Annotated in this window: 41 protein-coding genes, 1 tRNA gene and 1 pseudogene; 33 read left to right on the top strand and 10 right to left on the bottom strand. The window is 40.0% G+C overall.

Features of this window, described 5'->3' with window-relative positions; genetic code table 11:
- Positions 1-219: 219 nt before the first annotated feature.
- The 4 genes and pseudogenes from HMPREF2750_RS03900 (at position 220) to HMPREF2750_RS03885 (ending at position 4,950) form a co-directional block, all read left to right on the top strand.
- Positions 220-786: a hypothetical protein gene (locus HMPREF2750_RS03900; protein WP_070582623.1), complete on the top strand. Its 567-nt coding sequence runs from the start codon at positions 220-222 to the stop codon at positions 784-786.
- Between the two features lie 42 nt (positions 787-828).
- A complete protein-coding gene (gene glyS, locus HMPREF2750_RS03895; protein ID WP_070582622.1) occupies positions 829-2,895 on the top strand; it encodes a glycine--tRNA ligase subunit beta in 2,067 nt (688 codons plus the stop codon).
- Positions 2,896-2,985: 90 nt separating this feature from the next.
- A tRNA-Ile gene (locus tag HMPREF2750_RS03890) sits at positions 2,986-3,062 on the top strand.
- A 59-nt stretch (positions 3,063-3,121) separates the two neighbouring features.
- Positions 3,122-4,950 (top strand): annotated as a pseudogene (locus HMPREF2750_RS03885) (monovalent cation:proton antiporter-2 (CPA2) family protein).
- A 44-nt stretch (positions 4,951-4,994) separates the two neighbouring features.
- On the opposite strand, the gene HMPREF2750_RS03880 reads toward HMPREF2750_RS03885, so the two are convergent.
- Complete coding sequence (locus HMPREF2750_RS03880; protein WP_070582621.1) at positions 4,995-5,720, bottom strand: 3-deoxy-D-manno-octulosonic acid kinase; 726 nt, start codon at positions 5,718-5,720, stop codon at positions 4,995-4,997.
- A gap of 77 nt (positions 5,721-5,797) precedes the next feature.
- On the opposite strand from HMPREF2750_RS03880, the gene HMPREF2750_RS03875 reads away from it, so the two are divergent.
- Complete coding sequence (locus HMPREF2750_RS03875; protein ID WP_070582620.1) at positions 5,798-6,853, top strand: glycosyltransferase family 9 protein; 1,056 nt, start codon at positions 5,798-5,800, stop codon at positions 6,851-6,853.
- A gap of 71 nt (positions 6,854-6,924) precedes the next feature.
- On the opposite strand, the gene HMPREF2750_RS03870 is transcribed toward HMPREF2750_RS03875, so the two are convergent.
- Positions 6,925-7,269: a carboxymuconolactone decarboxylase family protein gene (locus HMPREF2750_RS03870; RefSeq protein WP_005698020.1), complete on the bottom strand. Its 345-nt coding sequence runs from the start codon at positions 7,267-7,269 to the stop codon at positions 6,925-6,927.
- Between the two features lie 103 nt (positions 7,270-7,372).
- Between HMPREF2750_RS03870 and HMPREF2750_RS03865 the strand changes: the two genes are divergently transcribed.
- The 13 genes from HMPREF2750_RS03865 (at position 7,373) to HMPREF2750_RS03805 (ending at position 20,033) form a co-directional block, all read left to right on the top strand.
- A complete protein-coding gene (locus HMPREF2750_RS03865) occupies positions 7,373-8,263 on the top strand; it encodes a cupin domain-containing protein (protein ID WP_070582619.1) in 891 nt (296 codons plus the stop codon).
- Between the two features lie 76 nt (positions 8,264-8,339).
- Positions 8,340-10,184: an ABC transporter ATP-binding protein gene (locus HMPREF2750_RS03860; RefSeq protein ID WP_070582618.1), complete on the top strand. Its 1,845-nt coding sequence runs from the start codon at positions 8,340-8,342 to the stop codon at positions 10,182-10,184.
- Between the two features lie 133 nt (positions 10,185-10,317).
- Positions 10,318-10,842, top strand: a complete 525-nt coding sequence (yceD, locus tag HMPREF2750_RS03855; RefSeq protein ID WP_070582617.1) for a 23S rRNA accumulation protein YceD — start codon at positions 10,318-10,320, stop codon at positions 10,840-10,842.
- 22 nt (positions 10,843-10,864) lie between these two features.
- Positions 10,865-11,035 carry a 50S ribosomal protein L32 gene (gene rpmF / locus HMPREF2750_RS03850; protein WP_005544470.1) on the top strand — a complete coding sequence of 57 codons (171 nt, stop codon included), beginning with the start codon at positions 10,865-10,867 and terminating at the stop codon, positions 11,033-11,035.
- A 21-nt stretch (positions 11,036-11,056) separates the two neighbouring features.
- Positions 11,057-12,076, top strand: a complete 1,020-nt coding sequence (gene plsX, locus HMPREF2750_RS03845; protein ID WP_070582616.1) for a phosphate acyltransferase PlsX — start codon at positions 11,057-11,059, stop codon at positions 12,074-12,076.
- An 18-nt stretch (positions 12,077-12,094) separates the two neighbouring features.
- Complete coding sequence (locus HMPREF2750_RS03840) at positions 12,095-13,045, top strand: beta-ketoacyl-ACP synthase III (protein ID WP_032822546.1); 951 nt, start codon at positions 12,095-12,097, stop codon at positions 13,043-13,045.
- 92 nt (positions 13,046-13,137) lie between these two features.
- Complete coding sequence (gene fabD, locus HMPREF2750_RS03835; protein ID WP_070582615.1) at positions 13,138-14,076, top strand: ACP S-malonyltransferase; 939 nt, start codon at positions 13,138-13,140, stop codon at positions 14,074-14,076.
- Positions 14,077-14,089: 13 nt separating this feature from the next.
- On the top strand, positions 14,090-14,818 hold the full coding sequence (fabG, locus tag HMPREF2750_RS03830; protein WP_005695317.1) for a 3-oxoacyl-ACP reductase FabG: 729 nt from the start codon (positions 14,090-14,092) through the stop codon (positions 14,816-14,818).
- Between the two features lie 217 nt (positions 14,819-15,035).
- Positions 15,036-15,266, top strand: coding sequence for an acyl carrier protein (acpP, locus tag HMPREF2750_RS03825; protein WP_005544465.1), 231 nt, complete (start codon positions 15,036-15,038; stop codon positions 15,264-15,266).
- A 281-nt stretch (positions 15,267-15,547) separates the two neighbouring features.
- On the top strand, positions 15,548-17,215 hold the full coding sequence (locus HMPREF2750_RS03820; protein ID WP_070582614.1) for an anaerobic C4-dicarboxylate transporter: 1,668 nt from the start codon (positions 15,548-15,550) through the stop codon (positions 17,213-17,215).
- Between the two features lie 308 nt (positions 17,216-17,523).
- On the top strand, positions 17,524-18,066 hold the full coding sequence (gene aroK / locus HMPREF2750_RS03815; protein ID WP_005699620.1) for a shikimate kinase AroK: 543 nt from the start codon (positions 17,524-17,526) through the stop codon (positions 18,064-18,066).
- 9 nt (positions 18,067-18,075) lie between these two features.
- On the top strand, positions 18,076-19,164 hold the full coding sequence (gene aroB / locus HMPREF2750_RS03810; RefSeq protein ID WP_070582613.1) for a 3-dehydroquinate synthase: 1,089 nt from the start codon (positions 18,076-18,078) through the stop codon (positions 19,162-19,164).
- 14 nt (positions 19,165-19,178) lie between these two features.
- Positions 19,179-20,033 (top strand): Dam family site-specific DNA-(adenine-N6)-methyltransferase, encoded by an 855-nt coding sequence (locus HMPREF2750_RS03805; RefSeq protein WP_049367337.1) that lies wholly within the window; start codon positions 19,179-19,181, stop codon positions 20,031-20,033.
- A gap of 1 nt (position 20,034) precedes the next feature.
- On the opposite strand, the gene HMPREF2750_RS03800 is transcribed toward HMPREF2750_RS03805, so the two are convergent.
- The gene (locus HMPREF2750_RS03800) at positions 20,035-20,355 is read right to left on the bottom strand and encodes a DciA family protein (RefSeq protein ID WP_070582612.1); all 321 of its coding nucleotides are present in this window, start codon (positions 20,353-20,355) and stop codon (positions 20,035-20,037) included.
- A gap of 72 nt (positions 20,356-20,427) precedes the next feature.
- Here HMPREF2750_RS03800 and secM point away from each other — a divergent pair, with 72 nt between their 5' ends.
- The 4 genes from secM (at position 20,428) to HMPREF2750_RS03780 (ending at position 25,693) form a co-directional block, all read left to right on the top strand.
- A complete protein-coding gene (secM, locus tag HMPREF2750_RS03795) occupies positions 20,428-20,745 on the top strand; it encodes a secA translation cis-regulator SecM (protein WP_070582611.1) in 318 nt (105 codons plus the stop codon).
- 73 nt (positions 20,746-20,818) lie between these two features.
- Positions 20,819-23,515 carry a preprotein translocase subunit SecA gene (gene secA / locus HMPREF2750_RS03790; protein WP_070582610.1) on the top strand — a complete coding sequence of 899 codons (2,697 nt, stop codon included), beginning with the start codon at positions 20,819-20,821 and terminating at the stop codon, positions 23,513-23,515.
- Between the two features lie 86 nt (positions 23,516-23,601).
- Positions 23,602-24,006: an 8-oxo-dGTP diphosphatase MutT gene (gene mutT, locus HMPREF2750_RS03785; RefSeq protein ID WP_005699596.1), complete on the top strand. Its 405-nt coding sequence runs from the start codon at positions 23,602-23,604 to the stop codon at positions 24,004-24,006.
- A 22-nt stretch (positions 24,007-24,028) separates the two neighbouring features.
- Positions 24,029-25,693, top strand: coding sequence for a sulfatase-like hydrolase/transferase (locus tag HMPREF2750_RS03780; RefSeq protein ID WP_070582609.1), 1,665 nt, complete (start codon positions 24,029-24,031; stop codon positions 25,691-25,693).
- A gap of 30 nt (positions 25,694-25,723) precedes the next feature.
- Here HMPREF2750_RS03780 and holA read toward each other — a convergent pair whose 3' ends face one another.
- The 7 genes from holA to HMPREF2750_RS03745 form a co-directional block, all read right to left on the bottom strand.
- Positions 25,724-26,761, bottom strand: a complete 1,038-nt coding sequence (gene holA / locus HMPREF2750_RS03775) for a DNA polymerase III subunit delta (RefSeq protein WP_070582608.1) — start codon at positions 26,759-26,761, stop codon at positions 25,724-25,726.
- Complete coding sequence (lptE, locus tag HMPREF2750_RS03770; protein WP_070582607.1) at positions 26,761-27,264, bottom strand: LPS-assembly lipoprotein LptE; 504 nt, start codon at positions 27,262-27,264, stop codon at positions 26,761-26,763. Before lptE ends, holA begins: the two co-directional genes overlap by 1 nt.
- Before the next feature lie 87 nt (positions 27,265-27,351).
- On the bottom strand, positions 27,352-29,940 hold the full coding sequence (gene leuS, locus HMPREF2750_RS03765) for a leucine--tRNA ligase (RefSeq protein ID WP_070582606.1): 2,589 nt from the start codon (positions 29,938-29,940) through the stop codon (positions 27,352-27,354).
- Between the two features lie 118 nt (positions 29,941-30,058).
- The gene (gene yggU / locus HMPREF2750_RS03760) at positions 30,059-30,346 is read right to left on the bottom strand and encodes a DUF167 family protein YggU (protein ID WP_005698082.1); all 288 of its coding nucleotides are present in this window, start codon (positions 30,344-30,346) and stop codon (positions 30,059-30,061) included.
- 78 nt (positions 30,347-30,424) lie between these two features.
- On the bottom strand, positions 30,425-30,970 hold the full coding sequence (locus HMPREF2750_RS03755; RefSeq protein ID WP_070582605.1) for a YggT family protein: 546 nt from the start codon (positions 30,968-30,970) through the stop codon (positions 30,425-30,427).
- Positions 30,970-31,917, bottom strand: coding sequence for a magnesium/cobalt transporter CorA (gene corA, locus HMPREF2750_RS03750; protein WP_065244534.1), 948 nt, complete (start codon positions 31,915-31,917; stop codon positions 30,970-30,972). Before corA ends, HMPREF2750_RS03755 begins: the two co-directional genes overlap by 1 nt.
- Before the next feature lie 312 nt (positions 31,918-32,229).
- A complete protein-coding gene (locus HMPREF2750_RS03745; protein ID WP_049364852.1) occupies positions 32,230-32,829 on the bottom strand; it encodes a YajG family lipoprotein in 600 nt (199 codons plus the stop codon).
- 84 nt (positions 32,830-32,913) lie between these two features.
- Here HMPREF2750_RS03745 and HMPREF2750_RS03740 point away from each other — a divergent pair, with 84 nt between their 5' ends.
- From HMPREF2750_RS03740 to HMPREF2750_RS03690, 11 genes are all read left to right on the top strand, one after another.
- Positions 32,914-33,225: a BolA family protein gene (locus HMPREF2750_RS03740; RefSeq protein ID WP_070582604.1), complete on the top strand. Its 312-nt coding sequence runs from the start codon at positions 32,914-32,916 to the stop codon at positions 33,223-33,225.
- A gap of 396 nt (positions 33,226-33,621) precedes the next feature.
- A complete protein-coding gene (locus tag HMPREF2750_RS03735; protein WP_070582603.1) occupies positions 33,622-34,965 on the top strand; it encodes a Na(+)-translocating NADH-quinone reductase subunit A in 1,344 nt (447 codons plus the stop codon).
- A 2-nt stretch (positions 34,966-34,967) separates the two neighbouring features.
- The gene (locus HMPREF2750_RS03730) at positions 34,968-36,203 is read left to right on the top strand and encodes an NADH:ubiquinone reductase (Na(+)-transporting) subunit B (protein WP_070582602.1); all 1,236 of its coding nucleotides are present in this window, start codon (positions 34,968-34,970) and stop codon (positions 36,201-36,203) included.
- Positions 36,196-36,987: a Na(+)-translocating NADH-quinone reductase subunit C gene (locus HMPREF2750_RS03725; RefSeq protein WP_005695373.1), complete on the top strand. Its 792-nt coding sequence runs from the start codon at positions 36,196-36,198 to the stop codon at positions 36,985-36,987. The genes HMPREF2750_RS03730 and HMPREF2750_RS03725 overlap by 8 nt, the downstream gene beginning before the upstream one ends.
- Positions 36,987-37,616 carry an NADH:ubiquinone reductase (Na(+)-transporting) subunit D gene (locus HMPREF2750_RS03720; RefSeq protein ID WP_049379887.1) on the top strand — a complete coding sequence of 210 codons (630 nt, stop codon included), beginning with the start codon at positions 36,987-36,989 and terminating at the stop codon, positions 37,614-37,616. Before HMPREF2750_RS03725 ends, HMPREF2750_RS03720 begins: the two co-directional genes overlap by 1 nt.
- Positions 37,617-37,619: 3 nt before the next feature.
- Positions 37,620-38,216 carry an NADH:ubiquinone reductase (Na(+)-transporting) subunit E gene (nqrE, locus tag HMPREF2750_RS03715; RefSeq protein ID WP_049362633.1) on the top strand — a complete coding sequence of 199 codons (597 nt, stop codon included), beginning with the start codon at positions 37,620-37,622 and terminating at the stop codon, positions 38,214-38,216.
- A gap of 10 nt (positions 38,217-38,226) precedes the next feature.
- Positions 38,227-39,462 carry an NADH:ubiquinone reductase (Na(+)-transporting) subunit F gene (nqrF, locus tag HMPREF2750_RS03710; RefSeq protein ID WP_049362635.1) on the top strand — a complete coding sequence of 412 codons (1,236 nt, stop codon included), beginning with the start codon at positions 38,227-38,229 and terminating at the stop codon, positions 39,460-39,462.
- Between the two features lie 132 nt (positions 39,463-39,594).
- Positions 39,595-40,635 carry an FAD:protein FMN transferase gene (locus HMPREF2750_RS03705; protein ID WP_070582601.1) on the top strand — a complete coding sequence of 347 codons (1,041 nt, stop codon included), beginning with the start codon at positions 39,595-39,597 and terminating at the stop codon, positions 40,633-40,635.
- A gap of 2 nt (positions 40,636-40,637) precedes the next feature.
- On the top strand, positions 40,638-40,898 hold the full coding sequence (gene nqrM / locus HMPREF2750_RS03700) for a (Na+)-NQR maturation NqrM (RefSeq protein WP_049379890.1): 261 nt from the start codon (positions 40,638-40,640) through the stop codon (positions 40,896-40,898).
- Between the two features lie 120 nt (positions 40,899-41,018).
- Positions 41,019-42,170: a tRNA 2-thiouridine(34) synthase MnmA gene (gene mnmA, locus HMPREF2750_RS03695; protein WP_070582600.1), complete on the top strand. Its 1,152-nt coding sequence runs from the start codon at positions 41,019-41,021 to the stop codon at positions 42,168-42,170.
- Positions 42,171-42,452: 282 nt separating this feature from the next.
- Entirely contained in the window at positions 42,453-44,480 is a 2,028-nt protein-coding gene (locus HMPREF2750_RS03690) for a BCCT family transporter (RefSeq protein ID WP_033002707.1), read from the top strand.
- The last annotated feature ends 7 nt before the right edge of the window (positions 44,481-44,487 follow it).

Below are 44,487 nucleotides of genomic sequence, written 5' to 3'. Positions count from 1 at the left end.
AAATCTCCCCTACCCCTCTTTGCTAAAGAGGGGGATTTCTTGAGTAAATTGATAGTAACTGACTCATTTACATTTTAATTTCAATAGAGATTAAATTATCTGCTTTCAAAAAACGTTAAAGTAGAACATAAATATTTAATTCTCCAAAGATCCAATCCCCTCTTTAGCAAAGAGGGGTAGGGGAGATTTGGCAGAAGTGAAAACAGAGAAATATAAAAGATGATTAAGAAACTATATTCAATAATTTTTATTTGCGTATTGTTAATAATAGGTTGTACGAATAGTAATTCCGTTGTTCAAAAACAAATAACACATATACGTTTTTTTGATAATTCTATTCATGTTCAGATAAATGAAAAACTGTATCATTTAAAGAGCAAAGATAAGAAAACAATACAACAATTTAAAGAATTTTATGATAGTTACCATTATAAAGTATCTAAACAAGCTTTAAACCTGCAAATACTAACGCAAAGTTCTAATGAGCTTATATACTCACTTTTTATTGATAAAAATCTATTAAGTGATGATGACTTAATCAAATTAAAAAAAGTATATCAAGCTGAAGCTTATGAAAAACAATATATAAAAGTAACATTCTTGGCTGATGCTGAGACTTTTTATGGTTTAAATAATTTAACTGATGAATATAAATTAGATACCCCACTACCAATAGTAGTAACTGACAAAAGACCTTTTTTTGAAACTGGTAACGGTCAATTGTTATTTATTTTAACAATGCCAGTTTGGGTACCATTTGCATTAGTATTTGGTTTAAAGCCTTAATATTTATAATGATATAAATTATGTTTACATAGAGACTCCAAAATGACAACCCAAAACTTCCTAGTAGAAATCGGCACGGAAGAGCTGCCACCAAAAGCTCTCAAAACATTAGCGACCTCTTTTGCGGATAACGTAGAGGCGGAATTAAACCAAGCGGGCTTATCATTTGACAAAATCGAATGGTTTGCAGCACCGCGTCGTTTAGCAGTGAAAGTGTTGAACTTAGCCACACAACAACCAAGCAAAGAAATCGAAAAACGTGGACCTGCAGTGTCTGCAGCCTTTGATGCGGAAGGTAAACCAACTAAAGCGGCAGAAGGCTGGGCACGTGGTTGTGGCATTACTGTTGAACAAGCAGAACGCATTGCGACTGATAAAGGTGAGTGGCTCGTTTATCGTGCAAAAATTGAAGGTCAACCGACTAAGAATTTACTGAACGACATTGTGGCCAATGCATTGGCGAAATTGCCAATTCCAAAACCAATGCGTTGGGCAGATAAAACCGTGCAATTTATCCGCCCGGTTCACACCGTGACGATGTTATTAGGTGATGAGTTAATCGAAGGCGAAATTTTAGGTGTGGCAAGTGCGCGCACTATTCGCGGTCACCGTTTCTTAGGCGAGAAAGAATTTGAAATTCAACATGCAGACCAATATCCACAATTATTACGTGAAAAAGGTTCTGTAGTGGCTGATTTCAACGAGCGTAAAGCAGAAATCCTTGCAAAATCTCAAGCAAAAGCGACCGCACTTGGCGGCGTGGCTGATATTGAAGAAAGCTTGCTTGAAGAAGTGACTTCGTTGGTGGAGTATCCAAACGTCTTAGCGGCTAAATTTGAAGAACGTTTCTTAGCGGTGCCAGCGGAAGCATTGGTTTACACCATGAAAGGTGACCAAAAATATTTCCCGATTTATGACAAAGACGGCAAATTATTACCGCACTTTATTTTCGTATCGAACATCAACCCAGAAGATCCAACCGCGATTATCGAAGGTAACGAAAAAGTGGTTCGCCCTCGTTTAACCGATGCGGAATTCTTCTTCAAAACCGACTTAAAACAAAAACTGGTTGATCGTTTACCACGTTTAGAAACCGTGTTATTCCAACAACAACTGGGCACATTGAAAGACAAAACTGACCGAATTGAGCAACTTGCAGGCGAAATTGCAAAACAAATCGGTGCAGACGAAGCGAAAGCAAAACGTGCAGGATTACTGTCAAAATGTGACTTGATGACCAACATGGTATTCGAATTCACCGATACGCAAGGCGTAATGGGCATGCACTATGCTCGTCACGATGGTGAAGATGAAGAAGTGGCTGTGGCGTTAAACGAACAATATATGCCACGCTTTGCAGGTGATGAATTACCGAAATCTTTGGTGGCAAGTGCGGTCGCTTTAGCGGATAAATTTGATACTCTAACAGGTATCTTTGGTATCGGCCAAGCACCAAAAGGTAGTGCAGACCCATTTGCATTGCGTCGTGCGGCATTAGGTGCGTTACGTATTATTGTTGAGAAAAACTTACCACTTGATTTAGAAGATGTAGTGAAAAAATCAGCCGCACTTTTCGGTGATAAACTAACCAATCAAAACGTAGTAGCCGATGTAGTGGACTTCATGCTTGGCCGTTTCCGTGCATGGTATCAAGATGAAGGCATTGCGGTGGATGTGATTCAATCGGTATTGGCGCGTCGTCCAACTCGCCCAGCTGATTTTGATGCGCGTGTGCGTGCGGTTTCACACTTCCGTACTTTAGATTCAGCGGAAGCGTTAGCGGCAGCTAATAAACGTGTAAGTAACATCTTAGCGAAAGCGGATGCTGCAATTGGCGAGATCAATTTGACCGCTTGCGTAGAGCCAGCAGAAAAAGCCCTTGCTGAAGCGGTACTTGCATTACGCACTGAAGTACAACCGCTTATTGCACAAGGTGATTACACCGCAGTATTAGATAAATTAGCGAACTTACGCGCACCGGTAGACAGTTTCTTTGATAACGTAATGGTAAATGCTGAAGATCCAGCATTACGCCAAAACCGCTTAGCGATTTTAAACACGTTACAAGGCTTGTTCTTACAAGTGGCGGATATTTCGGTATTGCAATAATGAATCTAAAAAAGGATGGTCAATTTTCCAACGACCATCCTTTTGTATATAGACTTCAAATGATTATTTCTCTATAATCAACCGCACTTTCCCCCTTTAGCTCAGTCGGTTAGAGCAGGCGACTCATAATCGCTTGGTCGCTGGTTCAAGTCCGGCAAGGGGGACCATTTATCGAGATCGCACTATGCGGTCTTTTTTTATATTTAAAATATTTTAGGAGTTAACTATGGTTGCGGAAGGAGCGGGTGATCTAATCCGGGTTGTGGCGCTATTGGGTGCTGCAGTTGTTGCCGTGCCGTTATTTAAACGCATCGGATTAGGTTCTGTACTAGGTTATTTAGCGGCTGGATTAGTTATTGGGCCTTTTGGATTGCATATTATTCATGATCCACAAGCGATTATTCATCTTGCTGAATTTGGCGTCGTGATGTTTTTATTCGTGATTGGGCTTGAAATGAAACCTTCTCATCTTTGGAGTTTGCGTCGTCAGATTTTTGGATTAGGTAGCTTGCAGGTTGTCATTTCTGCGGTACTGATGACCGTTGTAGCGACTCAATTTGGCTTGTCTTGGGAAGTCGCTTTTGTTTGTTCATCGGGTTTTGTTTTAACGTCAACAGCAATTGTGATGCAGGTACTTGGGGAACGTAAAGCACTTTCAACAAAACCGGGTCAAAAAATTGTTTCAATTCTATTATTTGAAGACTTGCTGATTGTACCTTTATTAGCGGTGATTACATTCTTATCACCTTTTGAACGTGAATCTCAAATCGTTTGGTGGCAGTCTGCACTTATTGCGATGGTGGCATTAGGTGCGTTGATTTTCATTGGGCGTTTTATTCTGAATCCAGTCTTCAAAATTCTCGCTAACTCTAAAGCACGCGAAGTGATGACTGCGGCTGCACTCTTTGTTGTGTTAGGTTCGGGGTTATTAATGGAAGAAGCCGGGCTTTCGATGGCAATGGGGGCTTTTGTGGCGGGAGTCATGCTATCCGAGTCCTCTTTCCGTCACCAACTTGAAGCTGATATCGAGCCTTTCCGCGGCTTGTTACTTGGTCTTTTCTTCCTTGGTGTGGGAATGTCATTAAATCTCGATGTGGTTATTGAAAACTGGTCATTGATTTTATTGGGTGTGATTTCTCTCATGCTCACAAAAGGTCTTTGTATTTACTTGGTTGCTCGCGTAGCAAAAAGCTCACATAAAACCGCATTGGAACGAGCATTTTTAATGGCTCAAGGTGGGGAGTTTGCATTTGTCTTATTTGCTGCTGCTACAGCAGAAGGCGTGATAGATCAAACCATAAATGCGAATATGACAGCGATTGTTGTGCTTTCGATGGTGTTTACACCGATTATATTAATTCTTTATGAAAAACTGATGCCTAAACCGAAGACAGATGATATTCAGCCAGATGAAATTGATGAACAGCATCCAATCTTAATTCTGGGGATGGGGCGTTTCGGACAGATAGTGAATGATTTACTGCGATTAAGTGGTTACGATACCACCGTCGTAGATTTAGATCCTTCCATGATTAAAGGCTTTAATGATTACGGAATAAAATCCTATTTTGGTGATGCTTCTCGTCCAGAATTTTAATTGCAGCAGGATTGGAAAAGGCTGATTTACTTGTTGTAGCGATCAATAATCCGGCGCAAGCAAATCAAATCGTCCACTTTGCTCGAGAAATTAATCCTCGCATAAAAATCATCGCACGAGCATTCGATCGTTTTGATACCTTCGCACTATATCAAGCGGGAGCTGATGATGTGATTCGTGAAACCTTTGATTCAGCAGTCCGAGCAGGTAAACGAGCACTTATCAATTTAGGCATGGCCCCTAAAATGGCAAAAGCAGTCAGTCAATATTATTTTGACGCAGATCGCCATGAAGTGGCCTTAATGTCGCAAGTTTATGATCCTGACAAAGGCATATTTAAAAATCCAGCTATGATTGATATTGCTCGTGAATGCGATCAAAAAATGGCAGAGCATATTCAAGAGATTCTTTTAAGTACTGAACCTAAGTATGAAGAATTAGAAGAGCATGAAGATTAAAATGCAACAAACCGCACAAAAGTGCGGTTCGTTTTTTGCTGGTTTTAGTGATTGTAACCTTTCAACAATTCATCCCAATTTTCTTCATTGAATTGAATATTCATTCTGCCGACTTCTTTGACAAAAGAGCGGTGTAATCTTTCCAAGTTGCCTTGTTTCCAAGAATCTCCTGATTTTTGACCGCACTTATCGAAATCAATAAGCCAACATTTTTGTTCATTTCCGAGTTGTTGAACGAGAATATTATGAGCGTTGAGATCCGTATGACAGATTTGCAAATCATGTAGCTGGCGAATTAATTTACCAATGGCTTGCCAGATGTCATTCGGCAATTGCTGAATTTGTAAAAGTGCGGTCAGATCTTGGGCATTTTCGATCTTTTCAATTAAGATATCTGCTTGGTAACAAATACCCAATTTGCCTTTTTTAACACGTGCAGCAATCGGTTTTGGTGCAGCAACGCCTGCTTGATGGAGTTGATTTAAAAGCTGAAATTCCGCCACGCTGCGAGTTTCACTAAATGATTGAAAACGATAGCGATCTTTGTTGAATTTCCCCCATAAACCACCGCGATAATAATGACGAAGGGCAGTGTTTACACCAAAAAGATCTTTTGTATCCAGGAAGTAGGTTGTGCCGCGTCCTTTGGCTGAACCGGTAATACGTTGTTGTTCTTTCCAAAAAGCCGATTCAAAAAATGAAGCGGGCTCTGTTGGTTTTTCTGTGAGATTAAAAAGAAAGAATTGATTATCTTGTTGGAATTCAAGCATTTTAGTTGAACCGAATAATAGAAAATGCTTTCATTCTACTTTAAAATAGACGGAAATTAAATGCGCGAGGAACTCAAATGTCCCATTCTCCACTTTTTGCCTCTCCCCCTAAATCACTTTGTATTTTACGTTTGTCTGCTGTGGGTGATGTTTGCCATGCACTTGCTGTGGTGCAGCATATTCAACGTCATTGGCTGCAAACGAAATTAACGTGGATTGTGGGTAAAACAGAAATGGGTCTGCTTTCTGGCATTGAAGGCGTGGAACTGGTTCCTTACGATAAAAAGAGCGGTTGGAAAGGCGTGTGGAATTTATGGATGTTTTTGAAAAACAATCAATTTGATGCGCTTTTGAATATGCAGACGGCATTTCGTGCTTCTATTATCTCTCTTGGTATTCAAGCGAAATATAAAATTGGGTTTGGTAAAAAACGTTCTCGAGAAGGACAATGGTTATTTGTGAATCGTCGAGTTCAAGATCCTGAAACGCCTCATGTGCTAGATGGTTTCATGGCTTTTGCGGATTATCTAGGAGTGCCACAGGCGGAAATGCTTTCTTGGCAATTGGCAATTTCTGATGCAGATCGAGAATATGCCAAACAGTTTATTGATCCAACACGCAAAAATCTGATTATTTCTCCTTGTTCTAGTAAAGCTGAGAAAGATTGGTTGATGGAGCGCTATGCTGAAGTGGCAAATATTGCTCATCAACATAATGTGAATGTAATTTTTTGCAGCTCACCGGCAAAACGCGAATTAGAAATGGTGAAAAAAATTACCGCACTTTGTGATTTTGAACCGGTTGATGCTTCAGGAAAAACCAGTTTGAAACAGCTTGCTGCATTAATTCATCAAGCAAATTTAGTCATCTCGCCCGATTCTGGTCCAGCTCATATCGCTACCACGCAAGGCACGCCAGTGATTGGATTGTATGCCTATCACAATCCATTGCGCACCGCACCTTATCATAATCTGGATAATGTGGTATCGGTATATGAAGAAAATGTGCAAAAAGAACAAGGAAAACCTTCAAGTGAATTGCCTTGGGCGACAAAATTAAAAGGCAAAAATTTAATGGCTGAAATTCAGGTAGAGCAAGTGGTGGCTCAGATGAGAGCTTTGAATTTATTTTAAAGTGCGGTCAATTTTAGAGATAAAAAAAGCCCTCAAATGAGGGCTAAAAGAATCATAAAGTTCCTTGCGAATTATTCGCCTTTTTGTGCGTTGTAAGCTTCTAATGCACGAAGAGAATAGGTGTAAGCTGCACCTGCATTTAATGCGATAGACATCGCTAATGCTGCTGCCACTTCTTCTTCAGTTGCACCTGCTTTCACCGCTTCATCAGCGTGCACGCCAATGCAGCTTTCACAACGTGTTGTTACTGCAACGGCTAATGCAATTAATTCACGGGTTTTAGCATCTAATACGTTACCTTCTGCCGCCGCCGCACCTAATGCGCCGTAAGCTTGTAACATTTTAGGGTATTTTTTACCTAATGCACCGAATGATTTTTTAACGTGTGCTACATCATTTTTCCAATCTGCAAACATTGTTTTTCTCCTTAAATTTAGTACAAATTTCGAGAGGAATTATAAGCAGATTAGCGTATGATACTTGTCAAATTGTCTTAACTTTTAGACGGAAAATCTCACAATGGATTATTTAGATAAATTAACACAGCTGGCGCAAGTGCGCGGGGAAATTAATATTCACTGCTTGTTTCAAGGGGATTGGCAAGTTGAACATCAGCCAGATGCGGCGGAATATCAAGGTTTATTTCATTTAATCGAGCAAGGTGAGTGCTGGGTAACCTTTGCGGGAAAACAGTTTCATTTGAAGAAAGGTGATCTCTTTTTTCTCCCTCAAAATCGACCGCACTTTTTGGGCAGTTCTCAACAAAAAAGAGAGAATAGCCTACAGAAAGCGCAATCAAATGCACTTTTTAATGTCCATCAAATAGGGGCCGGTACGCCCGATCTGAAGATGTTTTGTGGGACATTTTATTACCAAAAACCGTCATTATTAATTGATTCATTACCAGACTATTTACATCTTTCTCTACAGAATACACCTGTACAGCCCTTGGTTTCACTTTTTTTACAAGAAGCCGAGAAACCGGAGCAAGGCACAAAATCGGTGATTGATGCATTATCAAACGTATTGTTTATTTATATTTTGCGTCATGCTCAGCAAATAGGTTTGCTCAATCAAGGCTTACTAGCCGCGTTGCAAGATAAAAGGCTGAATCAAGTCCTTGAAAAAATCCTGTTTTCACCTCAATTAGATTGGAATATTGCGCAATTAGCAGAGTTAGCATCCATGTCTCGTGCGACCTTTATGCGGATCTTTCAACAGCAATTAGGGATGCCTCCAGGAAAATTTCTCACACAAGTGCGGTTAGAAATGGCGGCCGTTTTATTGAAAAATACGCAAAAGACTATTTTAGCGATTGCTCTTGAAGTGGGGTATCAATCAGAAGCACATTTTAGTAAGGCGTTTAAAGCAATTTATGGGCTTTCACCGAGCCAATTTCGCAAAACCTAGCCCATCGTTTAAAACTTGCGTTATAATGACCGCACTTTAGGCGGCTCTGTCGCCTTTAATTTTTTAAGGTATTGTTATGTTTAATAAAATATTTTCATGGTTTGAAAACCGTTTAAATCCTTATCCGGAAAGCAATCCAACGACGCCTGAAAAAGGCTTGTTCCGTTTTATTTGGTCAAGCATTGACGGCATGAAAGGCTGGATCTTTTTACTCGCGGTATTGACGGTTGGTACCGGTGTGATGGAAGCCTTACTTTTCCAATTTATGGGATTATTGGTGGATTGGCTGGGTGCTTATTCACCAACTACACTTTGGCAAGAAAAAGGGCATTTGCTTGCTGGCATGGCTGCCTTACTTATTTTCAGTATTGTATGGTCATTTGTGGGCGTGAATGTGCGCTTACAAACGCTACAAGGGGTATTTCCAATGCGTTTGCGTTGGAATTTCCACCGTTTGATGCTAGGCCAAAGCTTGAGTTTCTACCAAGATGAATTTGCAGGCCGTGTATCGGCGAAAGTGATGCAAACCGCCCTTGCAGTGCGTGATACCGTCATGACCATTGCGGATATATTGGTGTATGTTGCCGTATATTTTATCACCTCCGGCTTGGTGCTTGCGGCTTTAGATACTTGGTTTTTAGTGCCGTTTTTCTTATGGATTGTAGCATTTGTGACTATTTTACGTCTGCTTATTCCTCGTTTAGCCAAAACTGCACAACGACAAGCTGATGCGCGATCTCTCATGACAGGGCGTATTACAGATGCTTACTCAAATATTGCAACGGTGAAACTATTTTCACATGATGCGAGAGAAGCGAATTATGCAAAACGTTCCATGGAAGAATTTATGGTCACCGTGCATGCACAGATGCGTTTGGCGAGTTCATTAGATACCTTAACTTACGCAACCAATATTTTCTTAACGTTAAGTACCGCGATTTTAGGCGTGGTGTTGTGGCAAAACGGCCAAGTTGGCGTGGGAGCAGTGGCTACAGCAACTGCAATGGCGTTACGTGTAAATGGCCTTTCTCGTTGGATTATGTGGGAATCAGCGCGTTTATTTGAAAATATCGGCACAGTGAATGATGGTATGGCAACGCTAACCAAACCACATACCATTGTTGATAAGCCAAATTGTGTTGCATTAGAAGTAAAACAAGGTGAGATCAAATTTAATAATGTTTCGTTTGCCTATGATCCGAATAAACCGTTACTTAACCATTTTAATCTCACCATCAAACCGGGTGAAAAAGTGGGCTTAATTGGTCGTTCTGGTGCAGGTAAATCAACCATTGTGAATTTACTTCTACGTTTCTACGAAGCGCAAGAAGGTTCAATTACCATTGATGGTCAAAATGTTTTAGATGTAAGCCAAGAAAGCCTTCGTAGTCAGATTGGTCTTGTTACACAAGATACCTCGCTTTTACACCGTTCTGTTCGCGATAACATCATTTATGGTCGCCCAACTGCTACGGACGAAGAAATGATAAATGCGGCTAAACGTGCGGAAGCGGCAGATTTCATCCCTTATCTCAGCGATGCGCAAGGTAGAAAAGGCTATGATGCTCATGTTGGTGAACGTGGGGTAAAACTGTCTGGTGGTCAACGCCAACGTATTGCCATTGCACGTGTTATGTTAAAAGATGCACCAATTTTACTGTTGGATGAAGCGACCAGTGCGTTAGATTCAGAAGTAGAAGTAGCGATCCAAGAAAGTCTCGACAAGATGATGGAAAATAAAACGGTTATTGCCATTGCTCACCGTTTATCCACTATTGCAGCAATGGATCGTTTAATCGTGTTAGATAAAGGACAAATTGTCGAGCAAGGGACTCACGCAGAATTGCTTGAACAAAATGGCCTTTATGCTCGACTTTGGAAACACCAAAGTGGTGGCTTCTTGAGTGAGCATGCCGAGTAAAACAAAGGAAAAAATGACCGCACTTTGCAAAGGTGTAAATCTTGAGAGAGTTTAGATAGAGATTGAACTTTTCTCATAATTAGTGCGAATTTCCTTTGACTATTTTATTGACAACAGGTAATATTCGCACCCTATGCAAAAGGTAAAACTACCCCTAACCGTTGATCCGGTTAAAGACGCTCAACAAAGAATTGATTATGATGGTTATTATACCGCTAGTCAGTTAGTGCGTTTAGCTGAATCTACGGGGAAAGTGCTCAGCGATGCACAGGTAACATTATCGTTTTATATTGATCCACAAAAATTAGTGGTGATGAAAGGGCAAGTACAAGTTGATGTCGAATTAGACTGTCAACGTTGTGGTGAACCATTCAAACAAACATTGGAGTGTCATTTTACGTATAGTCCAGTGGCTAATTGGGATCAGGCTGATGACTTGCCGGAAATTTATGAGCCAATCGAATTTAATGAGTTTGGTGAAATAGATTTACTTGGTGCAGTGGAAGACGAACTTATTTTAGCTCTACCGCTTGTTCCAATGCATTCATCTGAACACTGTGAAGTGTCCGCGCACGAACAGGTTTTTGGCGAATTGCCTGAAGAATTGGCAAAAAAACCGAACCCGTTCGCTGTATTAGCTAATTTAAAGCAAAAGTAAATTAAATTTAGGAGTATAGCCAATGGCTGTTCAACAAAACAAAAAATCTCGTTCACGTCGTGATATGCGTCGTTCACACGATGCATTAACTACTGCTGCAGTATCAGTGGATAAAGCAAGCGGTGAAACTCACTTACGCCACCACGTAACTGCTGACGGTTACTACCGTGGTCGCAAAGTGATCAATAAGTAATTTTACTTATAAGGTATTCACTTGAACCGTCTAACCTTAGCGTTAGATGTGATGGGCGGGGACATTGGTCCCCGTATTACTATCCCCGCATCTCTTTCAGCGTTGGAAGCAGATCCAATGCTCTCTTTAGTGCTGTTTGGCGATAGCCAACAAATTTCCCCTTTACTGGAAAATGCACCTTCTTCTCTTTTAGAACGTATTCAAATTCATCATTGCACTAAGACTATTGATAACAATCAAGGTATTTCTCATGCATTGCGTCATAGCAAAGGCACGTCGATGCGTTTAGCTATTGAAATGGTTCAGAAAGGAGAGGCGAAAGGTTGTGTCAGCGCAGGAAATACGGGCGCATTGATGGGATTATCAAAGGTACTCTTACAGCCGTTAGAAGGAATTCAACGCCCTGCGTTGGTATCCTTATTACCGTCGATGACGGGTGATAAAACCGTGATGTTAGATTTAGGCGCAAACGTAGAATGTTCTGCTCAAAATCTTTATGAATTTGCCGTCATGGGCTCGATCTTTGCCGAAAACCGATTGAACTTAGTTTATCCACGTATTGCCTTACTCAACATTGGCGAGGAAGAAATTAAAGGGCATCAATCTATTCGTGAAGCCGCGAATTTATTAGAAAAATCGACCGCACTTAATTATACCGGCTTTATTGAAGGTAACTTTTTATTAAATGGTGTGGCTGATGTGATCGTGAGTGATGGGTTTTCGGGAAATATTGCATTAAAAACCCTTGAAGGGGCAGCTAAGAATCTGTTATCTCTTCTGAAAGGAAAAGAAAAGCAGCCTATTTTTAAATCATTTGCCAAATTTATTCTGCGTTTTTTCTTTAAGGATGCTTATCATCGCTTGAAACGCATTAACCCAGATGAATATAATGGGGCATCTTTACTCGGATTAACGGCTGTTGTGGTGAAAAGTCATGGCAGCGCAAATGTGGATGCATTTGCTCGTGCAATTGCGGATGCAGCTTTACAAGCTCGTTTGCAAATTCCACAAAAAATCTTGGCAGGTTTACAACGTTATTAATTAATAAGTTTTGATATTATGAATAGTAGAATTTTATCCACCGGTAGCTATTTGCCGAGCCATATTCGTACCAATGCGGATTTGGAAAAAATGGTTGATACTTCAGATGAATGGATCGTGACACGTTCAGGCATTCGTGAACGTCGTATTGCAGCAGCAGATGAAACTGTCGCAACAATGGGATGTGAAGCAGCCAAAAAAGCACTTGAAATGGCTAATCTTGATCCTCAAGAAATTGAGTTGATCATCGTTGCAACGACCAGTGGTTCTCACGCTTATCCAAGCTCAGCTTGCCAAGTTCAAGGTTTATTAGGTATTGAAGATGCGATTTCTTTTGATTTAGCAGCAGCTTGTACCGGTTTTGTTTATGCTTTAGGCGTAGCGGATAAATTTATTCGTTCAGGTAGCGTGAAAAAAGCCCTTGTGATTGGGGCAGATCTTAACTCGCGTAAATTAGATGAAACCGATCGTAGCACTGTTGTGTTATTTGGCGATGGTGCCGGTGCGGTGATTTTAGAAGCATCAGAGCAAGAAGGCATTATTTCAACGCATTTACATGCGTCGCCAGATAACAATGCGGCATTGCTACTTCCACAAGCAGAACGTGGCGTGGAGAAATCTGGCTATATTGAAATGCAAGGTAACGAAACCTTTAAGTTAGCGGTACGAGAGCTTTCTAATGTCGTGGAAGAAACCCTTTCTGCTAATAATCTCCAAAAAACAGATATTGACTGGCTTGTGCCACACCAAGCAAATTTACGTATCATCACCGCAACAGCGAAAAAATTAGAGATGGATATGTCGCAAGTCGTGGTAACGCTTGATCGTACAGCGAATACCAGTGCGGCGACTGTGCCAACGGCTTTAGATGAAGCGGTGCGTGATGGCCGAATTCAACGCGGTCAATTGCTTCTACTCGAAGCTTTTGGCGGTGGTTGGACTTGGGGTTCAGCATTGGTGCGATTCTAATTAATTTGTTAGAATCCCGACAGAATTTTAAAAGTGCGGTTAAATTTGACCGCACTTTCAACATTTAAACGATGAAGAAATAGGAAGAAAACATGAAAAAATTCGCAATGGTTTTTCCAGGACAAGGTTCTCAAGCTGTTGGCATGTTAGCTGATCTTGCTAACGAATATCCGGTAGTCACTGAGACTTTTAAACAAGCATCTGAAGCGCTTGGCTATGATTTATGGAACTTGGTTCAACAAGGTCCAGCAGAAGAATTAAATAAAACTTGGCAAACTCAGCCGGCATTATTAGCGGCATCCGTTGCGATCTTCCGTGTATGGCAAGAAAAATACTCACAATTACAACCAAGCGTGATGGCTGGTCACAGTTTAGGTGAATATTCAGCATTAGTTTGTGCAGGTGTAATTGATTTCAAAGACGCAATCAAATTAGTCGAATTACGCGGTAAATTAATGCAACAAGCAGTACCAGAAGGTACTGGTGCAATGTATGCGATTATTGGTTTAGATAATGACGCTATTATCAATGCATGTAAACAAGCCGAGCAAGGCGAAGTGGTATCTGCGGTAAACTTTAACTCACCAGGCCAAGTAGTCATTGCGGGAGCGAAAGAAGCGGTAGAACGTGCGGCTGCATTATGTAAAGAAGCGGGCGCAAAACGTGCTTTACCATTAGCGGTAAGTGTTCCTTCACATTGCGCATTAATGAAACCGGCAGCAGAACAATTAGCCGTAACACTTGAAGGCATTACGCTTAATGCGCCAGCAACACCAGTATTAAACAACGTGGATGTCAAAGCAGAAACAGAAAGTGCAGAAATTCGTACCGCACTTATTCGTCAATTATATAGCCCTGTTCGTTGGACTGAAACTGTTGAGAAAATGGCACAAGATGGCGTAGAAGTTTTAGTTGAAATCGGCCCAGGTAAAGTATTAAACGGTTTAACAAAACGTATCGTGGCAGAATTACAAGCAACATCAGTAAATGATGTGACATCATTAGATGCTGTTGAAGCATTATTAGCATAAAAGGGGATTAAAAATGCAAAATAAAATCGCATTAGTGACAGGTGCAACACGTGGTATTGGTCGCGCAATTGCAGAAGAATTAGCATCAAAAGGTGCATTTGTAATTGGTACCGCAACCTCTGAAAAAGGTGCAGATACAATTTCTGCTTACCTTGGCGATAAAGGTAAAGGTTTAGTATTAAATGTGGCAGACAAAGAAAGTATTGATGCCGTATTAGAACAAATTAAAGAACAATTCGGTGATATTGATATTCTCGTGAATAACGCTGGTATTACACGTGATAACTTATTAATGCGTATGAAAGATGAAGAATGGTTTGATATTATGCAAACCAACTTAACTTCTGTATTCCATCTTTCTAAAGCGATGTTACGCTCCATGATGAAAAAACGTTTCGGTCGTATCATTACTATTGGTTCAGTTGTGGGCTCAATGGGTAACCCTGGTCAATCTAACTACTGTGCCGCAAAAGCCGGCTTAATTGGTTTTTCTAAAGGCTTAGCTAAAGAAGTGGCATCACGTGGTATTACTGTAAACGTTGTGGCTCCAGGCTTTATCGCAACAGATATGACAGAAGTGCTTACTGAAGAACAAAAAGCGGGTATTCTTGGTAATGTCCCAGCTGGTCGTTTAGGTGAGCCAAAAGATATCGCAAAAGCAGTGGCATTTTTAGCTTCTGACGATGCGGCTTATATTACCGGTACCACATTACATGTGAATGGCGGCTTATATATGAGCTAACCCTTTAGGGGAGATATATCTGGGATTTTGTCTATAAAATATAGCAAAGCAGTTTAGTTAATGATAAAATCCCAATCGCAATGTAACTTTTTCTCTGTATGTGTTTTTACATTGCCTGTTTTTTGTGGTGCGACCACCTAAGAAATAGTTGCAACTTTATCAAAAATGCATACACTAACCGCTCTTAAATGAGCTAAAACAACAATAGGAAAAACAAATGAGTATTGAAGAACGCGTGAAAAAAATCATCGTTGAACAATTAGGTGTTAAAGAAGAAGACGTAAAACCAGAAGCTTCTTTCGTTGAAGATTTAGGTGCGGATTCTTTAGATACAGTTGAATTAGTAATGGCTTTAGAAGAAGAATTCGATATCGAAATTCCTGATGAAGAAGCTGAAAAAATCACAACTGTTCAATCTGCGATTGACTACGTTCAAAACAATCAGTAATTTTTAAGTTGGGCGATCTTTTAGGTCGCCTAATTTTTTTCTTTAAATTCCTTTCTAAATTACTTATCTTCAAATAAAACAAGATACATCTAAATCTTTTAAATTTCCGACCGCACTTTCCTTTATTTAATCTTTCTCAGATTTGCTTTTATTGTTTGGTTCTCCTATTTTTTGATTTAAAACAAAATTTACCCTAAAAATACTTATTATGAGTTAATTTTAGTGCTAATATTTGGTCCAAATTTTTTTCTAATTAACCATAAAATGATTCGGAGTATCTTATGGATTTTCTAATGAACCTAGGTGAAGGTAGCCAGTTTGCGATTCAGCTTGCTATTGTTCTTATCTGTTTATTTTACGGGGCAAAAAAAGGTGGTATCGCACTGGGTATGCTCGGTGGAGTAGGCTTAATTGTTCTTGTTTTCGGCTTTGGTATTGAACCAGGTAAGCCAGCTATCGATGTTATGTTAACCATCCTTGCGGTGGTGGTGACATCGGCAACATTACAAGCCAGTGGTGGTTTAGATGTCATGTTACAAATTGCGGAGAAAATGCTTCGTCGTAACCCGAAATATGTCAGTATTTTGGCGCCGTTTGTAACCTGTTTCTTAACCATTTTATGTGGTACAGGACACGTGGTTTATACCATGTTACCAATCATTTATGATATCGCGATCAAAAATGATATTCGTCCTGAACGTCCAATGGCGGCAAGTTCAATTGCCTCTCAAATGGGTATCATCGCGTCACCAGTTTCTGTAGCAGTAGTGACTTTAACCACATTCTTAGTGAATGCTAAAACCCCATTAACAGGTTTTGATGGCTATTTAGATTTATTAAAAATTACTGTGCCTTCAACCCTTTGTGGTGTATTAGCTATCGGTATTTTCAGCTGGTTCCGTGGTAAAGATTTAGATAAAGACCCAGAATTCCAAGAGAAATTAAAAGATCCCGAATTCAAAAAATATGTTTATGGTGATAGCACATCATTGTTAGACAAAAAATTGCCACAATCTAGCTGGAATGCGATGTGGATCTTCTTTGGTGCGATTTTAGTGGTAGCGCTATTAGGTTACTTTAAAGATTTACGCCCAGCCTTTGAAAAATCAGTACCAGCTCAAGTGGTTGAAATTGTTTCTGCGGATAAAACAGTGAAATCCTTTAATGTTAAAGACGGTAAAATTGTTGCGTTAGCGAAAGATGGTACGTTAGTGCTTGATGTTAAAGACAGCAAAGCAAAAGCTCAAACAGCCTACAACAACGTTGCAATTTATAATGATAAAGGTGAAGTCGCTCAAACAATTACCGCTCAAGATAACAGTGTTGTGATCACAGCGGGAGATAAAACCGAAACTATCGATAATGCTGCAATCGTATTAAAAGATACGGCGAAGAAAAAAGTGAATTTAAGTATGGTTCACGTTATTCAAATCTTCATGTTATTAGCGGGTGCATTAATTGTTATCTTTACAAAAACTGATACAGGCAAAATCAGTAAAAATGAAATTTTCCGTTCAGGTATGATTGCGTTGGTGGCTGTATTCGGGATTTCTTGGATGGCAGAAACCATGTTTACCGTTCATACACCAATGATGAAAGCGGCACTTGGTGATGTGGTAAAAGCGCATCCTTGGACTTACGCATTAATGTTGTTATTAATTTCTAAATTCGTAAATTCACAAGCCGCAGCGTTAGTTGCATTCGTTCCGCTTGCTTTAGGTATCGGTGTGGATCCAGCTATTGTCTTGGCCTTTGCTTCAGCTTGTTACGGTTACTACATTTTACCTACTTACCCGAGCGACCTTGCGGCAATCCAATTCGACCGTTCAGGTACAACCCACATTGGTAAGTTTGTAATTAACCACAGCTTCATTTTACCAGGCTTAATCGGTGTAATTACTTCATGTATCTTTGGTTACATTTTCACAACCTTGTTTGGTTATCTATAATTAACTGCTGATAAAAGAAAAGGCTATTCGTTTGAATAGTCTTTTTTGTTTGTAAAGTGCGGTTAAATTTTAGGATGTTTTATCTCGATGCTTTATTTGACTTTATCATTCATTAAAATCTCTCAAAAACTGACCGCACTTTTGCGCTTCTTAAAATAAATTCCCGCTAAAGGTTGAAACATAGGGGGATTTATTGCGATAATCTTCATTATTTTTTGGGTGATCTTTCGGGCTGCCCCATTTTTTCAGGTGGCCAGTTTTTATTAGGAAAGATTAATTTGAACATTATTTAAGTTAGAAGAATAACAATGGCTGAAAAACGTAATATTTTTTTAGTAGGTCCAATGGGCGCGGGTAAAAGTACCATTGGCCGTCAGCTTGCGCAACAATTGAATATGGATTTTGTCGATTCAGATGCAGTAATTGAGGAACGTGCGGGAGCAGACATTAGCTGGATTTTTGATTTAGAAGGCGAAGAAGGCTTTCGTAAGCGTGAAGAACGTATTATCAATGAATTAACCCAATTACAAGGCGTTGTGCTTTCCACTGGTGGTGGGGCAGTGATGTCAAAAGAGAATCGTAATTATCTTTCTGCTCGTGGTATTGTGATTTATTTAGAGACCTCAGTAGATAAACAATATCAACGTACACAACGTGATAAAAAACGTCCTTTATTACAAGGAACAGATAACCCACGCCAAGTGCTTGAAGATTTAGCTAAAGTGCGTAATCCGTTATATGAAGAAATTGCAGATATTACTTTGCCAACAGATGAGCAAAATGCCAAAGTAATGGTTAATCAAATTGTTGATTTAATTGATAATCTAAACGGCTTAAACGGTTCACTCTAAGGATTAAAAATGTTGTGCGTAAATGTTGAATTAAAAGAACGTCGTTATCCCATTTATATTGGCGAAGGTTTATTAAAAGATGAAACCTGTTATCCGCTGAAGAAAGGGGATAAAGTGATGATCGTGACTAATCCAACCGTCGCACAATATTATCTTGAAACCGTTACACAAACCTTAGAAAAAATCGGCTGTCAGGTTGAATCGGTATTATTGCCTGATGGCGAAAAATACAAAACACTCGATTCTTTAAACCTCATTTTTACCGCACTTTTAAAGCATAATCATGGGCGAGATACCACCATTATTGCATTAGGTGGTGGTGTGATTGGTGATGTGGCAGGTTTTGCTGCAGCAAGCTATCAGCGTGGCGTGCGTTTTATTCAAATTCCTACCACATTATTAGCCCAAGTGGATTCTTCTGTTGGTGGCAAAACAGCCGTTAATCATGAATTGGGCAAAAATATGATTGGGGCATTTTATCAACCTTCTACGGTGATCATTGACACCCTTACACTCAATACCTTGCCAAAACGTGAAGTGAATGCGGGACTTGCGGAAGTCATTAAATATGGGGCGATTTTAGATTATGCCTTTTTTGAATGGCTTGAAGTACATATTGATGAATTAGTTGCGTTAAATCAACATTCACTGCAGCATTGCATTGCGCGTTGTTGCCAAATCAAAGCGGATGTTGTTGCGCGTGATGAAACTGAAAAAGGTGATCGTGCATTACTAAATCTCGGCCATACTTTTGGGCATGCGATCGAAACACATTTAGGTTACGGAAACTGGTTACATGGTGAAGCTGTTGCAGCAGGAACTATGATGGCTGCGGTGTTATCTGAACAATTAGGCGATCTTTCTTTTGAAGATGTTGCACGTTTAGAAAAACTTTTAGCGCGTGCTAATTTGCCAACCGTTTCGCCTGATACCATGCAACCAGACGATTATTTACCGCATATGATGCGAGATAAAAAAGTGTTGGCAGGCAAGTTACGTCTAGTGTTGCTAAAAGCCCTTGGTCAAGCCTACGTGGCGACTGATACTGACAAATCTCTTGTGCTAAACGCGATTGAGCGTTGCACACAACATGACTAACTGTCATTGCTCTCATGTTGCGTCCGAAAAATAACAAAACGAAACCTCGAATTAAACACCGCCCGTTTTTAAAATGGGCGGGTGGTAAATTTCGTTTAACGGACGATCTCAACCGAGTCTTTCCAAAAAGAAAACAGTGTTTGATTGAACCCTTTGTTGGCGCGGGTGCTGTTTTTTTGAATTCCCATTTTGAACGTTATATTTTGGCAGATATTAATCCTGATTTGATTAACTTGTTTAATATCGTCAAAGACAATGTGGATGCCTATATTGAGGCTTGTAAGCCAATTTTCTTTGCAGAGAATGCCAATACAGCCGACTATTATTACGCACAGCGTGAAGCCTTTAATCAATCCACCGATCCTTTCGAGCGTTCCGTATTGTTCCTTTATTTGAATCGTTTTGGGTTTAACGGATTATGCCGTTATAACAGTAAAAATGAGTTTAATGTACCCTTTGGGGCTTATAAAACCCATTATTTCCCTGAAGATGAATTGCGCTATTTTGCTCATAAGGCACAAAGTGCGGTCTTTTTATGTGCTGATTTTCAACAAACGTTTGAATTAGCGGATAAGCATAGCGTGATCTACTGTGATCCGCCTTATGCACCGCTTCCGCAAGATACTAATTTTACTGGATATGCGGGGAATGCTTTTGGTCTTGAGCATCAAAAGAATTTAGCGGAATGTGCAAAGAAAGCACAAAAAGAAAAGCAAATTTCCGTCGTGATTTCTAACCACGATACGAAATTTACACGTGAGATTTATAAAGGGGCAAAATTCAAACGCGTTAAAGTACAGCGCTCGATCAGTCAATCTTCAGAAAAACGAGTCAAAGTAAAAGAATTAATCGCTATCTTTAAAGGTTAGTTTAGTAGGTTAATTCCGGGTTGATTTTAATCTCAAATCCTTTTACTTCGGGATAAGTCGGTTGAATTGCAGTGAGTAATTCGCGTTGGCGAAATAAAATTCCTTGGCGAACGACCGCGCTTTTGACTTCGATAAAGAGTTTCCCATCTGTGATGGAGCCTAACCGGAAGAGTCCTTTAAATTCTCGAGGGAAAAGACGGCTGATGTTTTGATTCAGTTCATTCAACATTAACCCTTTCTGCATGATTTTGGCAAATTGTGATCCTTCTAACACATCAATAATATTCATGGCTTTTTGATAACGCTCATGCTTGTTTTCCACAAAAATACCCCAATAATGACTTTATGTTGAATTTCCGATACAATACACACAAATTTTGTCAGAGACAATAAGATGATGAAATCAAATAAAGGTAAAACAAATTTCTGGTCGCAGTTGCTGTTAAGCATGATTGCGATTTTTGCTTTACCTGTTGCTCAGGGATTGGAGGCTCAGCCTTCATCCAATATGAGTGGCGAAAATTATCAAACATCATCTGAACAACATATGTTGATTGCGGTGCGTGAAATTCGTCAAGCATTGCAGGTTCAACCTCAGCAAACAAATCACAAAACCCATTCCAATCAAAAACACGAAAAAATTCAACCGCACTTTATTGCGGCAGAATTCCCTGTTTTTGCCCCTATTCGTGCCGGCCCAGCCATCATTTAATTTTCTTTTATCTTTGAACGAGCCGATTTTTTAATCGGATGATCCTTTTTATTTTTTATTTGAAAGAGAAATTATGAGTTTTTTAACAAAAATTTTTGGCAGCCGTAACGAACGTATTTTACGCAGATTAAGAAAACAAGTTGCGAAAATCAACAAAATGGAGCCGGCTTTTGAAGCATTAAGTGATGATGAATTAAGAGCAAAAACAGAAGAATTCCGTAGTCGTTTAGCTAATGGTGAAACTTTACAACAACTTTTACCTGAAGCTTTTGCTACCGTGCGTGAAGCGGGTAAACGTGTACTCGGTATGCGCCATTTCGATGTGCAATTAATTGGTGGTATGGTGCTCACCAATCGTTGTATCGCAGAGATGCGTACAGGTGAAGGTAAAACCTTAACCGCAACCTTGCCTTGCTATTTGATGGCGTTGGAAGGTAAAGGCGTGCACGTTGTGACTGTGAATGATTACTTAGCACGTCGTGACGCGGAAACTAACCGCCCATTATTTGAATTCTTGGGGATGACTGTTGGTGTGAATATCCCTGGTTTACCGCCTGAAGCAAAACGTGAAGCTTATGCGGCAGATATTACATACGCGACAAACAGCGAGTTAGGTTTCGATTACCTTCGTGATAACTTAGCCCATTCCAAAGAAGAGCGTTTCCAACGTCATTTAGGCTATGCCTTAGTGGATGAAGTTGACTCAATTTTAATCGATGAAGCGCGTACACCATTGATTATTTCAGGCCAAGCAGAAGACAGCTCTGAACTTTATATTGCGGTAAATAAACTAATTCCGAATTTAATTAAGCAAGAAAAAGAAGATACGGAAGAATATACCGGTGAAGGCGACTACACCTTAGATCTTAAAACCAAACAAGCGTATTTGACTGAACGTGGTCAAGAAAAAGTTGAAAATTGGTTAATTGAACAAGGTTTAATGCCAGAAGGTGATTCTCTTTATTCACCAGCGCGCATTGTATTGCTACACCATGTTATGGCAGCGTTACGTGCGAATACTTTATTTGAGCGCGATGTAGACTATATCGTGAAAGATGGTGAGATCGTGATCGTCGATGAACATACTGGTCGTACTATGGCGGGTCGTCGTTGGTCTGATGGTTTACACCAAGCAATCGAAGCAAAAGAAGGCGTAGAAATTAAGAGTGAAAACCAAACTGTTGCGTCGATTTCTTACCAAAACTACTTCCGTCTTTATGACAAATTAGCGGGTATGACTGGTACAGCAGATACCGAAGCCTTTGAATTCCAACAAATTTATGGTTTGGAAACTGTCGTTATCCCAACCAATCGTCCAATGATTCGTGATGATCGTACGGACGTCATGTTTGAGAATGAAGAATACAAATTCAATGCAATTATTGAAGATATCAAAGACTGTGTCGCTCGCAATCAACCAGTTCTTGTCGGTACCGTATCAGTTGAAAAATCTGAAATGCTTTCTCAAGCGTTAGATAAAGCGGGTATCAAACACAACGTATTGAATGCAAAATTCCACGCACAAGAAGCGGAAATTGTTGCGGAAGCAGGGGCGCCAGGTGCAGTAACCATTGCAACTAACATGGCGGGTCGTGGTACCGATATTATCCTCGGTGGTAACTGGAAAGCAAAAGCGGCAAAATTAGAGAACCCAACTCCAGAGCAAATTGAGGCACTTAAAGCTGAGTGGGAGAAAAATCACGAGATCGTGATGCAAGCTGGTGGCTTACACATTATCGGGACAGAACGTCATGAATCACGCCGTATTGATAACCAGTTGCGTGGTCGTTCAGGTCGTCAAGGTGACCCAGGTTCTTCACGTTTCTACCTTTCTTTGGAAGATGGCTTAATGCGTATTTATCTGAATGAAGGTAAATTAAATATGATGCGTAAAGCCTTCACCCAACCAGGTGAAGCGATGGAGTCTAAACTTCTCGCTAAAGTGATTGCATCGGCGCAAGCGAAAGTAGAAGCCTTCCACTTTGATGGTCGTAAAAACTTGCTTGAATATGATGATGTGGCTAACGACCAACGTCATGCAATTTACGAACAACGTAATTACTTGCTCGATAACGATGATATTTCAGAGACTATCAAAGCAATTCGCAGCGATGTATTTAATGATGTGATTGACCAATATATTCCGCCACAATCATTGGAAGAACAATGGGATATTAAAGGCTTAGAAGAGCGTTTAGCGCAAGAGTTTGGTCTTGAGTTACCAATTGAACATTGGTTAGAAGAAAATAACAATCTTCATGAAGAAAACTTGCGTGAGCGCATTATTCAAGAAGCCGAAGATGAATACAAAGCGAAAGAAGCGCTTGCGGGTGAAGAAACCATGCGTCATTTCGAAAAAGGTGTGATGTTACAAACTCTTGATGAGCTTTGGAAGGAGCACTTGGCGGCAATGGATTATTTACGTCAAGGTATCCATTTACGTGGTTATGCGCAAAAAGATCCAAAACAAGAGTACAAAAAAGAATCTTTCCGTATGTTTACTGAAATGTTGGATTCTTTAAAACATCATGTGATTACGACACTTACTCGCGTGAAAGTCCGTACACAGGAAGAGATTGAAGAAGCGGAACGTGCACGTCAAGAAATGGCTGAACGTGAAGCATTAACTCATCAACCTGTAGATGAAAATACAGAGCAAGCTCAAAGCGAGGACTATTCTGATCGTCATATTGGACGTAATGAACCTTGTCCTTGTGGGTCAGGTAAAAAATACAAGCATTGTCACGGCAGTAAAGCCCGATATGCTTAGTTAAGGTAAAGAGCGGTTAAATTTTTGCGTGTTTAAAACACCGCTAAAAATGACCGCTCTTTCTACTTTCGAGATAAGGAAAAACGATGAGTAAGCCTATCATTCAAGTTGCGGCAGGGATTATTCGTAATGAATTTGGGCAGCTATATTTGACCCAGCGTTTAGAAGGGCAAGATTTTGCGCAAGCATTAGAATTTCCAGGTGGCAAAGTTGATGCAGGTGAAACACCTGAAGAAGCTTTAAAAAGAGAATTGGAAGAAGAGATTGGCATTCACATTTTAAATGCTGAGCTGTACGAACGTTTTCAATTTGAATATCCAACCAAAATTTTAGATTTTAGTTTTTATCTGGTCACTGAATGGATTGGCGAGCCGTTTGGTCGAGAAGGTCAGGAAGGTTTTTGGCTTGAACAAAGTGAGCTTGATGCAGGGCAATTCCCACCAGCCAATTTAAAGCTGATTCAGCGTTTAGTGGCTGAAAGTGTCAAATAACATTTAATCAAATTTATTTATTATGATTCCAAGTATTTTTCTGAGTTTATTTTTTATTGCGACGGTGATTTTTATCGTCAATTCGCATTATCGTTGGACATATTTTTTTGCGATTGCATTATTCGTCTTATTGTTTAGTTCAATGTTTGCGATAACCGGTCAATGGCAACGCGGATTGAATTTTGCGTCCGTACTTTTTGTGGTGTTGATGCTATTCCATCGAATGAAAATTCATTACTACAAACAACCTTTACTCATTTCAGATTTTTGGCTTGTAACAGACTGGCGAAATTGGGAAACCCTCTTACATTATAAAGGGGCCATTTTCGGCGTGTTGGGGCTATTAGGTCTGTTGGGGTATGCTATCTTTGGCTGGTCAGATGTTGAAACTGCATCTGTTGGATTTCGCGTATTTGCAGCAATACTCGCAGCAACAAGCTTTGGTTTAATGTGGTATTATTCTAAAGATCCGGATGCGACAAAAGTCTGGCTAGATTCATTGCCGGATGATGGTCGAGATGTTTTCTTAAACCTGCCAATGTCTTGTCGTGGCGTATTCTTTAAAGTGCCAGAATTTGAAGGCGATAGCCAAAAATTTAAAGAAAAACTGACCGCACTTTTAAGTGAAAAGGCAGAGAGCAAAACTGAAAGTGCAGAAAAGCCTGACATTGTGGTGTGTTTACAAGAATCAACCTTGAATCCCCATCAATTTGATTTTGATGCAGAAACCATCCCGCCATTTTCAATGTTTAATAAGCAGGAAGATACCGCATTTGTAAGTCCATTGCGTGTACATACGCTGGGTGGCGCAACGTGGAAATCTGAATTTGCTTTCCTTGCAGGGGTGCCTTCAACCGATTTTGGTGCTTTAGCAAGTGGGGTGTTTTATTCGGTTGTGCCACACTTACAGACGGGTTTTATTAAAAATCTTCGTGAGCAAGGCTATTTTTGTGTGGCATTATCGCCTTTTACGAAAGGTAACTACAACGCAAAACCTGCCTATGAGCACTTTGGTTTTGACTTGATGTTACAACCACAAGATTTAGGCTATCCCGCATCAATCAGCAAAAATCTTTGGCATATTAGCAGTGAAGAGATGATGTATTACACCAAACTGATTCTGCAGAAACAGCATCCATCATTGGAAAATGTGAAACAGCCCATGTTTGTCTATGTGCTAACCATGAAAGAGCATGGCCCTTACAACACGAACATGCCAAATCATTTTAATTTGGCGAGTAAGCGTTTAGGGGGAAAAGCGATTTCTTGCTTAAATGATTATATTGATCGCATTGCTAGCCTTAATGAGGCGATCGAAGGTTTAAATGATTATTTAAAATCACGTGAAACACCTTATGTATTCGGTTATTTCGGTGATCATCAGGTTGCTTTTGATAATCAGCTTCCACCGAAAAAAGGTAACTTTGCGAATCCAGATTATGTGACTCAATTTGTGGTTAGAACTAATCGTAAGACTGACTTTGTTCAACAGCAAGATTTCTTAGATTTAGCCTTTGTTGGTGGCGTATTACTTGATGTGGCAGGTTTATCACCGAACGATGACTTTATGCGAGCGAATATCGCTATGCGTCACTTAAGCCAAGGTAAGCTCGAAGATGCAGTGGATATGGATTTAGTAAATAGCTATCGAAATTATCTGTATCAAGATTTAAAAATTGCGCAATAATAAAAAATCTCGGTTAACACCGAGATTTTTTTATAAGCAAAATTTAACCGATAAGTCTGCCAATTTTACCCACACGTCTTGACCATATTCTTGCTTGGTTGTGCGCTCAATATCTGCCAGTTCTTGCAATATTTCAAAGAGCTTTTGATAGGTGAGTCGTTGTATCGCTGCCATATAAAGGTGACGACGATTCTGCCAAATTTTGAGACGGTCAAAATCCGCTTTGAGTGTCTGTGTTGGCAAACTCGTGTTAAGAGAGGGATTACGCAGCTGTGGTTTTGTTAATTCTAACAAGGTGAGCAGTTCACGTTGTAAAGTACGCAATAAAATAACAGGCTGCACATCTTCAGCTTGTAAACCTCGCAAAATTCGCTTTGAGCGATTTGTCTTGCCTGATAACAAAGCATCAATCCATTGGAAAGGGGTAAAGACAGAAGATTGCTCTACGACTGATTTTACGCGGTTATACGTGAGTTTGTGATCAGGATAAAGCAAATCTAAAAGCTGTAATGCTTGTTTTAATGCCAGTAGATTATTTTCATAGCTGTAACAAAGTAGTTGAATGGCTTCCTCATCAGCTGATAATCCCATGTTTTTTGTACGATGCTTCACCCAACGAGAAAGTTGTTCTGAACTCGGCGTTTGGCAGTTCACGATCACAGATTGCGGATCAAGTTGATTTGCCTGAATAAACCACTCTTGTTTTTCGGCTACTTTAGACAATTTAGGCAAGGCGAGCACAAGCAAGCTATCTTCATTTAATCCACTGATAAATTGCTGAAGGTTTTTCTGCAAAAGTGCAGTTAAATTTTCGGGTAAATTAAGAATGAAAATTTGCTTATTAAAGAAGAGCCCCATAGATTGGCTGGTCTCAATTAATGCAGACCAGTCAGTATTAGTATCTATGGTGATTTGATTTTTTTCATCGAAACCTTGAAGAAGGGCGGCTTGATGAATGAGATCTTCACTTTCACTGAGCAACAGGGGATCTGTCCCAACCAAAAAATAGACTTTCGCTAAATGGCTGTTCAGGTTAGAGGCTAGTTGCTCAGGAAAAATGCGATTCATTATTTTCCTTGAACTTGATGTTGCAAGGCGGCCATTTTATTAATTAATTGGCGAGCCGCTTGTTCACGCATATCATTCCAAATCACATCACGTTCAGCTGATTTTGCTAATGCAGCACGTGAGTTATCAAAGAAAGTGCGGTTGATTTCTGCAGAGATTGGATAGGTTTCTCCGTTAGCCAAGCGTACACTTGCTTCAACATCAAGGGTCAATACTTTTTCTGCTTCACGGCCTTGTTTAAAGACTGACGCCACTTTATCGCTTGAAGTCAGTTTATTTAAACGCAATACTGGCACACCTTGTGTTGCTGGAACAAGGTTTACGTTGTTGCTAAGCAGTTGTTTACGCATTGCCATTGACATTTCACTGTATGGGTCGCTGCTTTCAAGGGCCATTGTTTTTAATTCTGCAGGAACAGCCGCACCATTATCGAAGTGCCAACCACAAGCAGTTAAAAAGGCTGTTGCCCCAACTAAACAGATCGTTTTGATTGATTTCATCATAAAAATTACCTGTAAAATTCACCGCACTTTATTTTGTTTAAGAGCCGTTTATGCAACGCTTGGAATAAAATGCGGTTATTTTATGGATTATTGCGGTTTAACCACCACGTTTAACAATTTACCTGGTACATAAATCACTTTCACGATTTGTGTATTGTCAGTAAATTTCTTCACATTTTCATCTGCAAATGCAACCGTTTTCACGGTTTCTTCATCCGCATCAGCTGCAACAGTGACTTTACCGCGTACTTTACCGTTGACTTGCACCACGATAAGTTTTTCATCTTCTACCATCGCTGCTTCGTCAGCTTTCACCCATTCTGCATGGTCGATGTTGCTTTCGTTGCCTAAAGCTTTCCATAACTCAAAGCAGATGTGCGGAGTGATTGGGTAAAGCATACGCACGACTGCGCTTAATGCTTCTGCCATAACAGCGCGATCTTGTTCACTTTCTAATGGTGCACGAGTTAATTTATTCATTAATTCCATCACTGCCGCGATAGCGGTATTGAAAGTCTGACGGCGACCAATGTCATCACTCACTTTCGCGATTGTTTTATGCACATCACGGCGAAGTGCTTTTTGGTCTGCAGAAAGTGCGGTCACATCTAAAGCAGTTTTTGCAGGATTTTGGCTGTATTCATACACTAAATTCCATACACGACCTAAGAAACGTTTTGCACCTTCTACACCAGATTCTTGCCATTCAAGTGTCATTTCTGCAGGAGACGCGAACATCATGAAAAGACGCACAGTATCGGCACCGTATTTTTCTACCATCTCTTGTGGGTCGATACCGTTGTTTTTGGATTTCGACATTTTGGTCATACCAGTATGCACCAATTCACGGCCTTCCGGATCAGTTGCTTTGATAATACGACCTTTTTCATCACGTTCAAGAGTCACTTGCGTTGGGCTCACCCAAATACGCTCATTGGTTGGACTGGTGTAGTAGAACGCATCAGCTAACACCATACCTTGGCATAATAATTTTTGTGCTGGTTCATCACTCGTTACGAAACCTGCATCACGCAATAATTTATGGAAGAAACGGAAGTAGAGCAAGTGCATTGTCGCGTGCTCGATACCACCGATATATTGATCCACTGGTAACCAGTAATTAGCTTCATCTTTATCCAACATGCCTTCAGCATAGCTTGGTGAAGTATAGCGAGCGTAGTACCAAGAGGATTCCATAAAGGTATCAAAAGTATCGGTTTCTTTTAACGCAGGTTCACCGTTGAAAGTAGTTTTTGCCCAGTTTGGATCTGCTTTAATTGGACTTTTCACACCATCCATGACCACATCTTCCGGCAGAATAATCGGTAAATCTTCGATTGGTGCCGGTACGGTTTCACCGTTTGCTAAGGTGAGCATTGGAATTGGTGCGCCCCAATAACGTTGACGAGAAACGCCCCAGTCACGTAAACGATAGTTAACTTGGCGTTTGCCCACGCCTAATTTTTCTAATTTGTCCGCGATACCGTTGAATGCGCCATCAAAATCTAAACCATCAAACTCAGCAGAGTTCACTAATTTACCATGCTCAACGAAAGCTTGTTTGGTTAAATCAATTTCTTCACCTGCAAGCGGTGCGATTACTTGTTTAATTGGCAAATCATATTTTTGCGCAAATTCAAAGTCACGTTGGTCATGTGCCGGAACCGCCATTACCGCACCGGTACCGTAGTGCATTAACACAAAGTTAGCGACCCAAATCGGTAATTTTTCACCCGTTAATGGATGAATAGCGAATAAGCCGGTTGCCATCCCTTTTTTCTCCATAGTGGCAAGATCTGCTTCTGCTACTTTGGCATTTTTCGCTTCACGGATGAACTCAGCCAATTGAGGATTTTTTTCTGCTGCTAATTCTGCTAATGGGTGCGCTGCCGCGATGCCTAAATAACTTACACCATAGAAGGTATCAGGGCGGGTTGTATAAACCGCGACTTTTTCTGCGGTATCTGCCACATCAAAAGTAATTTCTACCCCTTCAGAACGGCCGATCCAGTTGCGTTGCATGGTTTTTACCATGTCTGGCCATTGTGGCAGTTGGTCTAATCCACCTAATAATTGTTCTGCATAGTCGGTGATTTTAATGAACCACTGTGGGATCTCTTTTTGTTCTACCGGCGTATCACAACGCCAGCAGCAACCTTCGTGAACCTGTTCATTAGCTAATACGGTTTCATCGTTCGGACACCAGTTTACGGTTGAGGTTTTTTTGTAAACTAAGCCTTTTTTGTAAAGCTCAGTGAAGAACCATTGTTCCCATTTGTAGTATTCTGGACGGCAGGTTGCAATTTCGCGATCCCAGTCATAACCAAAGCCCAACATTTTGAGCTGGTTTTTCATGTATTCGATATTTTCGTAAGTCCATTTCGCGGGTGCAGTTTTATTTTTAATTGCAGCACCTTCAGCCGGTAAACCAAATGCATCCCAACCAATCGGTTGCAACACATTTTTACCGTTCATACGTTGATAACGAGAAACCACATCACCGATAGTGTAGTTACGCACATGGCCCATGTGTAAACGACCAGATGGGTAAGGGAACATAGAAAGGCAGTAATATTTTTCTTTAGACGTATCTTTGATGGCTTTGAAGACTTTGTTTTCAGCCCAATATTGTTGAACTGCAGGTTCAATCAAATCGGGACGGTAATGTTGTTGCATAGAAAATCACCTTAAATTTTGACCGCACTTTGCGGCATGTTTTGATTTGTAAAATGTGATATAGGATAGCGTAAAACAGGGAAAATTGGTAGAAAGTGCGGTGATTTTTTTGCTGATTTTATAAGAGATTTTGAATTTCAGATGGAATTAATTTAGGCGAAGGAATCCAAACTTGTTTATGTCGGTTTAATTCACCTTTTTCAAGAACTATTGAGCTCTTAGGCACTTTGAATGTTTTACTCAAAAATTTCAGCAAGTGAGCATTGGCTTGACCATCAACAGGTGGAGCCGTGATCGTGATCTTGAGTTCATCATCATGCAATCCCACAATTTGATCTTTACTGGCTTTGGGTTGCAGAATAATTTTAAGGCGTAGTCCTTCAGATGTTTGTTCGATTGCTGACATAACTAAATTTACTTACCATATTTACAATAAGGGCTGGAAAATCCAGCCCGAAAAAATAATGTTATTTTTAACCGCACTTTACGCAGCAATTGCCCATAAAAGGTTAAAGTAATCGTAAAAGAGATTATTTAAAAATAACAGGATAATAGCGATAACCATCGGTGAAAAATCAATCATGCCCACAGTTGGTAAAATGCGTTTAATGGGTTTCAATAATGGTTCGGTCAGTTGATATAACGCATAGAATGCAGGATTATTGCCACGATTAAACCAACTTAAAATTGCACCGGCGATTAACACATAGAAAATGGCCACACCGATATTTTTAATTAGTCCTAGTATGCCCAATAGTAAGAAGAAATTGAGATTTAATCCGCCAAAGAGAATCGATTTTAATCCGCAAAGCAAGAAGACTAAAACCAGTGCAGCGGTTTCCACTTTTTTCACCGTAGGAAAAACTTTACGCAATGGTGCAATAACCGGTTGGGTAAATTTCAGTGTAAATTGAGAAATAGGATTGTAGTAATCTACATTCGCTAATGGTAGCCATACGCGTAAAATTAACACTAAACAATACAGATCGATAATCGATCCTAAAAATAACGCAGTTTGGGAAATTTCCATTATAACCAACCTTTCCGTTTGAAATAGATATAAGGCGTAAGCGCCGCACCAATCATTAATCCAATAGCCATTGGGTAACCATATTTAAAATGGAGCTCCGGCATAAATTCAAAGTTCATCCCGTAAGTGGAGGCGACAAGTGTTGCTGGTAGAAACATAACCGATACCACCGAGAAGAATTTCATGATTTTATTCTGCTCGATATTAATGTAACCCATTGCCGCCTGCATTAAAAAGTTTACTTTTTGGAACAAAGACTCATTATGCGGTTGCAAGGATTCAATATCTCGTAAGATTTCTCGTGCTTGTTCTAACTGGTTTGGAGGTAAGCGAGTTTTACGTACCAAGAAACCCAATGCACGTTGTGTATCCATCAAACACAAACGCACTTTAGAACTGGTATCTTCTTGTTCGGTTAGGGTATTTAAGGCTTCATCGAAAGCTTCATCTTGCGTACCGTTTAGAATTACACGACTTAATTTTTCTAAATCCGCATAAACGTTTTCGATAACATCAGCCAATTGCTCAATTTTGGTTTCAAATAAGTCGAGTAAGACTTCATACGCATTACATTCGAATAAGCGCTGGCTACGAGAACGCATACGATATAAACGGAATGCCGGTAATTCACGATCACGCAGGGTAAATAGTCGGCCATCACGAATAGTAAACGCCACGCTTGCGAGGTCCGCGTAGTTTTCTTCGTCTTCGCAATAGAAGAATGAGTGCAAGTGCAAGCCGTCTTCGTCTTCAAAGAAACGCGCAGATGCTTCGATGTCTTCCAATTCGAGGAATGAGGCGAGACTTTGTCCTAAGCCTTCTTGCAACATTTCACGTTCTTCCCCTGTCGGTTCCAGCAAATCTAACCAAATGGCAGAGCTGAGATCGGCTGGTTCGTCATCAATACGAAGCAAGCGGGAATCGTTAATGGCAAAAGCGTTAATCATTGGTCATACTCCTTTTGGGATTATGAAGATCCAACTGTGAACAAAAAAAGATCAAACGAAATTGGCACTAGAGAAAAGTGCGGTCAAATTTTTGTATGTTTAAAATGGGTTTCGTTCGATAAAAGATGCCGAAGAAAGGTAAATTGATTACCAGCGAGCTCTCGCTGATAAGAGGCGAGAGTCTAGAGCGATATTCGGTATCGACTATGACTGTCCAAAGTGTGTGTCCTTCTCGTTAAAAAATCGGTCGAATGTTACGCTTGAAAGGCGTATTCGTCAAGTGATTATTGAAAAGGACACGGCACTTTTTAATTAATTGGTATATTGATTAATTGCGTTAGTAACTTCTTGATCTTGATAAATATTATTAACAATATCTTTGAAGGTTTCGCCTAACACTTTTTGAATTTCATCATTGCTCGCATTAAATGCGCCAGACTGTGAACGGGTTGCATTAAAGGTTTTGTTGTATTGTCCGCGTGGACCTTGTACATAAACAACTGCTTGAATTTTGCTGTTCAAGGTATAACGTAAATTACCTTGCTCTACTTTAGCGTTGAATTCTTTTACATCAACAGTTACGCCGGCATTCGCATTATTCGCTTGTCCAATACGGAAACCTTTGCTGACTAAATTTTGTTGCATCACCTGTTGGAAAAGTTGAGTAACGCTTGGTGATGCGTTTAATTTAATAAGCTCACCTGATTTAGTATAAGTTGCAATTTCTTGTTGTGGACGAGAATCACGAGTATTTACTGTTACCACTGCTGATTGGTTAATATTCATTGATGCAGTCGGTGATTGAGGCGCAAAAGTTAAGGTATTGGATTGTGCTTGGCAACCCGCTAAAAATAATGTTGCAGCAGCCAACGTCATTGTTGATAATGCTTTGATTTTGTTTGTTACTTTCATAATTTCCTCATTGAATTAGGTTAATTTGTGTTATTCTTACAAACTTAACGCTGAATGTATAGCAAAAAGTTAGGGAGTTTATTTATGTCAAAACAGCAAGAATTATTAGAGAGAATTCAAGCCGAATTTCAACCGCACTTTGCCACTGTAGAAAATGAAAGCCATATGCACAGTTCCGGTCGAGGGGCCGATTCTCATTTTAAATTAGTGATTGTCAGTAATGCTTTTGAAGGTATGCGCAAGGTGCAACGCCACCAAAAACTTTACCAACTTTTTGCTGATGATTTGAAAAATGGCATTCACGCATTAGCGCTTCATCTTTATACAAGAAGCGAATGGGAGAGCCTAGGTGAAGCATTTCCAAAATCACCAAATTGTCTTGGTGTTGGACAGTAAGTATTCCCTTACGTTCCCTATATTAGATTTTCATAAGAAGAGAGAAGGCGATAAGCATTCTCTCTTTTTATTTTGATGGAGATTTATTTTTACTCCAGATAAATATCTGTCTAAAAAGTTCACAAATATTTCACAAAAAACGGGGGGGGAAGTGGAATAAAAGCCCATTTTCCGATAAAATAAGGCGCTTTTAATTTTCGAATTTCAATTTCTGGATGTGTGAGTAATTCCTTACTCGTCGAGAAATTAAACAGATTTGAGTTTTTAAATTTATGTGTCAGTTAATAATGCTTTGATCTCAAAGTGTTTTCTGTCACGCTCAATCGCGAGATTGCTCTTAAGGCATAGGCTTTGATTGCAATCGTGTTTTTAACCTAGAAAAGTAGTGCAAACAGTATGATTACAATCAAAAAAGGCTTGGACCTTCCTATTGCAGGAAAACCAGCACAAGTAATCCATAGCGGTAACGCTGTGAATCAGGTTGCGATTCTTGGTGAAGAGTATGTGGGTATGCGTCCTTCTATGAAGGTACGCGAAGGCGATGTCGTGAAAAAAGGCCAAGTGCTTTTTGAAGACAAGAAAAACCCGGGAGTGGTTTTCACAGCCCCTGCGAGTGGTACTATCACTGTAATTAATCGTGGCGAAAAACGTGTATTACAATCTGTGGTCATTGATGTGCAAGGTAACGATCAAGTTACTTTCGCTAAATATAACGCAGGTGAGCTCAATACGCTTTCTTCTGAACAAGTTAAACAAAACCTCGTTGAATCCGGTTTGTGGACAGCGTTCCGCACTCGTCCATTCAGCAAAGTGCCTGCCGTAGATGCAGAACCTTCTTCTCTGTTTGTAAATGCGATGGATACCAATCCTTTGGCGGCAAATCCAGAGGCGGTGTTAAAAGAGCATTGGCAAGATTTTATTGACGGTTTAACTGTATTAAGTCGTCTATTCCAAAATAAACCATTAAATCTATGTAAAGCGGGTGATAGCAATATCCCAACCGTGGATTTAGCTAACTTAAAAGTACATGATTTTGGTGGTGTTCATCCTGCTGGCTTAGTGGGTACACATATCCACTTTATCGATCCGGTTGGTGTGAACAAAACCGTATGGCACATCAATTACCAAGATGTGATTGCTGTAGGTAAATTATTCACTACGGGCGAACTTTATGTAGAACGCATTATTTCTCTTGCGGGTCCGCAAGTGAAAGAGCCTCGTTTAGTTCGTACCGTTATCGGTGCAAACCTTTCTCAATTAACAGCTGGTGAGTTAAAAGACGGTAATAACCGTGTGATTTCTGGTTCAGTACTTTGTGGTCAAACGGCAAAAGATGCTCATGACTATTTAGGTCGTTATGCATTACAAGTTTCTGTGATTGCGGAAGGTAATGAGAAAGAGTTCTTAGGTTGGATCACACCACAATCGAACAAATATTCGATTACCCGTACCGTATTAGGTCACTTTGGTAAAAAATTATTCAACTTCACTACAGCAGAAAATGGTGGTGAGCGTGCAATGGTACCAATCGGTAGCTATGAGCGCGTGATGCCGTTGGATATTTTACCGACATTATTATTACGTGATTTAATAGTGGGCGATACCGATGGTGCACAAGCGTTAGGTTGTCTTGAATTAGATGAAGAAGACTTAGCATTATGTTCTTTCGTTTGTCCGGGCAAATATGAATACGGTTCAATCTTGCGTCAAGTATTAGATAAGATTGAGAAGGAAGGTTAAAAATGGGTTTAAAAAATCTTTTTGAAAAAATGGAACCCGCGTTTTTGCCAGGTGGTAAATACAGCAAGCTTTATCCGGTCTTTGAATCGATTTATACCTTGCTTTATACACCAGGTACGGTAACGCACAAAAACACACACGTTCGTGATGCGTTAGACTCAAAACGTATGATGATTACGGTTTTTCTTGCGTTGTTCCCAGCGATTTTCTACGGGATGTACAATGTGGGTAACCAAGCGATCCCTGCCTTAAATCAATTAGGCAATTTAGATCAATTAATTGCTAACGATTGGCACTATGCACTTGCAAGTTCATTAGGTTTAGATTTAACCAATAATGCAACTTGGGGTTCAAAAATGGCATTAGGGGCGATCTTCTTCTTACCAATTTACTTAGTGGTATTCACCGTTTGTACAATTTGGGAATTATTGTTCTCAGTGGTGCGTGGTCATGAAGTAAATGAAGGGATGTTCGTTTCAACCATTTTATTTGCGTTAATCGTTCCACCAACATTGCCATTATGGCAAGCTGCACTTGGTATCAGTTTTGGTATCGTGGTAGCGAAAGAAATCTTCGGTGGTGTAGGTCGTAACTTTATGAACCCTGCGCTTGCTGGTCGTGCATTCTTATTCTTCGCTTATCCGGCTCAAATTTCTGGTGACTTAGTATGGATCGCTGCAGATGGTTTCTCTGGTGCAACCGCACTTTCACAATGGTCTCAAGGTGGTCAAGCAGCATTACAACACACTGTAACCGGTCAACCTATTACTTGGATGGATGCATTCATCGGTAATATTCCTGGTTCAATGGGTGAGGTTTCAACGCTTGCGTTATTAATCGGTGGTGCGTTAATTGTATTCACCCGTATTGCTTCTTGGCGCATTATGGCTGGTGTCATGATCGGTATGATTGGTACAGCAACCTTATTCAACTTAATCGGTTCTGATTCTAACCAAATGTTCTCAATGCCTTGGCATTGGCACTTTGTATTAGGTGGTTTTGCACTTGGTATGATCTTCATGGCAACCGACCCTGTGTCAGCTTCATTCACCAACACAGGTAAATGGTGGTACGGTGCGTTAATTGGCGTGATGGCGGTATTAATTCGTACAGTGAACCCAGCTTATCCAGAAGGGATGATGTTAGCGATTTTATTTGCAAACTTATTTGCACCAATTTTCGACTACATCGTGGTTCAAGCAAATATCAAACGTCGGAGAGCAAGAACAAATGGCTAAATTTAATAAAGATAGCGTTAGCGGTACAGTTACCGTTGTTGTGTTGCTAAGTTTAGTGTGTTCTATCGTGGTTTCTGGTGCTGCAGTAGCATTAAAATCCAAACAAGATGAACAAAAAGCACTCGACGTTCAACGTAACATTTTAACTGTTGCTGGCTTAATGAAAGAAGATAATGCATCAGTAATTAAAGACACTTACAGCAAATTTATTGAACCGCGTTTAGTTGATTTGCAAAGTGGTGATTACGTTCAAGCTTCAGCAGAAGAAATTAATAAATTTGAACCTAAAGATGCCGTTAAAGATCCAGCTAAAAGCCAAGCAATTCCAGCTGAAGCAGATAAAGCAGGGATTAAAGTTCGTGCAAATCAAGCACGTGTTTATCTTGTAAAAGATGAGCAAGGCAATGTAACCCAAGTTGTATTACCAATGTATGGTCGTGGTTTATGGTCAACCATGTATGGTTTTGTTTCTGTTGCACCAGATGCGAATACTATCAAAGGTATTACTTACTATGATCAAGGTGAAACAGCCGGTCTTGGGGGCGAAATTGCGAACCCTCGTTGGCAAGCACAGTTTGTCGATAAAAAATTATTCGATGAACAAGGTAACCAAAAATTCAAAATCTACAAAGGTAGTTCTGCTGCAGATAAAGAGCACGGTGTAGATGGTTTATCAGGTGCAACTTTAACCAGTAACGGTGTTCAAGGTTCATTTGATTATTGGTTCAGCCAAAATGGCTTTGGTCCATTCTTAGCGAAATTTAAAGCAGGAGAAATCAAATAATGGCTGATGCAAAAGTAAATTTAAAAGGTCTTTTATTAGATCCTATTGCTAAAAATAACCCGATTGCCTTGCAAATTTTGGGTATCTGTTCTGCATTAGCGGTAACAACCCAATTACAAACCGCGATCGTTATGGCGATTGCGGTAAGTTTGGTAACCGGTTTTTCCAGTTTGTTTATTTCATTGATTCGTAACTATATTCCAAATAGTATCCGTATCATTGTGCAACTGGCGATTATCGCGTCTTTAGTAATCTTGGTTGACCAAGTATTAAAAGCTTATGCTTATGGTTTATCTAAACAGCTCTCTGTATTCGTCGGTCTTATCATTACAAACTGTATCGTAATGGGCCGTGCAGAAGCGTTTGCGATGAAATCACCACCGTTAGAAAGCTTTGTTGACGGTATCGGTAACGGTTTAGGTTATGGTGCGATCTTATTAATTGTCGCCACATTACGTGAACTAATCGGTTCTGGTCGTTTGTTTGGTTTCCCTGTATTCCAAACTATTCAAGACGGCGGTTGGTATCAACCAAACGGTTTATTCCTTCTTGCACCAAGTGCGTTCTTTATTATCGGCTTCGTTATTTGGGGCTTAAGAACGTGGAAACCTGAGCAACAGGAGAAATAATCAATGGAACATTATATTAGCCTATTCGTGAAGGCGATCTTCATTGAAAACATGGCGCTCTCTTTCTTCTTAGGGATGTGTACTTTCCTTGCGGTTTCTAAGAAAGTTTCTACGGCATTTGGCCTTGGTGTTGCGGTAACAGTAGTACTTGGTATTGCGGTACCTGCGAACCAATTTGTGTATGAACATGTATTAAAAGATGGCGCATTGGTAGAAGGTGTAAGCCTTGAGTTTTTAAACTTCATTACCTTTATCGGGATTATTGCGGGTCTTGTTCAATTACTTGAAATGACTTTAGATAAATTCTTCCCAGCACTTTATAACGCATTAGGTATCTTCCTTCCACTTATCGCCGTAAACTGTGCGATCTTTGGTGGTGTATCTTTTGCGGTACAACGTGAATACACTTTTGCAGAATCTGCAGTTTATGGTGTAGGTGCGGGGCTTGGTTGGATGTTAGCAATCGTTGCGCTTGCAGGCTTAACCGAAAAAATGAAATATGCCGATGTACCGGCAGGCTTAAAAGGATTAGGGATTACCTTTATTACTGCAGGCTTGATGGCGCTTGGCTTTATGTCATTCTCTGGAATTCAGTTATAAGGAGGCATAAATGAGCGAATCTTCAATTTTATTATTAGGTGTTGCGGCATTTACGGTTATCCTTTTAGTGCTCGTTGCGATTATTTTATTCGCTAAATCAAAATTAGTGGATTCTGGTGATATCACCATTTCTATTAATGACGATCCTGAAAAAGCGATCACTTTACCTGCTGGCGGTAAATTACTTGGTGCGTTAGCAAGTAAAGGTATCTTCGTTTCTTCTGCTTGTGGTGGCGGTGGCTCTTGTGGCCAATGTATTGTGAAAGTGAAAAGTGGCGGTGGTGAAATTCTACCAACCGAGCTTTCTCATATTAATAAACGTGAAGCAAAAGAAGGCTATCGTTTAGCTTGCCAAGTTAATGTAAAAGGCAATATGGACGTTGAACTTCCAGAAGAAATTTTCGGTGTGAAAAAATGGGAATGTACAGTTATTTCTAACGATAACAAAGCAACCTTCATCAAAGAGCTTAAATTAGCGATTCCTGAAGGCGAAGAAGTACCTTTCCGTGCTGGTGGTTATATCCAAATCGAAGCTGATCCACATACGGTTTACTATAAAGATTTTGATATTCCAGAAGAATACCACGAAGATTGGGACAAATACGATTTATGGCGTTATGTGTCTAAAGTGGATGAGCATATTATCCGTGCTTACTCAATGGCTTCATATCCAGAAGAGAAAGGCATCATTATGCTTAACGTGCGTATTGCAACGCCTCCACCACGTCAACCTGATGCGCCTCCAGGTCAAATGTCTTCTTACATTTGGTCATTAAAACCAGGTGATAAAGTGACAATTTCTGGTCCATTCGGTGAATTCTTCGCGAAAGAAACCGATAATGAGATGGTATTCATCGGTGGTGGTGCGGGTATGGCACCAATGCGTTCTCATATCTTTGACCAATTAAAACGTTTACACTCTAAACGTAAAATGTCATTCTGGTATGGTGCACGCTCTAAACGTGAAATGTTCTATGTAGAAGATTTTGATCAGCTTCAAGCAGAAAACCCTAACTTTACATGGCACGTGGCATTATCTGATCCGTTACCAGAAGATAACTGGACAGGTTACACCGGCTTTATTCACAACGTACTTTATGAAAACTACTTGAAAAATCATGAAGCACCAGAAGATTGTGAATACTACATGTGTGGACCTCCGGTGATGAACGCTGCGGTAATCAAAATGTTGAAAGACCTCGGTGTTGAAGATGAAAACATCTTATTAGATGACTTCGGTGGTTGATTTTAGTTAATCAAAACATCATGAAAACTGACCGCACTTTGTGATGAAGTGCGGTCAATATTTAAGATGGATTACAGGCAAGCTGATGGAAGAGTCGGTTTGCCTGTAATTCATATATTTAGGAAGGAATAGATGAAAAAAGTACTAAGCGGATTGATTGCTGTAGTCCTAGCTTGTTCATTAAGTGCGTGTAAGAAAGATCCAGAAATTATTTCACTTAGCGGAAAAACCATGGGAACCACTTACCATATCCGCTACATTGAGGATGATTCTGTTAGCGAAAACGCACAAAAAACACATGAACAGATTGAAGTAGTTTTAAAAGATGTGAATCAGAAAATGTCCACTTACATTAAGGATTCCGAATTAAGTCGCTTTAATCAAAATACACAAGTGAATACACCAATTGAAATCTCTGCTGACTTTGCCAAAGTACTACAAGAAGCGAACCGTTTAAATCAGGTTACTGAAGGTTCATTGGATGTGACAGTAGGGCCAGTAGTGAATTTATGGGGCTTTGGACCAGAAAAACGCCTAGAACGTAAACCTACTCCAGAACAACTTGCTGAACGTCAAAGTTGGGTAGGAATTGATAAGATTCACCTTGATATGAGCGGTAAAACCCCAACTTTAAGTAAAGCGGTGCCACAGGTTTATATTGATTTATCATCTATCGCTAAAGGTTTTGGTGTGGATCAAGTCGCGGATGTCTTAGAGCACAATCACGTACAAAACTATATGGTGGAAATTGGCGGAGAAATCCGTGCAAAAGGTAAAAATGCCGAAAATAAAGCCTGGCAAATCGCTATTGAAAAACCTAATAATACGGGTGAAAGAGCAGTCCAAGAAGTGATTGGGTTAAATAATATGGCGATGGCGACCTCAGGCGATTACCGTATTTATTTTGAGGAAAACGGTCAACGCTTTGCTCATGAAATCGATCCAAAAACAGGTTATCCAATTCAGCATCATTTAGCCTCAATTACCGTGCTTGCACCAAGTTCGATGACGGCTGATGGCTTATCTACAGGTTTATTTGTACTCGGTGAAAATAAAGCACTTGAAGTGGCCGAGAAAGAAAATATTCCAGTGTATTTAATTATGAAAACGGAAAAAGGCTTTGAAACAAAAATGTCGTCATCCTTCCAAAAGTTACTCGCAAATAAGGAATAATCATGCAAACATTATTTTTTACCCTAATCGCTTTTGTGGCCATTATTGTATTAATGTCTGTGGGCTTTATCTTTAAAAAACAAAGCTTAAAGGGCAGCTGTGGCGGACTTTCATCACTCGGTATCGCCAAAGCCTGTGACTGCGATAAACCTTGCGACACTTTACAAGAAAAATTAGATGCAGGCGATGAAAATGCCAAAGCTGAATACGAACAAAAATTTGCGAAGAAAGACGATGATTCGCAATTTTATGAAGTGAAATAATTCACGCAAAATCAACCGCACTTTGTGCAATAATCTTAATTTATGGGGCGGAAGTCATTCCGCTATGTTTCAATCATTATCACCAATGTGCTTCGCCTTAACCGAAGTTACGGGAGACTTATGTTAACTTCAAATACTTATAATCAACATTTCACACCATTGAGTGCAGAACAACTTGCCCAAAATGCCACTAAAAAAGTCATTTGCGGTATGTCTGGTGGGGTAGATTCCTCCGTTTCCGCGTTTATTCTTCAACAACAAGGCTACCAAGTGGAAGGCCTGTTTATGAAAAACTGGGAAGAAGATGACGATACCGATTATTGTACAGCCGCAGCGGATCTTGCTGATGCGCAAGCAGTATGTGACAAGCTAGGTATTAAGCTACATAAAATCAATTTTGCGGCAGAATATTGGGATAACGTGTTTGAACATTTCTTAACAGAATACAAAGCTGGTCGTACGCCAAACCCAGATATTTTGTGCAATAAAGAAATTAAATTTAAAGCTTTCTTGGAATATGCAGCGGAAGATTTGGGCGCTAACTATATTGCTACCGGCCATTATGTGCGTCGTCGTGGGGCTGATGATCAGGCTGAATTATTGCGCGGCTTAGATAGCAATAAAGACCAAAGCTATTTCCTTTACACGTTGAGTAAAAATCAGGTAGGCCAAAGCCTTTTCCCTGTTGGTGAAATTGAAAAGCCGATTGTACGTGCTATTGCAGAAGATTTAGGTTTAATTACCGCGAAGAAAAAAGACTCTACCGGTATTTGTTTTATCGGTGAGCGTAAGTTTAAGGATTTCTTAGCGCGTTATTTGCCGGCTCAACCAGGTGACATCCGTACCGTAGATGGCGAGATTATTGGTCGCCATGAAGGCTTGATGTACCACACACTAGGGCAGCGTAAAGGGCTAGGGATTGGTGGTTTAAAAAATGCTGGTGATGAAGCCTGGTATGTAGTAGATAAAGATGTGGAAAATAATGAATTGATTGTGGCACAAGGCCATGATCATCCACGTTTGTTTTCCAAAGGCTTAATTGCCAAACAGCTACATTGGGTGAGTCGCGAACCTGTGCGTGGAGCGTTCCGTTGCACGGTGAAAACTCGTTATCGTCAAACGGATATTGCTTGTGTGGTTGAGCCGATTGATGACGATTGCATTGGAGTGATTTTTGACGAACCGCAAGCCGCGGTCACACCAGGTCAATCAGCCGTGTTTTACCGCGATGAAGTCTGCTTGGGTGGCGGCATTATCGAAGAACGAATTTAGTCTATATTCAATAAAGTGCGGTCAGAAATTTAGAGATTTTTCTGACCGCACTTTTTCTTTATCGTATTTTAATTTTCGTTAATTTGAAAAAATATTGATGTTTTGATAATATATATTTCGCATTTGGAAACAATTCACTCAAATCCTACTGAGCGTTTTCTTCAAAATCGCACTTCTCCGTGCTATCATTTGCGATGGTTCCATCTCACCATTTAGGGCTTAAGACCTTATTTTATTTAATCTGATTTTATTTTTATTCACTTAATTTTTAAGGGGGAAGCGTTGTCTTTATCTAAATTTATGGAAAAGCAAACGTCGTTCAATCCTTTAGTGATTGGTGCAACGTTATTTTTTGTGGTGTTGCTTGTCGCGATGATTTTAATCGCACCTGAACAAACACAAACTTTATTAAATGCTGCTAAATCGGGCATTTTTGCCAACTTTAGTTGGTTTTACGTATTAGCATTCTCAGTATTTTTGGGCTTTTTAGTCATTTTATCAGTCAGTAGCCTAGGTAATATCAAATTAGGCAATGATGAAGAAGAGCCTGAATTCGGTTTTCTCTCTTGGTTGGCAATGTTATTTGCTGCCGGCATGGGGGTAGGGTTGATGTTCTTTGGTGTCGCAGAGCCATTGACGCATTACTTATCTGATATTACCACAGGCAGTGCAGAGCATAAGCAACAAGAAGCCTTGTTACACACCTTATTCCACTGGGGAATTCATGCCTGGGCGGTGTATGGCACGATTGCGTTGGCATTGGCTTACTTTGGATTCCGTTACAAATTACCTTTGGCATTACGTTCTTGTTTCTATCCGTTATTGAAAGAGCGTATTAATGGCAAGTTAGGCGATCTTATCGACATTATGGCGTTACTTGCCACCTTATTTGGTGTTATCACAACATTAGGTTTTGGTGCATCACAATTGGGTGCAGGCTTACATCAATTAGGCTGGATTAGCGAAAATAGCTTCAGCTTGCAAGTTGTCGTAATTGCCGTGGTAATGAGTTTAGCGATATTTTCCGCGATTTCCGGTGTAGGGAAAGGGGTAAAAATCTTAAGTGAGCTGAATTTAACATTAGCTTTCTGTTTGTTGATTTTCGTCTTAGTGGCGGGGCCAACACTTTATTTATTATCCGCTTTTAGCGACAATATCGGAACTTATCTCAGCAACTTAGTCCAATTAAGCTTCAAAACCTATGTTTATGAACAAGAACATACTGGCTGGTTTAGCGGTTGGACCATTCTGTATTGGGCATGGTGGTGTTCTTGGGCACCATTTGTCGGTTTATTTATTGCGCGTATCTCGAGAGGACGTACCATTCGCGAATTTATTTTTGGCGTGTTGGTGATTCCTAGCATGTTCGGCATCTTGTGGTTTACCGTATTTGGTAATACGGCCATTTGGTTGAATGATGGTGAAGCTGCAGGTACGTTAGGGCAAATGATTTCCTCGCCTGAAACGTTACTCTTTAAATTCTTAGATTATTTACCGCTTTCTGGTGTGACGGGTTTAGTGAGTTTGGTGGTGATTTCTTTATTCTTTATCACCTCGGCAGACTCCGGTATTTATGTATTAAATAACATTGCATCACGCGATAAAAGCCTTGCAGCACCTCGTTGGCAGGCTGTGATGTGGGGTGTATTAATGTCAGTCGTCGCGATTGTTTTAATGCAATCGGGTGGTTTGGCAAACCTGCAGGCAATGACCTTGTTGGTAGCATTACCTTTTGCGATGTTGATGTTGCTGATGTGCTTTAGTTTATGGAAAGGCTTGAGTGCAGATAAAAAATATTTTGATACCAAAGTTAATCCAACCAGTATTTTCTGGACAGGTGATAAGTGGAAAGAACGTTTGGAACAAATGATGAACCAAACGCAAGAAAAAGATATTTTACGTTTCCTTAAACATACGGTATTACCGGCTATGCGAGAATTACGTCAAGAGTTGATCGGCAAATATGACTTGAGCGTGCAAATTAACACGTTATTTGATCAAGATGAACCTGCAGTCGAGTTAGTCATTCAAAAAGATTTGATGCGAGACTTTATGTACGGGGTGAAATCTATCGGTCGTGAGGTGTCAGAGCAATTAATTAATGATGATAACTTGCCACATATCCAACATAGTATGACCTATGAGCCATACACTTATTTCTTTGATGGTCGAGTGGGTTATGATGTGCAATATATGGACCAAGATGAATTGATTGCCGATATGTTGAAACATTATGAACGTTACTTAAGTTTGCTAGACGATGTGGGTCAAGAATTGATGGCACATGAGCAAACAGAACTGGCTGAATAATAAGACT

It is taken from the genome of Haemophilus sp. HMSC066D02 (assembly GCF_001810545.1).
Lineage (GTDB): Bacteria > Pseudomonadota > Gammaproteobacteria > Enterobacterales > Pasteurellaceae > Haemophilus_D.
This window is presented reverse-complemented; position numbering and strand designations above follow the sequence as displayed.

What these genes read in the sequence shown, in the direction of transcription:
- rpmF (WP_005544470.1), top strand. Translation starts at nt 10,865, where the DNA reads ATGGCTGTTCAACAAAACAAAAAATCTCGTTCACGTCGTGATATGCGT.
- HMPREF2750_RS03900 (WP_070582623.1), top strand. Translation starts at nt 220, where the DNA reads ATGATTAAGAAACTATATTCAATAATTTTTATTTGCGTATTGTTAATA.
- lptE (WP_070582607.1), bottom strand. Translation starts at nt 27,264, where the DNA reads ATGATGAAATCAATCAAAACGATCTGTTTAGTTGGGGCAACAGCCTTT.
- aroK (WP_005699620.1), top strand. Translation starts at nt 17,524, where the DNA reads ATGGCTGAAAAACGTAATATTTTTTTAGTAGGTCCAATGGGCGCGGGT.
- HMPREF2750_RS03780 (WP_070582609.1), top strand. Translation starts at nt 24,029, where the DNA reads ATGATTCCAAGTATTTTTCTGAGTTTATTTTTTATTGCGACGGTGATT.
- fabG (WP_005695317.1), top strand. Translation starts at nt 14,090, where the DNA reads ATGCAAAATAAAATCGCATTAGTGACAGGTGCAACACGTGGTATTGGT.
- HMPREF2750_RS03735 (WP_070582603.1), top strand. Translation starts at nt 33,622, where the DNA reads ATGATTACAATCAAAAAAGGCTTGGACCTTCCTATTGCAGGAAAACCA.
- HMPREF2750_RS03725 (WP_005695373.1), top strand. Translation starts at nt 36,196, where the DNA reads ATGGCTAAATTTAATAAAGATAGCGTTAGCGGTACAGTTACCGTTGTT.
- yceD (WP_070582617.1), top strand. Translation starts at nt 10,318, where the DNA reads ATGCAAAAGGTAAAACTACCCCTAACCGTTGATCCGGTTAAAGACGCT.
- yggU (WP_005698082.1), bottom strand. Translation starts at nt 30,346, where the DNA reads ATGTCAGCAATCGAACAAACATCTGAAGGACTACGCCTTAAAATTATT.
- HMPREF2750_RS03860 (WP_070582618.1), top strand. Translation starts at nt 8,340, where the DNA reads ATGTTTAATAAAATATTTTCATGGTTTGAAAACCGTTTAAATCCTTAT.
- HMPREF2750_RS03730 (WP_070582602.1), top strand. Translation starts at nt 34,968, where the DNA reads ATGGGTTTAAAAAATCTTTTTGAAAAAATGGAACCCGCGTTTTTGCCA.
- glyS (WP_070582622.1), top strand. Translation starts at nt 829, where the DNA reads ATGACAACCCAAAACTTCCTAGTAGAAATCGGCACGGAAGAGCTGCCA.
- aroB (WP_070582613.1), top strand. Translation starts at nt 18,076, where the DNA reads ATGTTGTGCGTAAATGTTGAATTAAAAGAACGTCGTTATCCCATTTAT.
- HMPREF2750_RS03705 (WP_070582601.1), top strand. Translation starts at nt 39,595, where the DNA reads ATGAAAAAAGTACTAAGCGGATTGATTGCTGTAGTCCTAGCTTGTTCA.
- mutT (WP_005699596.1), top strand. Translation starts at nt 23,602, where the DNA reads ATGAGTAAGCCTATCATTCAAGTTGCGGCAGGGATTATTCGTAATGAA.
- HMPREF2750_RS03805 (WP_049367337.1), top strand. Translation starts at nt 19,179, where the DNA reads ATGTTGCGTCCGAAAAATAACAAAACGAAACCTCGAATTAAACACCGC.
- HMPREF2750_RS03870 (WP_005698020.1), bottom strand. Translation starts at nt 7,269, where the DNA reads ATGTTTGCAGATTGGAAAAATGATGTAGCACACGTTAAAAAATCATTC.
- HMPREF2750_RS03865 (WP_070582619.1), top strand. Translation starts at nt 7,373, where the DNA reads ATGGATTATTTAGATAAATTAACACAGCTGGCGCAAGTGCGCGGGGAA.
- holA (WP_070582608.1), bottom strand. Translation starts at nt 26,761, where the DNA reads ATGAATCGCATTTTTCCTGAGCAACTAGCCTCTAACCTGAACAGCCAT.
- nqrF (WP_049362635.1), top strand. Translation starts at nt 38,227, where the DNA reads ATGAGCGAATCTTCAATTTTATTATTAGGTGTTGCGGCATTTACGGTT.
- leuS (WP_070582606.1), bottom strand. Translation starts at nt 29,940, where the DNA reads ATGCAACAACATTACCGTCCCGATTTGATTGAACCTGCAGTTCAACAA.
- HMPREF2750_RS03745 (WP_049364852.1), bottom strand. Translation starts at nt 32,829, where the DNA reads ATGAAAGTAACAAACAAAATCAAAGCATTATCAACAATGACGTTGGCT.
- HMPREF2750_RS03820 (WP_070582614.1), top strand. Translation starts at nt 15,548, where the DNA reads ATGGATTTTCTAATGAACCTAGGTGAAGGTAGCCAGTTTGCGATTCAG.
- corA (WP_065244534.1), bottom strand. Translation starts at nt 31,917, where the DNA reads ATGATTAACGCTTTTGCCATTAACGATTCCCGCTTGCTTCGTATTGAT.
- HMPREF2750_RS03875 (WP_070582620.1), top strand. Translation starts at nt 5,798, where the DNA reads ATGTCCCATTCTCCACTTTTTGCCTCTCCCCCTAAATCACTTTGTATT.
- HMPREF2750_RS03840 (WP_032822546.1), top strand. Translation starts at nt 12,095, where the DNA reads ATGAATAGTAGAATTTTATCCACCGGTAGCTATTTGCCGAGCCATATT.
- secM (WP_070582611.1), top strand. Translation starts at nt 20,428, where the DNA reads ATGATGAAATCAAATAAAGGTAAAACAAATTTCTGGTCGCAGTTGCTG.
- secA (WP_070582610.1), top strand. Translation starts at nt 20,819, where the DNA reads ATGAGTTTTTTAACAAAAATTTTTGGCAGCCGTAACGAACGTATTTTA.
- HMPREF2750_RS03755 (WP_070582605.1), bottom strand. Translation starts at nt 30,970, where the DNA reads ATGGAAATTTCCCAAACTGCGTTATTTTTAGGATCGATTATCGATCTG.
- HMPREF2750_RS03740 (WP_070582604.1), top strand. Translation starts at nt 32,914, where the DNA reads ATGTCAAAACAGCAAGAATTATTAGAGAGAATTCAAGCCGAATTTCAA.
- nqrE (WP_049362633.1), top strand. Translation starts at nt 37,620, where the DNA reads ATGGAACATTATATTAGCCTATTCGTGAAGGCGATCTTCATTGAAAAC.
- nqrM (WP_049379890.1), top strand. Translation starts at nt 40,638, where the DNA reads ATGCAAACATTATTTTTTACCCTAATCGCTTTTGTGGCCATTATTGTA.
- acpP (WP_005544465.1), top strand. Translation starts at nt 15,036, where the DNA reads ATGAGTATTGAAGAACGCGTGAAAAAAATCATCGTTGAACAATTAGGT.
- HMPREF2750_RS03720 (WP_049379887.1), top strand. Translation starts at nt 36,987, where the DNA reads ATGGCTGATGCAAAAGTAAATTTAAAAGGTCTTTTATTAGATCCTATT.
- HMPREF2750_RS03880 (WP_070582621.1), bottom strand. Translation starts at nt 5,720, where the DNA reads ATGCTTGAATTCCAACAAGATAATCAATTCTTTCTTTTTAATCTCACA.
- mnmA (WP_070582600.1), top strand. Translation starts at nt 41,019, where the DNA reads ATGTTAACTTCAAATACTTATAATCAACATTTCACACCATTGAGTGCA.
- fabD (WP_070582615.1), top strand. Translation starts at nt 13,138, where the DNA reads ATGAAAAAATTCGCAATGGTTTTTCCAGGACAAGGTTCTCAAGCTGTT.